Here is a 55,777-nt window from a genome sequence, read left to right as displayed (position 1 = left end):
ATGATCTTTTGGTTGGTCATCAGCCTGGCAGCCAGTGTCAGCGTCATGCTGGCCACCTTGCCTGATTTGCCCGAGGACGCCCACCCGCGCGGCTGGCCGCGTTGATCCCGCAATGCGATTCGCCCGCCCGGCGTGGTGGCGCCAAACAAAAAGGCCTTCGTTCACACGAAGGCCTTTTTGTTTCACTGCGCCGCCCGTGCCGCGGGCGCGTTGATCTCAGCAGTTGCTGTTGTTGACCAGCTTTTGCAGGCCGGCCTGGTCGAGGATGCGCAGGTGCCGTTGCTTCACCTCCAGCAGGCCTTCTTCCTGGAACTTGGAAAAGGTGCGGCTGACGGTCTCCAGCTTCAGGCCCAGATAGCTGCCAATTTCCTCGCGCGTCATGCGCAGCACCAGGGCGGCGGCGGAGAAGCCGCGGGCTTGCAGACGCTGGGTCAAGTTGAGCAGGAAGGCGGCCAGGCGTTCTTCGGCCCGCATGCTGCCTAGCAGCAGCATCACGCCGTGGTCGCGCACGATCTCGCGGCTCATGATCTTGTGGAACTGGCGCTGCAGATCGGTGAACTCGCGCGACAGCTCTTCGAGCTGTTCGAAGGGGATCACGCAGACCTGGGAGTCTTCCAGCGCAACAGCGTCGCAGCTGTGGCGGTCGGTGCTGATGCCGTCCAGGCCCAGCAACTCGCCGGCCATCTGGAAACCGGTCACCTGGTCGCGGCCGTCTTCCGAAGACACGCAGGTCTTGAAGAAACCGGTGCGCACCGCGTAGAGCGACTGAAACTCGTCACCGCTGCGGAACAGGGTGTCGCCGCGGGCCACGCTGCGGCGGGTGGCCACCAGCTGGTCCAGCTGATCCAGGTCGCCGGAGGACAGGCCCACCGGCAGGCACAGCTCGCGCAAATTGCAGCTGGAGCAGGCGACCTTCAGCGGCTCAAACTTGATAGGGACGGTGGCATTCATCGTGTGCTTTTTAAGGGATTCGCAGGCAGCAGGCGGAGCAGACTGGGGCTGCGGGACTTCCAGATTTTTCACGGACATGAGCATGATGCACCTCAAACATGGGTGCATTGTTGGGTCGACAATGCGCGCCGAGCTTGATCCTTGTCAAGTCGGCTCGCCAAAGCCTTGGCAAAGTGCGGCCCATGGTACAGAACATTCAAGACCGAGGCCCTCGGCAACCTGAGACAAAGCCTGCTAGCGGCGCTGCGGCGGGTGCGCCCGCAGCCGCACAAATCAACGAAGCGCTCTTGCGACGCTTCGATGTATCCGGGCCTCGCTACACCTCGTACCCCACGGCCGATCGCTTCGTCGAAGCCTTCACCATCGAGCAATACCAGCAGGCGCTGGCGCAACGCGCGGGCGGTTCGCAGGTGGGCGGCAACACGCCGCTGTCGCTCTATGTTCACATTCCGTTCTGCGAGTCGGTCTGCTATTACTGCGCCTGCAACAAGGTCATCACCAAGCACCATGATCGTGCCACCGAGTACCTGCAGGCCTTGGTGACCGAGATGGACCTGACCCTGGAGCACCTGGGCCGGGGCGCGGCGGTCTCGCAGCTGCATTTGGGTGGCGGTTCTCCGACCTTCCTGAGCGACGCGGAGTTGAGCCAGCTGATGCAGGCCATGCTGGAGCGCTTCCGCCTGGCGCCGGGCGCCGAGGTGTCGATTGAAGTGGATCCGCGCACGGTCAGCGTCGAGCGCCTGGCCCATCTGCGTCAGCTGGGCTTCAACCGTCTGAGCTTTGGCGTGCAGGACTTTGACCCCGAGGTACAGAAGGCCGTGCATCGCCAGCAGAGCTACGAAAGTGTTGAGGCCTTGATGGTCTCTGCCCGCTCGCTGGGATTTGAATCCACCAATGTGGACCTGATCTACGGTCTGCCGCTGCAAACACCCGAGTCCTTTGCTCGCACCATCGAGCAGGTGGGGGCGCTCAAGCCCGACCGCATCGCGCTTTACGGCTATGCCCATCTGCCGCAGCGTTTCAAGCCGCAGCGCCGCATCAATGAGGCTGAGCTGCCGGTGGCGGGCGACAAGATCACCATGCTGGCCGCGGCCATCAGCGGCTTTGAGCGCCATGGCTACAGCTATATCGGCATGGACCACTTTGCCTTGGCCAGTGACTCCCTGGCCGTGGCCAAGCGCCAGGGGCGGCTGCATCGCAATTTCCAGGGTTACAGCACCCAGCCGGACTGCGACCTGATTGCGCTCGGCGTCTCGGCCATCGGCCGGGTGGGCGCCAGCTACAGCCAGAACGCCAAGACCCTGGACGAGTACTACGACGCGCTGAATCAGGGCCAGTTGCCCATCCAGCGCGGCCTGGCCCTCACGCGGGACGACATCGCCCGGCGTGCCGTCATCATGGCCTTGATGTGCCAGGGGCGGCTGGAGTTCGAGTCCATCGAGTTGGCGCATCTGCTCAGCTTTGAGCAGTACTTCAAGCCCGAGATGGAGCGCATCCGCGAGCTGGCCGAGCAAGGCCTGGTCGTGTTGGAGCCGGGGGCCATCCAGGTCACGCCCATGGGCTGGTATTTCGTGCGCGCAGTTGCTATGGTGTTTGACCGATACCTGCAAGCCGATCGCAGCCGTGAGCGCTTCTCCCGCATCATCTGATCCCCATGCTTGACGCCAGCCTGGCCGCGTCCGCCGCCTTGATGGGGCTGGCGGGCACGCCGCACTGCCTGGCCATGTGCGGCGCCACCTGTGCCGCGGCGGGGGCGCGCTCGCCGCTCGCGTTCCAGTTCGGCCGCCTGCTGGGCTATAGCCTGGCCGGGGCCGTGGCGGCCGCCAGCATGCAGCTGCTCAGCCAGATGGGCCAGGCCACGGCCCTGCTGCGGCCTTTCTGGGTGCTCATTCACGTGGCGGCTTTTCTGCTCGGCATGTCCTTGCTATGGCGGGGGCGCCAGCCGGCCTGGATGGAGCGCTTGGGTCAGGATGTGGCGCGCCAGGTCGAAGTGCCTGTGGCCGGTTTGCGGCAAGGTGGCTTGGCTTTGGCTGGCCCCAAGCGCGCGGCCCGGGCAGGCCTGGCCGGCTTGGCCTGGGTGGCCTGGCCTTGTGGTCTTTTGCAGTCGGCACTGCTGCTCTCGGCCCTGGCCTCGGGGCCGGCGCAGGGTGGGGCGGTGATGGCCAGTTTTGCCCTGAGCTCGGGTGCCGGTCTGGCGCTCGGGCCCTGGCTGCTGCGTCGCCTGCGCCAGTCCAAGGACGGCGGTGCCGAGGGCTTGCGCTGGTCCGTGCGCCTGGGTGGCCTGGGCCTGGCCTCCGCCTCGGCCTGGGCCTTGGGCCACGGGGTGTGGGCGCAGATTGCCGCCGTGTGCAGCCAGTGGGCCTGATCCAGGCGCCGAAATGCCAAGACTTATATAAGACTTGAGTCCGCAGCCGGCGCCGCTGACTTAGAATCGGCGCCCTAATCGTTCCACTCCTTGGGCCTGAAGATGGCCGATCTGGAAATCACATGACAGCAACGCAGCCGACCATCATCTACACCCTGACCGACGAAGCCCCGCTGTTGGCGACGGCCTCGTTCCTGCCCATCGTGCAGGCCTTCACGGCGCCGGCCGGCGTTCGCGTCGAGACCAGCGACATCTCCGTGGCCGGTCGCATCCTGGGCCAGTTCCCGGAATTCCTGAGCGAAGAGCAGCGCGTGCCCGACCGCCTGTCGGAGCTGGGCAAGCTGACCCTGAAGCCGGAAGCCAACATCATCAAGCTGCCCAATATCAGCGCGTCGGTGGCGCAGCTGAAGGCGGCGATCAAGGAGCTGCAAGGCAAGGGCTACCCGATCCCGGACTACCCGGAAAGCCCCAAGACCGACGAAGAGAAAGACATCCGCGCCCGCTACGGCAAGTGCATCGGCAGCGCGGTGAACCCGGTGCTGCGTGAAGGCAATTCCGACCGCCGCGCCCCCAAGGCCGTCAAGGAATACGCCCGCAAGAACCCGCACAGCATGGCCGACTGGAGCCAGGCTTCGCGCTCGCATGTCTCGCACATGCATGGCGGCGATTTCTACCATGGCGAAAAGTCCATGACCCTGGACCGCGCACGCAACGTCAAGATGGAGCTGATCACCAAGAGCGGTCAGACCATCGTGCTCAAGCCCAAGGTGGCCTTGCTGGACCGTGAGGTCATCGACAGCATGTTCATGAGCAAGAAGGCGCTGCTGGAGTTCTACGAGAAGGAAATCGAAGATGCGCGCCAGACTGGCGTGATGTTCTCGCTTCACGTCAAGGCCACCATGATGAAGGTCTCGCACCCCATCGTGTTTGGTCACTGCGTGCGCATCTTCTACCGTGAGGCTTTCGAGAAGCACGGCAAGCTGTTCGACGAGCTGGGCATCAACGTCAACAACGGCATGGTCGATCTCTACAACAAGATCGCCACCCTGCCGCAGAGCAAGCAAGACGAGATCAAGCGCGATCTGCACGCCTGCCACGAGCACCGCCCCGAGCTGGCCATGGTCGACTCGGCCAAGGGCATCACCAATTTCCATTCGCCCAACGACATCATCGTCGACGCGTCCATGCCGGCCATGATCCGTAACGGCGGCAAGATGTGGGGCGCCGACGGCCGCCTGAAGGATGTCAAGGCCGTGATGCCGGAGTCGACCTTTGCCCGCATCTATCAGGAGATGATCAACTTCTGCAAGTGGCACGGCGCTTTCGACCCCAAGACCATGGGCACGGTGCCCAATGTCGGCCTGATGGCTCAGCAGGCCGAGGAGTACGGCTCGCACGACAAGACCTTCGAGATCCCCGAAGACGGCGTGGCCAACATCACCGATCTGGACACCGGCGAAGTGCTGATGAGCCAGAACGTGGAGCAGGGCGACATCTGGCGCATGTGCCAGTGCAAGGACGCTGCCATTCGCGATTGGGTCAAGCTGGCCGTCAACCGTGCTCGCAACTCCGGCATGCCGGTGGTGTTCTGGCTCGATCAGTATCGCCCGCATGAGGCCCAGCTGATCACCAAGGTCAAGATGTACCTGCACGAGCACAACACGGCCGGTCTGGACATCCAGATCATGAGCCAGGTTCGCGCCATGCGTTACACCCTGGAGCGCGTGATCCGCGGCCTGGACACCATCAGCGCGACCGGCAACATCCTGCGCGACTACCTGACTGACCTGTTCCCCATCATGGAACTGGGCACCTCGGCCAAGATGCTGTCCATCGTGCCGCTGATGGCCGGTGGTGGCATGTACGAAACCGGCGCCGGCGGTTCGGCCCCCAAGCATGTGCAGCAGCTGGTGGAAGAGAACCACCTGCGCTGGGATTCGCTGGGTGAGTTCCTGGCCCTGGCCGTCAGCCTGGAAGACCTGGGTCTGAAGAACAACAACCCCAAGGCCAAGTTGCTGGCCAAGACGCTGGATGCTGCCACGGGCCAGCTGCTGGACAACAACAAGAACCCCAGCCCCAAGACCGGCCAGCTGGACAACCGCGGCAGCCAGTTCTACCTGGCCCTGTACTGGGCCCAGGCTCTGGCCGGGCAGAGCGAGGATGCCGAACTGGCCGCCAAGTTCGCGCCCCTGGCCAAGGCTCTGGCCGAGAAGGAATCGGCCATCGTCGCCGAGCTGGCTGCGGTGCAAGGCAAGCCGGCCGACATCGGCGGTTACTACAAGCCCGACATGGCCAAGCTGGCCGAAGTGATGCGCCCGAGCGCCAGCTTCAACGCCGCCCTGGCCACGGTGCTGGGCTGATCAGCCACGGCGTCTTGAGCGCCTGAACCGCTGTCGTTTGCACCCTGCAAACGGCAGCGGCCCCGAGAGAAAGCCGGTGCCCTGCATCGGCTTTTTCATATCCCGGCTTCGTCATTGAATGCCGCTAGAATTTTTGGCTGCCCTCTACGAGAGGGCATCCCGTCCCCTTCGGAGTACCTCCTACATGTTCCAGCACATCCAGGTCCCTGCCCAGGGCGCCAAAATCACCGTCAATGCCGACCATTCGCTGAATGTGCCGGATCAGCCCATCATTCCCTTCATCGAGGGTGACGGCACGGGCGCGGACATCACGCCGGTGATGATCAAGGTGGTCGATGCCGCGGTGGCCAAAGCTTACGGCGGCCAGCGCCAGATCCAGTGGATGGAAGTGTTCGCCGGTGAGAAAGCCACCCGTGTCTACGGCCCCGATGTCTGGCTGCCGGCCGAGACCCTGGAAGTGCTGCGCGACTATGTGGTCTCCATCAAGGGCCCGCTGACCACCCCGGTCGGTGGCGGCATCCGCTCGCTGAATGTGGCGCTGCGCCAGGAGCTGGATCTCTACGTCTGCTTGCGCCCGGTGCAGTATTTCAAGGGCGTGCCCTCGCCCCTGAAGGAGCCCGAGAAGACCAATATGGTGATCTTCCGCGAGAACTCGGAAGACATCTACGCCGGCATCGAGTACGAGGCCGAAAGCGAAAAGGCCAAGAAGCTGATCAAGTTCCTGCAAGAGGAAATGGGCGTCAAGAAGATCCGCTTCCCGGAGACTTCGGGCATCGGCATCAAGCCGGTCTCGCGTGAAGGCACCGAGCGTCTGGTGCGCAAAGCCATCCAGTACGCCATCGACAACGACAAGCCCAGCGTGACCATCGTGCACAAGGGCAACATCATGAAGTACACCGAGGGTGGCTTCCGTGACTGGGCCTACGCCCTGGCGCAGAAGGAATTCGGTGCCGAGCTGATCGATGGCGGCCCCTGGTGCCGTTTCATCAGCCCCAAGAATGGCAAGCCCATCACCATCAAGGACTCGATCGCGGACGCTTTCCTGCAGCAGATCCTGCTGCGCCCGGCCGAGTATTCGGTGGTGGCCACGCTGAACCTGAATGGCGACTACATCTCCGACGCCTTGGCCGCGCAAGTCGGCGGCATCGGCATCGCCCCGGGCGCCAATATGTCCGATTCGGTCGCCTGCTTCGAAGCCACGCACGGCACCGCGCCCAAGTACGCCGGCAAGGATTATGTGAACCCGGGCAGCGAGATCCTCTCGGCCGAGATGATGCTGCGTCACCTGGGCTGGACGGAGGCAGCCGACCTGATCATCGCTTCGCTGGAAGCCGCCATCGCCAGCAAGCGGGTCACCTACGACTTCGCGCGCCTGATGGACGGCGCGGTGCAAGTGTCCTGCTCTGGCTTCGGTCAGGTCATGATCGACCATATGTGAGCTGGCGTTCCGGCCCTGGCGCCGGAGACCTGCAGCGCACAAAAAAAGGCCCGCATCTGCGGGCCTTTTTGCTTGGGGGACTGAGCCGTGGCACATGGCCGGGCGGCGGGTCCTCTTCGCCTGGGGTCAGCGGGCTGACCGAGTGTTCAGCGTTTCGCCAGTGTTGCCACCAGCGAGCGCCAGTCTCAAGCGGCTTCGCTGAGTTCTTCCTGCGCTTGCGCGGCCGTGGAATACAGCGGGGTGATGTTCTGGGCCAGCTGGCCTTTGGGGCCTTGCACCAGCTCGTAACTCACCTTGCCGCCTTGTTGCAGGGTTCGAAAACCCTCCATCTGGATGGCTGAAAAATGCGCGAACACATCTTCGCCGCCCGCTTCGGGTTCAATAAAGCCAAAGCCCTTGGCATCGTTGAACCACTTCACCGTTCCTATCGTCATAACGCCTCCGTCCCGGTGTCTATTGCACCGCGGCGGATTTTTGGCGGCGGCCTGTGCGCTGTCAATTCAGGGCCTGCCCGGATGGGGGAGACCCTTGGGTGCCTGCGTTTGATGAAAAAGCCCGGGGCGCGGGTCTAATTTCACTCTTGTTTTCTCCCCAGTCGGCGCAAGATGGATTTCGCAGGGCCAGCGGGTATCGGTGGCTCTCGATAGAATCAATCCATGCCAGATTTCCCCAGTCAACCGCCAATGCCACCCGGATTGCCGCCCGGGCGTGAAGATGCCGACGGTACGGCCACTGTTGAGCGTCTGACGCAAAAAACCGAGCCGCCGCGCCTCTACCAAGTGCTGCTGCTCAACGACGACTTCACACCCATGGAGTTCGTGGTCATGGTTTTGCAGGAATATTTCCGACATGACCTGGATACGGCCACCCAGATCATGCTCAAAATCCACCACGATGGGCGTGGGGTCTGCGGCGTCTTCAGCAAGGACGTTGCGGCGACCAAGGTCGAATTGGTGCTGGCGGCCGCAAGGCGCGCCGGCCATCCTTTGCAGTGCATTATGGAGGCCGCATGATTGCGCAAGAGCTTGAAGTTAGCCTGCATATGGCGTTCGTGGAAGCACGCCAGCAGCGCCATGAGTTCATCACCGTCGAGCACTTGCTGATGGCCCTGTTGGACAACCCTTCCGCTGCCGAAGTGCTGCGCGCCTGCTCGGCCAACCTGGACGATCTGCGCAAGAGCCTGACGCAGTTCATCAAGGAAAACACCCCGACCGTGGGTGGCGCCGATGAGGTGGACACCCAGCCGACGCTGGGCTTCCAGCGCGTGATCCAGCGCGCCATCATGCATGTGCAGTCCACGGGCAGCGGCAAGAAGGAAGTGACCGGCGCCAATGTGCTGGTCGCCATCTTTGGCGAGAAGGATTCGCACGCCGTCTACTACCTGCACCAGCAGGGCGTGACGCGCCTCGATGTGGTGAATTTCATCGCCCACGGCATCAAGAAGTCCGATCCGCCCGAGCCGCCCAAGGGGCAGGAGGGCAGCGCCGGCGCCGAGACCGAGCGCGAAGAGGGCGAAGGTCAGGGCAAGGGCTCTCCGCTGGAGCAGTTCACCCAGAACCTGAACCAGCTGGCCAAGGACGGCAAGATCGATCCGCTGATCGGCCGCGAGCACGAAGTCGAGCGTGTGGTTCAGGTGCTCTGCCGCCGCCGCAAGAACAACCCGCTGCTGGTGGGCGAAGCCGGCGTGGGCAAGACGGCCATCGCCGAGGGCCTGGCCTGGCGCATCACCGAGGGCGATGTGCCCGAGGTGCTGTCTGAAGCCGTGGTGTATTCGCTGGACATGGGCGCTTTGCTGGCCGGCACCAAGTACCGCGGTGACTTCGAGCAGCGTCTGAAGGCCGTGCTCAAGCAGCTGAAGGACCAGCCGCATGCCGTGTTGTTCATCGACGAGATCCACACCCTGATCGGTGCCGGTGCGGCTTCGGGTGGCACGCTGGACGCCAGCAATCTGCTCAAGCCGGCGCTGAGCTCCGGCGCGATGAAGTGCATCGGCGCCACCACCTTCAGCGAGTACCGGGGCATCTTCGAGAAGGACGCGGCCCTGAGCCGTCGCTTCCAGAAGGTCGATGTGGCTGAGCCTTCCGTCGAGCAGACCATCGAGATCCTCAAGGGTCTGAAGTCGCGCTTCGAAGAGCACCACAACGTCAAGTACGCCCTGGGTGCGCTGCAGGCGGCGGCCGAGCTCTCGGCCAAGTACATCAACGACCGCCATCTGCCGGACAAGGCCATCGATGTGATCGATGAGGCCGGCGCTGCCCAGCGCATCCTGCCCAAGAGCAAGCAGAAGAAAACCATCACGCGCAGCGAGGTGGAGGACATCGTGGCCAAGATCGCGCGCATCCCGCCCGCTTCTGTGTCCAGCGATGACCGCAGCAAGCTCAAGAGCCTGGATCGTGATCTGAACAGCGTGGTGTTCGGCCAGGAGCCGGCCATCGATGCCTTGGCCGCTGCCATCAAGATGGCGCGCTCCGGCCTGGGCAAGCCGGACAAGCCGATCGGTTCTTTCCTGTTCAGCGGCCCGACCGGCGTGGGTAAGACCGAGGTGGCCAAGCAGCTCGCCTACATCCTGGGCATCGAACTGATTCGCTTCGACATGTCCGAGTACATGGAGCGCCATGCGGTCAGCCGCCTGATCGGCGCGCCTCCGGGTTATGTCGGTTTCGACCAAGGCGGTCTGCTGACCGAGGCCGTGACCAAGAAGCCGCATGCGGTGCTGCTGCTCGATGAAATCGAGAAGGCGCACCCGGATGTCTTCAATGTTCTGCTTCAGGTCATGGACCATGGCTCGCTGACCGACAACAACGGGCGCAAGGCCGATTTCCGCAACATCATCATCATCATGACGACCAATGCCGGCGCCGAAGTGATGAACAAGAGCAGCATCGGCTTCATGAACTCGCGCCAGCAGGGCGATGAAATGGCCGACATCAAGCGCCTGTTCACGCCGGAGTTCCGCAACCGCCTGGACGCCATCGTGTCCTTCCGTGCGCTTGATGAGGAAATCATCATGCGCGTGGTCGACAAGTTCCTGTTGCAGCTGGAAAGCCAGCTGCAGGAGAAGAAGGTCGAGGTCACCTTCAGCGACGCGCTGCGCAAGCAGCTGGCCAAGAAGGGCTTCGATCCGCTGATGGGTGCCCGCCCCATGCAGCGCCTGATCCAGGACACCATCCGTCGCGCTTTGGCCGACGAGTTGTTGTTCGGTCGCCTGGTCGATGGCGGTCGCCTGGGTGTGGATGTCGATGGCGCTGGCGAGGTCCAGCTGGACATCCAGCCTCTGAGCAAGCCCAAGGACAACAAGCCCAAGGCGGAGCCGGCCACGGCCAGCTGAGCTTGATGATGAGGCGCCCTGAGCCGGGCGCCCGAATCACCCAAGCCCCGAGCCTGTCTCGGGGCTTTTTCTTTTTATTGGGGGTGCCGCTGTTTCGAAGCGTCAGGCCGCCGGGTCTTGCCGGAAGAAGCCGGCCAGCAGCCGGTACAGCGAAGGCTGCTCCTGGCGCAGCTCGGTGGGCGCCACAAAAAAGGCCTCCACCGCCACGGCGAAGAACTCTTCCAGGCTCTCGGCGCCGTAGGGGTCGATCAAGGTGGCTTCACCTGCGTCCACGCGGGCGCAGAAGGCCTGCCACTCGGGCTCGATCACATCCAGCCAGCGCTCGCGCTCAGCCAGGCTGGGCAGGGGCGGCACGCCATCGGCCCAGCCATCGCGCATGTCGATCACATGGGCGAACTCGTGGATGACGACGTTGAAGATGCTGTCGCCGGGGTCCAGGGCGGGATCGGGGTGTGCCGCCATGGCTTGCCAGCTCAGCATCAAGGGCCCGCCTTCCATGGCTTCGCCGGCCAGCTCTTCGTCAAAAGCGTGGACGATGCCGTCTTCGTCCATCACCTCGCGCCGAGCCAGCACTTCGCTCTCATGCATGACGATGCCGACGAAGCCGTCGTACCAGGCAAGCCCCAGGCGCAGCACCGGCAGGCAGGCCTGTGCCGCGACGGCCAGGGCGACTTCATCGCTGACTTCAAAGCCGGCCGCGCCGTGGAACTCCTTGCTGTCGAGAAACAGCGAGCACAGGCGGCGCAACTCGTTCAGGTCTTCGGCGGAGCGCTGGGCGAGAAAGGGGTAGCGCAGCAGGGTCAGCTGCCACAACGGCTCGGGGATCGCCAGGCGCTCCACGGTGCGTTGCTCGCGCTGCCGGCGCCAGGCGCCGGGCAGCGCTTGCAAACGCGCGAGAACGTGGCTCAGCCAGCCCATCAGGCCAGGTCGATGCGGCGCAGGCCGGCGTGCCGCAAACGCAGCAGGTCGCCGCGTGGCTTTGCGCCTTCGAAATCCCAATCCGACAGCACATGGCGGCGCAGACCCGGCGCCAGCTCGTGCCGGGCTGGCCGATGGGTGTGGCCGTGGATCAGGTCGCTACAGCCGGAGGCTTGCAGCCATTGCACGCAGGCGGCGCTGTCCAGGTCAGCGTACACGCTCATCTCGGCTTGGCCGGCCTGGCTGGCCTCGCGCATCTGGCGGGCCAGGGCGCGGCGTTCTTCAAGGGGGCGAGCCAGGAACTGCGCCTGCCAGGCGGCGCTGCGCGCCTGGGCGCGGAAGGCCTGGTAGGGCTTGTCGTCCATGCACAAGGCATCGCCATGGCTGAGCAGCCAGCGTTGCCCGAAGGCGTTCAGCACCGTGGGGTCGGCCAGGGCTTGCATGCCGCAAGCGGCCAGCATGTCTGGGCCGACGAGGAAGTCGCGGTTGCCGGCCATGAAGAACAGGGTGTGGCGTTGGCTGGCCGCGTGCAGCAACTCCACGCAAGAAGCTTCGAAGTCCTGGTGCCGGGCGTCGTCACCGATCCAGACTTCAAAGATATCACCCAGCAGGAAGATCGCCTCGGCGCTGCTGTCCTGCAGATGGGCGGCCAGAGCGGCCAGGGTGGCTGGCGTGTCCGGCGAGAGGTGCAGGTCGGACAGAAAGTCCAGCCGGCGCCACTCGGCGGGCACGTTCAGCTCGGCAAAGGCCGGCAGGGCAGGGCGGGGTTCAGCCCCCGCCGCTGCTGCGGCCGGCGCTGTCGCCGCAGAAGGCGTCTCAGGCCGCAACTTCGACCGCGCGTTCGATGACCACGTTTTCCAGCGGCACATCGTCATGGAAGCCCGAGCGGCCGGTCTTGACCTTCTCGATGGCGTCGACCACTTCCTTGCCTTCGATCACGCGGCCGAACACGGCATAACCCCAGCCTTGCGAGGACTCGGACTTGAAGTTCAGGAAGCCGTTGTTGGTGGTGTTGATGAAGAACTGGGCGGTGGCCGAGTGCGGCGCGTTGGTGCGGGCCATGGCCAGGGTGTAGTGGTCGTTCTTCAGGCCGTTGTTGGCTTCATTCTGGATCTCGCCCGCCGTCTGCTTTTGCTTCATGCCGACTTCAAAGCCGCCGCCCTGGATCATGAAACCCTTGATCACGCGGTGGAACACGGTGCCGTTGTAATGGCCGTTGTTCACATAGGACAGGAAGTTGGCGACTGAGATCGGGGCCTTGACGTCGTCGAGTTCGACGCGGATCAGGCCGTGGTTGGTGTGCAGTTCAACAATCTTGCTCATTTCTTGGGCTCCACAAGGGCTTTGGTGATGGTGATGGGGGTTTGCGGCAGGTTCTGGTGCGGGCCTTGGGCCGTGGTGGGCGTGGCGCGGATCTTGTCGACCACGTCCATGCCTTCGAGCACCTGGCCGAAGACGGCGTAGCCATTGCCGTCGCGCGAGTTGTCAGCGTCCAGGAAGGCGTTGTCCACCGTGTTGATGAAGAACTGCGAGGTGGCCGAGTTCGGGTCGCTGGTGCGGGCCATGGCCAGGGTGCCGCGCAGGTTCTTCAGGCCGTTGCGCGATTCCAGCGGAATCGGCGGCTTGGTCGGGCGCTGCTGCAGGTCTTTGGTGAAGCCGCCGCCCTGGATCATGAAGTTCTCGATCACGCGGTGGAAGATCAGGCCGTTGTAGTGGCCGGCCTTCACGTACTGCAGGAAATTGGCCACGGTCTTGGGCGCCTTGTCGGCATCCAGGCCGATGCGGATCTCGCCTTCGCTGGTGCTCAGGCGCACGAACACGGTCGGGTTGATTTGCGGCACGGCCGCGGCCGAGGCTGGCGTGGCCAGCGGGGCTTGGGCCTCGGCGCTGCAGACGGCCAGGGCGGCCAGCGAGAACAGGGCCAGGCGGCGGCTCAGGGACTGCACAAAATTCCTTGGCATGGGACGCATTCCTCCGGGGATCTTGGGGTCTGTGAAATGGATTGAAGCGGCGCGATTGTCGGTGCGCCGCCGGCTTCAGGCCGGCAACGCCTTCGCTCGTGAAAGGTCTTGTCTCTCTGGCCGCTCAGCGGCTGCGGCTTGACGCTTCCTGCAAGAGATCGTGGGTGCGCTTGAGTTTGAGCGCAAGGCTGGTCGACGGGGCGGCCATGGCCTCTTGCGCGCGCTGGTAGGCCCGCAAGGCCTGGCGCAGCAGCACATCGCCGAGGTTTTCCTGGGCCTGGGCATGGCTGGGCTGCAGGCGCAGGGCCTGTTCCAGCTCATTGCGGGCCCGGTCCAGGTCGCCTTGGCCGGCATGGATGACGGCCAGATTGTTGTAGGGGTCGGCCAGGTCGGGGAAGTCTTCCGTCAGCTGGATGAAGATCTGCTGGGCGCTGGACAGCTGACCCAATTCCATGCGCATCACGCCCAGGGCGAAGCGCAGCTTCAGCTCGTCAGGGGTTTGCTTCAGGGCGGCTTCCAGCGTGCCCACCGCCTGCTGGCGCTGGCCGGCCAGCCACTGGCGCTGGGCGATGTCCAGCTCGCTGGCCTGGCTCCAAGCCGGTGCCAGCAGGCCGAGGGTCAGCAGTGCGGTGAGGAGCGGCCGCCGAGCCTGCAGCCAAGGCTGCCGGCGGGGTGTTGGAAGCAGGGGGGAGGGCAGAGTTTGGTCGGGCATGGGGCGCAAGTGGGGCAGCTTGGCGGGTAAGTGCCAGGACTTGGCTGCAGAACCCTGCCGGTATACTGAGGCTCATTCTACGGCGCCCGCCCACAGTCGTCCGGCCGGCCTTCGAAGCAGTGTGAGCATCGCTTGAAGCCGAACCGGCCGCAGCCCATGCCTCCGCGCGCTTCGCAGGCTCGCCAGCCACTTTGACGTCTTTTGTCGGCTCGGCGCGTAAATCCTGGCTCAAGCACCCATGTCGTCTCTTCGCATCTACAACACGCTGACCCGCTCGGTCCAGCCTTTCGCTCCCATCGAACCCGGCCATGTGCGCATGTACGTCTGCGGCATGACGATTTACGACCTCTGCCATGTGGGCCATGCCCGCATGATGATGGCCTTCGATGTGGTGCAGCGCTGGCTCAAGGCCTCGGGCTACCGCGTGACCTATGTGCGCAACATCACCGACATCGAGGACAAGATCATCAAGCGCGCGGTCGAGCGCGGCATCAGCATCCGCGAGCTGACCGACGAGATGATCGCCGCCATGCACCGCGACATCGGCGCCTTGGGCGTCGAGCGCCCGACCCATGAGCCGCGCGCCACCGATTACGTTGGCCAGATGCTGGACCTGATCGGCACGCTCGAAAACAAGGGCCTGGCCTACCGGGCCAGCAACGGCGATGTGAACTACGCCGTGCGCAAATTCCCCGGCTACGGCAAGCTCAGCGGCAAGTCGCTGGACGATCTGCGCGCCGGTGAGCGCGTGGCCGTGGACGACGGCAAGCTCGACGCCCTGGACTTCGTGCTGTGGAAATCCGCCAAGGAGAGCGAGCCCGAGGACGCCAAATGGGCCAGCACCTACGGCCCGGGCCGCCCCGGCTGGCACATCGAATGCTCGGCCATGTCCTGCGCCTTGCTGGGTGAGCGTTTTGACATCCACGGCGGTGGCATGGATCTGCAGTTCCCGCACCACGAGAACGAAATCGCTCAGAGCGAGGGCGCGTTGGGCCATTCCTTCGTCAACGTCTGGATGCACAACGGCTTCCTGAATGTGGACAACGAGAAGATGTCCAAGAGCCTGGGCAACTTCTTCACCATCCAGGATGTGCTGAAGACCTACGACGGCGAAACCCTGCGCTACTTCATGCTGCGCACGCACTACCGCAGCCCCTTCAATTTCAGCGATGCCAACTTGGACGACGCGCGCGCCGCGCTGCGCCGCCTCTACACCGCGCTCGATGGGTTGGAGGTGCCGGAGCTGGCCGAGATGGACTGGAGCGAGCCGCGCGCCGCTGCTTTCCGCGCGGCCATGGACGATGACTTCAACACCCCGGGCGCCCTGGCTGTGTTGTTCGAGCTGGCCAGCGAAGTGAACCGCACGCGTTCGCTGGCGGATGCGGCCTTGCTGAAGAAGCTGGCCAGCACCCTCGGCGTGCTGCAGCAGGCGCCTCGCCAATACCTGCAGGCCGGCGCCAGCCTGGACGAAGCCGCCATTCAGGCGCAGATCGAAGCCCGCGCCGCCGCCAAGGCCGCGCGTGATTTCGCCGGTGCGGATCGCATCCGCGCCGAACTCCTGGCCGCAGGCATCGTCTTGCAGGACTCCGCCGCTGGCACCACCTGGTCGCGAGCCTGAGCGTGGTGCGCGCCAATGCAGCCGGGGTGACCCCGGACTACTGGGATGAGGCTTGCCGCCATCTCGTCAAGCGCGATCGGGTGCTGAAGAAGTTGATCCCTCAGTGGGGCGAGGCCCGCCTGCAAAGCCGGGCCGATGCCTTCACCACCCTGGCCCGCTCCATCATCGGCCAGCAAATTTCGGCCAAGTCGGCCCAGGCGTCCTGGGAGAAGTTCGTGGCCTTGCTGCCCGGCAATGCCGCCAAGATTCAGCCGGCCGCCTTGCTGGCGCAGCCCACCGAGTCGCTGCGCGGCGCGGGTCTGTCGGCCCGCAAGATCGAGTACCTGCGCGATCTGGCCCAGCATTTCGAAGACGGCCAGGTCCATGTCAAGCAATGGACGCAGATGGACGACGAAGCCATCATCGACGAGCTGGTGGCCATCCGTGGCATCGGCCGCTGGACGGCCGAGATGTTCCTGATCTTCCACCTGACGCGGCCCAATGTGCTGCCGCTGGACGATCCGCGCTTGATCAAGGGCATCAGCGATCTGTACTTTTCCGGCGAGCCGGTGTCGCGGGCCGAGGCGCGCGAGCTGGGTGATGCCTGGGCGCCTTACCGCTCGGTGGCCACATGGTACATTTGGCGCAGCCTCGATCCGGCCCCGGTGCAGCCCTGATTCGCCCGTCTCCCGCCTCCCGTAAAATGGCGGCTTGAGTCGTCTCCGGACCCTCCTCACTGACACGAAATCGCAGGATGAGCAAAAAACATTTTCTCGAGTTCGAGCAGCCCATTGCGGAGCTGGAAACCAAGATCGAAGAGCTGCGCTATGTGCAAAGCGAATCGGCGGTGGACATCTCCGAAGAGATTGACCGGCTCTCCAAGAAGAGCCTGCAGCTGACCAAGGACGTTTATGCCAACGTCGAGCCCTGGCAGGTCTACCAGATCGCCCGGCACCCGCAGCGCCCCCAGACCCTGGACTACTGCGCCGAGGTCTTCACCGAGTTTCAGGAACTGCACGGCGATCGTCATTTCGCCGATGACGCGGCCATCGTCGGCGGCTTGGCCCGTTTCAATGGCCAGGCCTGCATGGTGATCGGCCACCAGCGTGGCGCCGATTCGAAAGAGCGCGCACTGCGCAACTTCGGCATGCCGCGCCCCGAGGGCTATCGCAAGGCCCTGCGTTTGATGAAGCTGGCCGAGAAGTTCGGCCTGCCGGTCTTCACCATGATCGACACAATGGGCGCCTATCCTGGCATCGGTGCTGAGGAGCGCGGTCAGTCGGAAGCGATCGGCCGCAACATCTTCGAGATGGCCCAGCTGGAAGTGCCCATCATCGCCACCGTGATCGGCGAAGGTGGTTCGGGCGGCGCCCTGGCCATCGGCGTGGCCGACCAGGTGCTGATGTTGCAGTTCTCGGCCTATTCGGTGATCTCGCCGGAAGGTTGTGCCTCCATCCTGTGGAAGTCCGCCGAGCGTGCCTCGGAAGCCGCCAGCGCCCTGGGCATCACCGCCCACCGCCTGAAGGCCATGGGCCTGGTGGACAAGATCGTCAACGAGCCGGTTGGCGGCGCCCATCGCGACAACAAGCAGATGGCCTCCAATCTCAAGCGCGCCCTCAGCGACGCCCTGCGCCAGGTCAGTGACCTCAAGCCCAAGGAGCTGCTGGACCGCCGTTACGAGCGTCTGCAGGCTTATGGCCGCTTTGGCGACACCAAGAGCCGCTGATCCCTCCGCGGATCGCGAACACCGGGCCCCGAGGGGCCCGTTTTTCATGGGCGATGTGTGGCCGTGCCGAATCTCAAGCTGAATGTCGATCTGGCCCAGCCCCGGCGCGTGGCCGTGGCCTTCAGCGGCGGCCGTGATTCGACGGCCTTGCTTCACTGCGTGGCGCGCCAGGCCCAGGTACTGAATCGCACGCTGGAGGCGCCTGTGCAGGTGCTGGCCCTCCATGTCCACCACGGTCTGAGCTCGCAAGCCGATGCCTGGGTGCAGCACGGGCAAACGCTGTGCCGGGAATGGGCGGCACAAGGCCTGCCGGTCGAGTTCCGTCACCAGCGCTTGGCGGGCGAGCCCGCTGCGGGGCAGAGCATCGAGGCCTGGGCTCGTGAGGGGCGCTACGCCGCCTTGGCCGAGATGGCGATCGAGGCCGGCGCAACACTCATCCTCATGGCCCACCACCGGCGCGATCAGGCAGAAACCCTGCTGCTGCAAGCCCTGCGCGGCGGTGGCGTGGCCGGCTTGGCGGGCATGCCCCGCCTGCAGCAGCGTGGCGGAAACGCCGACCTAGTTTGGGCCCGACCCTGGTTGCAGCAGGGCCGCGAAACCATCGAGGCCTATGTCGAATCGCAGGGCTTGAGCTTTGTCGAGGACGAGAGCAACAGCGACCCGCGCTACAGCCGCAACCGCCTGCGCATGCAGGTCTGGCCGGCGCTGGCCGAGGCCTTTCCAGCGGCGGAGCGCAGCTTGGCCCTGGGTGCGCAGTGGGCCCAGCAGGCGCTGGCCTTGCAGCGCGAGATGGCTGAGCAGGACCTGCCGGGCTTGCTGAGCCCGCAAGGCCTGCATCTGCCCGGCTTGCGGGCGCTCAGCCCGGCGCGTGCCAGCAATGCCTTGCGGGCCTGGCTGCTTCAGCAAACGGGGCAGGTCGCGTCGGCACGTCGTGTCACCGAACTGCTGGCGCGCGAGGACGTGGAATCGACCCTCAGCTGGCCTTGCGGCCCCGGTGTCTTGCACCTTTACCGTGAGCATCTGAGCTGGCAGCCTGCGCTGCAGGCGGGAGCGCCGATCGGTGAGGCGAAACTGCTCGATTTGAGCCGGCCGGGCGTCTATCCGCAGCCCGATTGGAGTGGCGCCTGGGAGGTCGTGGCGGCGAGTGATGGCGGTGTGCTGGCCGAAAGCATGGCCCAGGTCTGCATGCGGGCCCGACAGGGTGGCGAGCAGTTTCAACGCCAGCCGCGCGCGGTGGCGCGCAGTCTCAAGAAGGCGTATCAGAGTGCTGCGCTGCCGGCCTGGCATCGCGAGGGGCCGCTCTTGCTGAAGGCCGATACCCAGCAAGTCTTGTTCGCGCCAGGCCTGGGTTTGGATGCCCGCAGCTGGGCCCCGCCGGGCGTGCCGCAGCTGCAGCTTCGCTGGCTTCGTCTGGGTGAGAGTGAGCCTGCGCCGGATGCGTAAGCCGGCTCCCGCAGGCCCGGAAGAGGGCGTCATATTGCTGCAATGCAGCAGCTAGAATCTTTGGCTGCGACCGCGGCGCACCCCACCCGACCGGGTTTTCCACCCTTTCCGCGCGTGACGAACTGACCCTTATGGCATTGATTGTTCACAAGTACGGCGGCACCTCGATGGGGTCGACCGAGCGCATCCGCAATGTCGCCAAACGTGTCGCCAAATGGGCCCGTGCCGGGCATCAGATGGTGGTCGTGCCCTCGGCGATGAGCGGTGAAACCAACCGTCTTCTGGGCCTGGCCAAAGAGTTGGCGCCCGCCGGCAGCAGCGCCGCGCTGAACCGTGAACTGGACATGATTGCCTCGACCGGCGAGCAGGTCTCGGTGGGCCTCCTGGCCATTGCCCTGCAGGCCGAGGGCCTGGAGTCGGTCAGCTACACCGGCTGGCAAGTGCCGGTGGCCACCGATTCGTCCTACACCAAGGCCCGCATCGAGAGCATCGACGACACCCGCGTTCGCGCCGATCTGGCGGCCGGCAAGGTGGTCGTGATCGCCGGCTTCCAGGGCATCGACGAAGAGAACAACATCACCACCCTGGGCCGTGGCGGTTCGGACACCTCGGCCGTGGCGATCGCTGCGGCCATGAAGGCCGATGAATGCCTGATCTACACCGATGTGGACGGCGTCTACACCACCGACCCGCGCATCGTGCCCGAGGCCCGCCGCCTGCACACCATCAGCTTCGAAGAGATGTTGGAGATGGCCTCGCTGGGCTCCAAGATCCTGCAAATCCGCTCGGTCGAGTTCGCGGGCAAGTACCGTGTGCCGCTGCGCGTGCTGTCCAGCTTCACGCCCTGGGACATCGATATCAACGAGGAAGCCAAGTCCGGCACCCTGATCAGTTTTGAAGAGGACGAGAAAATGGAACAAGCCGTCGTGTCGGGCATTGCCTTCAACCGTGACGAAGCCAAGGTGACCCTGCTGGGCGTGCCGGACAAGCCGGGCATTGCCTTCCAGATCCTGGGCCCGGTGGCCGATGCCAATATCGACATCGACGTCATCATCCAGAACGTCTCGCACGACGGCAAGACCGACTTCAGCTTCACCGTGCCGCGCAACGATTACGCCCGCACGCTGGAGCTGCTGGAGACCAAGGTCGGCCCCGCCACCAATGCCTCCAAGGTGGTTGGCGATCCGCGCATTTGCAAGGTCAGCATCGTCGGCATCGGCATGCGCTCACATGTCGGCGTGGCCTCCAAAATGTTCCGCGCGCTGAGCGAAGAGGGCATCAACATCCAGATGATTTCCACCAGCGAGATCAAGACCTCGGTCGTGATCGACGAGAAGTACATGGAGCTGGCCGTGCGCGCGCTGCACAAGGCCTTCGATCTGGACCAAGACGAAAAATCTTGAAGAAGTTCTTGCGAAGCCTGAAATTCTTCGTATAGAATGCAAGGCTACGCTGGAGTCGTGACCGAGTGGCCGAAGGTGCTCCCCTGCTAAGGGAGTATGTGGGCAAAACCTGCATCGAGAGTTCGAATCTCTCCGACTCCGCCAGCTGAAGTTGGCAGACTGCAAAGTCGAAAACAGACGCTGCAAAAATGCGGAACCCCTGATGAGCGAAAGCTGATCAGGGGTTTTTGCTTTGTGCGCTCGTATTTGCGTCCTCATGTCCTTTCGTCCGGCTGTCCTCTCGTCCGTCTGAATGACGGGCGCAAAAGAAAAGCCCGGCCACCTTGCGGCGCCGGGCTGCCGTTCGGCTAACGGTTTACGGTGACGTGGCGGCCGCAGCGCCTGCCTTGCCGACGCTTTCAGCAGCCTTGGGCTTGTAGGCTTCCGACACATCGCGCTTGCCGCGTTCCAGCCAGGGCACGGGTTGGTCCATCCAAGCCGGGCGCGGCGCGTTCAGCAGGTAGTGGTCGAAGAACTCGGCCATGTGCAGGCTGAAGTGCTTGATGTTGTCGCGCTCGCGCAGGCCGTGCTTTTCGCCGTTGTAGTTGAACCAGTAGGCTTCCTTGCCCAGGCGGCGCAGGGCGGTGAAGAACTCGATGGCCTGGTAGAAAGGCACGGCATCGTCCTCATCGTTGTGCACGGTGAGGTAGGGCGTTTGCACCTTGTGGATCTGGAAGATGGGCGAGTTCTCCAGATAGAGCTGCGGCTTGTCCCAGGGCGTGGCGCCGATGCGGCTTTGGCCTTGTTCGTACTGCACCGCGCGGCTGATGCCCGTGCCCCAGCGGATGCCGCCGTAGCCGCTGACCATATTGGCCATGGAGGCGCCGGCCTCGGCGGCACGGAACATATTCGTGCGCGTCAGCATGTAGTTGATCTGGTAGGCGCCCCAGCTGTGGCCCTGGATGCCTACGCGCTTGGGGTCGGCGTAGCCTTTCTTGAGCAACTCGCGCACGGCCGGCAGCACCGTGTTCATGGCGCTCTGGCCCGGGTGGCCGACGGTGAACACCACATCGGGGCGCAGCACCAAGTAGCCCTGGCTGGCATAGCGCGTCGGGTTGATGTTCTGGCCCGGCGCCGGTGCTACATGGTTGTGCAGCTTGTCCGTCATCTTTTCGTAGATGTAGACCATCACCGGGTACTTCTTGGCCGGGTCGAAGGTCTCGGGCTTGGTCAGCAGGGCTTGCAGCTTCTTGCCGTCGGCGCTGGTGTAATCCATCAGCTCCTGGGTGCCCCAGAGGTAGCCAGCCTGCTGTGGGTTGGCCTGGCTGATCTTCTTCGGCGCGGCCAGGGCGGTGTTGCTGGCCCAGAGGTCGGGGAACTCGCTGAAGCTTTGCTGCGTGTAGAGCAGGGTGTCGGCCTGCTTGGCCTTGATCACCGTGCCCAACAGCTTGTCGGCATGCAAGAGGCGCTGCGGCTGGCCGCCGGCCAGAGGCAGCTGATAGAAGCCGGTGTCGCGTTTGAGCAGATGGGTGGCGCTCAGCATCAGGCCCGCGGCGGGCAGGGGCTTGTGCTCGGGCTCTTCGCTGTCCAGCACGATCTGGCGCAGCTGCAGGCCGTTCTTGCGACCCCAGCCCTGGCTGAGGTTGCGGGTGCTCAGGTCACTGAGCTGCACGCCCCAAAGGTCGTAGCGGTCGTAGAGCACAACACTGGCATCTCCCTCGGTCCAGCCCGCCGAGCCATAGGGTTCAGCCGGTCCGGGCGTGTCGCGCTCCTCGTTGTCGAAGCGCAGGCCGCTGCGCTTGCTGAGCTTGGCGGTCAGTGCCTGCGCCTGGCCGCTGCGCGTGTCCCAGGCCCACCAGCCGCGGTCCTCGACCTGATAGCCCAGCACATAGCGGCCGGTCGGCGAGAGCTTGGGTGCGAACTTGAGCTTGCGGGCCAGCAGCTTGGCCTCGCCGGTTTGCAGGTTGACGGCGTAGGCATCCTGCTTCTGCCCCTGCCAGGAGGCTTCGATCTGGTAGGGCAGCTCGGACAGACCGAGGCCCATCTCGGCGTTGTCGTTGATCACCACCGTGGGCAGCTCGGTGCGGGCCAGCTGCACCAGGCGCGGCGCCGCTTCGCTGCCCGTCGCGGGCAGATGCAGCACGGCGCGGTAGTTGCGCTGGCGTTCCTTGTCGGCCTTGACCTTCTGCACCGATTGCAGCTCGGGGTCTTTCCAGTGCCAGAGGTCCACCTTGATCGGCTCGGGCGCGTCCTTGGGCTCGGCCTTGGGCAGGGGCGCGGTGCCCAGGAACAGGCGCTGGCCGTCCTTGCTGAAGCTCAAGGCCCCATGCTCGCTCGGGGCCCAACCGGCGGGCAGGCCGGCGGTTTCGGCGCTGACCACGGCCAGTGCGGTTTTCTGATCGGCGCGCCAGAAGAAGAGCTTGAACGGTGTCGGCTCTTCGGCCTTGTCTTTTTTGTCCTCGGCTTTGGATTCGGACTTGTCTTCCGTCTTAGCCGCCTGCGCTGCCAGATGGTCACGGTTGCTCAGCCAGGCCAGTTGCTGGCCGCTGCGGTCAAAAGCCAGCTGCCTGTAGCTGCCCGCACCGGCCAGCAGCGCTTGCGGCGTGGCGTTCTCCGCGCCCAGCTCCAGCAGGTAGACGCCTTCGCGCGCTCGCGCCTTGGCGGTGGCGGCGGCATCGGCTTTGCCTGACGGTTCTTTCACACTGACCGCATAGGCGATGCGCTGGCCCGAGCGGGCCCAGACGAAATCGCTGGCCTCTTTGTCCAGGCTCTGCCGCTGGCCGGTGGCGGCGTTGATCAGTAACAGCTCACTGCCGCTGTCCTTCTTTTTGCCGGCGGCGCTGTTCGTGGCGGCGGCGGCGGTTTGGTCACCGGCCTCGTCGCCCTCATCGGTTTTGGCCTTGGCGGCCTCGTCTTTTTTGGCGGCTTCCTTGACCGGCTCCAGCAAGAGGGCCAGATGGCTGCCGCCGTCCTCGGCCCAGGCGAAGCGCTTGACGCGCTCCAGGCTCTCGGGCTTGCCGCTGCTCAGGTCCAGCCAGCCGGCGCCGGGCTTGGGCGCGTCATCGCCTTTTTTCTTGTCTTTCTTGGCCTTGTCCAGCTCGGCGCGGCTGGGCTGCAGGGCATAGGCGACAAAGCGACCGTCGGCGCTGAAGACCGGCGCCGTGCCGCGCGGCACGCGCCATTCCTGGCCATCGGCCAGGCGGCGCAGCACCAGCTCACCATCGCTTTCCTGGCCAACCAGGGCGTAAGCCGCCCACTGGCCGTCGCGGCTCAGGGCCGTGCCCTGGATGCTGCGCCAGCCGGCGTACGCGGCGTGGTCGATGGCTCGCTTGGCGCTGGCCGCGGGCGCACTCGCACCCACGGGCGCGGTTTCGGCGGCATGCAGAGGGAGGCTCAGCAGCCCCAGGCCGGCACTGGCCAGGCTGATGGCCAGAGGCCATGCGCGCAGCTGCTGCTTGAAGCGAGCGGGGCGCGTCGCTGCGCGGGGGTGAGGGAGGAGGGCGGAGCCCGAAGGGCCGGAGTGGGAGCCAGACATCGCAGCGGCGCCTGCGCAAACAGGCGTGGGGAATCATCAAGCTGCGCTTTATATCAAGCCCAGGCCCGCTCCTGGGTCCGAATGGATCATGCCTCCCAGTCGGCCGTGCCGATTTCCGCGAGTTGCAGATCCTCGAGATGGAAGGCCGCCAGCGTCCACCACATCCAGCCAGCCAGTGCCACCGATGGCAGCAAGAGCAAGAGGGCCAGCAGGTACAGGCCCGCGTTCATCCGGGCGTCCGGAGCGAGGTCGTGGGTGGTGTGCCAGTTGGCTCAAGGCTGGGCTGCCGCTCGACTTCCACACCGAGCTCGGCCTGCCGCGGCCGACGTGCGCGCGGCTGTGGCAGGGGGAAGATGAACTCGCGAGCCGGCGTCGGCGTCGGCGTCGGGGCCGTGCCGGGGCGTACGGGCAGGTGCAGGGTGCTGCGTGATTTCATGACGTCCTTGGTCGTGGAGGAGGCGAAGCCGGTGACGCGGTTGTAGCGGCGCCGAGGCCCGGAGTCGGTTCGCCAGCGCACCGCGCCTGCCGTGCCGCCCTGCCGCGCCTGCCTGGTGCGCTAGGGCACAGACCGGGGCCAGGCACCCGCCCTAGGCTGGAGTTCTGAGCTGCCATCCCGGCGGCCCGGGAGGACCCACACCATGAGCTACGAAGACCGCGATCCCTACGGCATTTACAAGAGCAATGCGCAGCGCAAGAGCAGCAACAGCACGGGCACCGGCCCCGGCCCGCAGCTGATGGGCGCCGACACCTTGATCGGTAACGATGTGGTCAGCCTCAGCGAGGACGATCTGGGCGACATCAAGGAGCTGATGCTGGACATGAAGACCGGCCAAGTCGCCTACGCCGTGCTCGCCTTTGGCGGCTTTCTCGGCATGGGCGAGAAGCTGTTTGCCGTGCCCTTCAGCGCCCTGCGCCTGGATACCTTGCACAAGCGCTTTGTGCTCAATGTCGAGCGTGAGCGCCTGCAGGGTGCGCCCGGTTTCGACAAATCGCAGTGGCCCGATATGGCCGATGCCGAGTGGGCGCGGGGTGTCCATGCCTACTATGGCAGCAAGCCCTATGCCGACAGCATGAATCGCTGAAACCCGTGCCTGACGGCACCAGGGCAATGCAGCGGCTATGCTCGGCGGGTCTCGTGGTTCGCCACCCGGCCCGCCTGTGCGGGCCCCGCATGGAGTCTTGTGTCCCGTGAATTCCAAGCTGCAGCACTACATCCAGCTCGCCGCCCTGTCCGTCGTCGTGATCGGCTGCTTCCAGATCCTGCAGCCCTTCATTCCGGCCCTTTTGTTTGCCGCCGTGGCCTGCTCGGCCAGCTGGCCCCTGCATCTGCGCCTGCGGAGTCGCTTGAACGGGCGTGCCACCGTGTCTGCCGCGGTGATGACCTTGCTCTTGGTCGTGCTGGTCATCGGTCCCAGCAGCTTGCTGGCCATGAGTCTGGCTGATGATGTGACCCATGCCGTCGAGCGTGTGCGTTTGCTGCTGGACGCCGGGCCCATGCCGCCACCGGCTTGGCTGCGCGAGCTGCCCCTGGTCGGCGTGCCGCTGGACAACTACTGGCACCGCATCGCCGACAGCCGCGAGGAGTTCGTGGCCCTGCTCAAAAGCCTGATCGAGCCCACCAAGACCGTGTTGCTGGTGGCCGGCCGTGCCGTGGCCGGCAGCTTGATCCAGATGCTGTTCGCCGCCTTTGTGCTGTTCTTTTTCTACCGCGATGGCGAGAAGCTGGTCGCCAGCGCGCGCGCCATGCTGGGCACGCTGGCCGGCGGCCATGGCGATGAGATCCTGGACACCGTGTCCCACACCGTCACCGGCGTGGTGCATGGCATCTTCGGCACGGCGCTGGCCCAGGCCCTGGTGGCCCTGGCCGGTTTCTGGGTGGCCGGTGTGCCCGGGGCCCTGGTGCTGGCGGCCGCCACGTTTTTCCTGTCCATGATTCCAGTGGGCCCGCCGCTGATTTGGGGCGGCGCCACCATCTGGCTGTTCCAGCAGGATCAGCCCGGCTGGGGCGTGTTCATGTTGCTCTGGGGCCTGCTGGCCATCAGCAGCATCGACAACGTGGTCAAGCCGCTGCTGATCAGCCGCCACAGTGCTTTGCCCATGCTGCTGATCGTGCTGGGCGTGTTCGGTGGCATCGCGGCCTTTGGCTTCATCGGCATCTTCATCGGCCCGCCCATGCTGGCTGTGGGCCTGAACCTGGTGCAGATGTGGACGGCCCGCCCGGCCGCTGGCGCCACGGCCACATCAAGCACAGCGGCGCCTGACCAGGGTCTCTGATCCGGCGCCGCGGCAGTCCTTCGTGATGCGCAGGCTGATGAGGTCGTTTACTTTTTCGGAACCTTGCCGTCATGCGGGGGCGCCGGGCTGCTGAACCAGCCTTCGCTGGCGCGGCGTTCCCAGGCGGCCAGCTGCTTCTCGGCCTCGTCCTTGATCAGGCCGTAGCGTTCCTGGATCAGGCCGGCCAGCTGGTCGCGGCGCCCGGCCACCACCTCCAGGTCGTCGTCACTGAGCTTGCCCCACTGCTCCTTGGCCTTGCCGGCCGCCTGCTTCCAGTTGCCTTGTATGCGATCCCAGTTCATGGTGGGTTTCCTTCGAGTGTGAGTGTCTGTGATTGAAAAAGTGCGAGGGATGCCGGGCCGCTCAAGGCCGCACGGCAATCTCGTTCTTCACCGCTTTCACGCCCACCACCTTCCAGGTCAGCGCTTCAGCCGTGGTCTTCTCGCGGCTGCTCTTGGCAAAGCCTGAGAGCATCACCGTGCCTTGCAGGGTCTCGACGCTGATGGCCGAGGCGTCGACATCTTTGTTGTCAATGAAGCGGCCCTTGACGGCCGTGGTGATGGCGCTGTCGTCCAGATAGGCGCCGACGGTCTCCTGGCCGCGGGTGACGGCGCAGCCGCTGCCCATCAGCAGCAGGCTTGCGCAAAGCCCGGTGTAGATGCCGCCGAGGATCAGGGTTCGGAGTGGCGGGCGGGTGAGCTGTGGCCTGACTTGATTCATGATGATTCCTTGCTTGAAAGGCCGCCGGCGCGGGATGCGCCGCAGCGGGCTACCGTCACTATCCGGCGGCGCCGGGGGCGGCCGCCTAGGGCAACAGCGCAATCCGCTGTAGGACAAGAGGCCTTGAGCCCGAATCGGCCGCCAGCGTTCGCCAGCGAACCGACGCGCTCAGCCCCACGCCTCAGGCTCGCTCATCCGTGTCAACACCTTGGAGCCCTTGATGAGCATCCCCCCGACCCCCCCGACCCCCCCGACCCCCACCACGCCCCCGATCCCCATGAGCACCGCCCGACGCCTGTGGACCTACGCCACCCTCTGCAGCGCCGGCCTGTTGGCGGCCTGCGCCAGCATGCCGCCACCTACGGAGCAGATGGCGGTGTCCACCGCGGCCTTGACCAACGCCAATGCTGCGGGCGCCGGTCAGTGGGCGCCGATGGAGCTGCGCAGCGCTCAGGACAAGCTGGACCGCGCCCGCCTGGCCATGAACGACAAGAACTACGAGCAGGCGCTCTGGCTGGCCCAGGACGCACAAGTCCAGGCCCAGCTGGCCGAGAAGAAGGCCGGCGCCGGCAAGGCGGGCAAGGCCGCCGATGAGCTGCGTGAGGCCAGCCGCGTGCTCAGCGAAGAGCTGCGTCGCAAGAAGCCTTGAGCGCAGGCCATTCCCGAGCTCGCCGTGCGCAAGCACTCAACCACAAGGACACCCCCGCCATGAAATCTCCCCGTCGCATCCATTCCCTGTCCCTGGTCAGTGCGGCCTTGCTGGCCGTCTCGGCCAGCCTGCTGGGCTGCAGCAGCCTGCCCAGCGACAACCTCCAGCTCGACCGGGCGCGCAGCGATTACCGCAGCGCCCAGGCCGACCCGCAGACGGCCGCCCATGCCGCCAGCGAGATGAAGCTGGCCCGCGAAGCCCTGGACCGTGCCAACAGCGCCTGGGCCGCGCAGGACGCGAGCGCCAAGGTCGATCACCTGGCCTTCCTGGCCCAGCAGCAGGTCGCCATCGCCCAGGAGACCACGCGCCAGAAGCTGGCCGAGGCGGCGGTGAGCAGCGCCAATGCCCAGCGCGACCAGATCCGCCTGCAGGCCCGCACGCAAGAGGCCGATCGCGCGGGTCAAGCCGCCGGCATCGCCCAGGCCCAGGCGGCGCAGTCGCAGCAGAACAACCTGAACGCCCAGGCGCAGACGGTCGCCGTCCAGCTGCAGGCGCAGAACCAGGCCGAGCAGGCACGCATCCGCACCTACCAGCTGGAGACCCAGATCCGCGAGCTGCATGCCAAGCAGACCGAGCGCGGTCTGGTCATCACCATCGGTGATGTGCTGTTCGACAACAACCGCGCCGAGCTCAAGAGCGGTGCCCAGCGGGACCTGGAGCGTCTGTCGGTCTTTCTGAAGGCCTATCCCGAGCGTCGCGTGCGGGTGGAAGGTTATGCCGACAGCGTCGGCAGTTCCAGCAGCAATGCGTCGCTGTCCGGCCGCCGCGCCGAGTCGGTGCGCAGCGCCTTGCTGGCTCTGGGGGTGGAACCCGGCCGCGTGGTGAGCCAGGCCATGGGTGAGACCCACCCGGTCGCCAGCAATGACAACGCTGCCGGCCGCCAGCAGAACCGGCGGGTTGAGATCGTGCTCTCGGATGAGAGCGGGGTGATGGCCTCGCGCTGAGCGCGCGGCCGGTCAAGAAGAAGGGAAGGGCGGCCTCGGCCGCCCTTTTCCATGGGCGCATGCCCCGGCGCACAGACCTCAGAGTTGCAAGACAAAGCGCGCCTCGAGTGGCAGCCTGGCGAGGGCCTGCCGCTGCCCTGGTCGCAGCAGCTGCGCCGCTTGTTCGTGCGCCAGGGCCTGGGCTTGCGCGGGCGTGCCGCGCAGCAGGGTGATCTGCAGCAGCCGGCCCTGGCGGCGCAGGATCAGGCGGGCTTGCGGCCAGGCCAAGGGCAGGCAGGGTTGCAGGCTGAAGTGGTTTGTGTCCAGCGCCAGGCCGAAGATGGATTCCAGCGCCGCCCGGTGCAACCAGGCGGCCGAGCCGGTGTACCAGCTCCAGCCGCCGCGGCCGGTGTAGGGCGGGGCGCTGTAGACATCGCCGGCCACGGCATAGGGCTCGGCGCCGTAGACCCGGCTCTGGCGCGGGTCGCTGGCGCGGTGGGCCGGGCTCAGGTAGCGGAAGTAGCGGTAGACGTTCTCGCTGGCGCGTGCGGCCTGGGCCTGCAGGGCTGCTGCCGCCAGCTGCTGGGGCTCGCCCTGGGCCAGCTCCAGCAGCTGGCGCGCCAGGCCGGCCTGGGCCATCAGCGCCCACACGCCGGCATGGGTGTACTGGCCGCCGTTCTCGCGCACACCGGGCGGGTAGGCCTGGATGTAGCCGGGGTTGTGGGCATGGTCGGAGCCGGCGGCCTCCGCTTCTGCAGCATCCTGCAGCGGCGGGTCCAGCAGGCGGATCAGGCCGGTGCTGCTGTCCACCAGCAAACCATCCATCGAGGCCAGGGCGCGTGCCTGCAGGCCCAGCGGCGCAGCGCCGGACAGCACGCTCCAGGCCTGGGCAATCAGGTCAATGCGGGCCGGGCCTTGGTCGGGCCTGTGTCCCTGGCCGCCCAGGGCCTGGCCATCGTCGAAGTAGGCGCGGGTGAACCAGGCCCCGCCCCAGGCCGTGCCCAGCAAGGCCTGCTGCCATCCCTGCGCCGCGTCCAGCCAGCGCTGCGCCCGCAGATGCTGGCCGCGCGCCTGTGCCAGTGGCGCAAAGTCCATCACCAGGCGCCAGAGCAGCCAGCCCAGCCAGACCGATTCGCCCTGGCCGCCCTGGCCCACGCGGTTCATGCCATCGTTCCAGTCGCCCGTGCCCATCAGGGGCAGGCCATGGCGGCCCACCCGCAGGCTGCGGTCGATGCTCAGCGCCGCATGTTCGTAGACGCTGGCCCGCTGCGTGCTGATGCCGGGTCGGGCGTAGCGGTCCTCGCCCAATTCGGGCGGCTCCACGCCGTTCAGGAAGGGCACGTTTTCGTCCAGCAAGCCCGCATCGCCGTTGATGCGCAGATGCTGCAGGCAGGCCAGGGGCAGCCAGAGCAGATCGTCCGAGCAATGGGTGCGCACGCCCGCGCCCAGCGGCGCATGCCACCAGTGCTGCACATCGCCCTCGGCGAACTGGCGGCTGGCGTGCAGCAGGATCTGCGCGCGCAGCAGCTCGGGCGCCGCCCAGGCCAGGGCCATGGCGTCCTGCAGATGGTCGCGAAAGCCGGTGGCGCCCCCGGCCTGGTAGAAGCCCGCCTTGGCCCACAGGCGGCAGGCCAGGGTCTGGTAGAGCAGCCAGCGGTTGACCAGGGCGTCGAACAGCGGGTCGGGTGTCTGCACCTCGCTGGCCTCCAGCAGGGCGTCCCAGCGCGCTCGCACCAGGCTCAGGCGCTGCAGCGGCGGCTGGCGCACGGCCTGGGCCAGCAGGCGTTGGGCCGCGGCCGGGCTGGCGGCATGGCCGAGCAGAAAGGTCTGCTCGCAGCGCGCGCCGGCCGCCAGGGTCCAGCGCCGGCTCAGCAGGGCGCAGGGGTCCAGGCCGGCGCCTTGCGCCTCGCCGCCATGCTGCGGCAGCTGCAGGCGGCCGCGGGCGTCGAAGCATTCGCGGCGGTCGCAGCTCCAGTCCAGGCGGTCCTCGGGGCCGGCCGTCCCAGGGGCCATGGGCAGCAGGGTCAGGAAGGCCGTGCTCTGGCCAAAGCCGGCCGAGCCCTCGCGCTGCGTGCACAGCAGTGCCAGGCCGCCATCCAGCTGCAGCATGCGGCTGTCGCAGCTCATGCGCTCGTTGCGCTGCGCGCCCATCAGCCATTCGACCAGGCCGATCAGGCGCAGGCGCCGGCTGCGCTCACCCGCGTTGTGCAGGCGCAGCTGCACCTGCTTGATGGCCTGGTCGGCATCGACACACCAGCGCAGGGTCCAGCTCAGGCTTCCGCGCTGCTGGCGCATCTCGGTCCAGCCCTGGCTGTGGCAGACCTGGGCCGGCGAGCCCTCGCCCCAGGCCGAGGGCGCCAGGCTCCAGACCTCCTGGCTGGCCTCGTCCTGCAGCAACCACCATTCGCCAGGGGTGTCGGCCACCGGGTCGTTGGACCAGGCGCTGAGCTGGTGCAGGCGGCTGTTCAGCGCCCAGCTGTAGCCGGCGCCGCTGTCCGAGACCTGGGCGCCAAAGCTCGGGTTGGCCAGCACATTGATCCAGGGCCGCTCGGGCCGCTGGCGCGCGCTGACCTCGAACTCGAAGCGCGCGCCGTCCGGGCTGAAGCGCCCCGGGTCGGCCGGCTGCCGCGCCGCGCTGCGGCACAGCGCCACGACCTCGGCGCCGCCGTCCTGGCGCTGCTGGCAGGCGGCCTCGAAGGCGGCGCTCCAGACCCGCACCTGGTGGTGCAAGGGCCGGCCATCGGCCTCCAGGCAGACGCTGGCCAGCGCGCGCAAGCTGCCCAGCTCGGTGGGGCTGACATCCTCGGCGCGCAGCAGGTGGAACTGGGTGCGGCTCGGGCCCGCGGCCTTGCCCTGGGTGTTGTGCGTGTTCTGCATCTGCGCCTGGGCGGCGCCTTCGGCGAGATGGCGTTCGCGCAGGGCCGCCAGCTCGCGCTGCAAGGCCATGTGGTAGGAGGCCGATTCGGCATTGATCACCACCAGATCGCAGGCCACGCCGGCCCAGGCCCAGAGGATCAGGGCCTGCGCCAGGCTGCGCAGCAGGCCCAGGCCTTCGATCACCCCGGCCTGCACGACGATCAGCGGCCGCTCGCCCGAGATGCCGAAGCGCCAGAGCAGGCTGCGATCGCAGCCCGGTGTGCCGTCCAGCAGCCCGCCCGCCGCCTCTTGCAGCTGCGGGCGGCTCAGGCTCAGCAGCAGCGCGCTGCTCAGGGTCTGCACGGCCGCCAGATTGGCCGGGCTGATGCGCAGGCTGCGCAGGCGGATGCCGCAGAGCGTGGCCGACATCAGCGAGGCGCGTTGCACATGGGCGGCCTGCCGGTACTTGTCGATCACCGCATGCAGCGTGCCGGCCTCGCGGCTGGCCGCGGTGGCAAAGGTCAGCATCAGCTTGCCTTGGGCCGGGATGCGCAGGCGCGCGGCCAGCACGCAGACCGGGTCCAGGCCGGTGTCCAGCACCACCGCCTCCTGCCCGGTGGGCACGGCGCGCAGCTGGCCGCGCGGGCGGCAGGCCGGCTGCAGGCGGCCGCGCCAGAGCTGGCGGTCGGTTTGCAGGGCCAGGCCGTGCAGGCCGCTCTCGGCGGCGGGGTTCTCGGGGCAGAGCTCGGTCAGGAAATGCGCCAGCAACAGCTCGGGCTCGCCCGGCAGGCGCGGCTTGCGCTGCAGCAGCAGGGCCTGCTGCGCGGCCTGCCACTGGGCGCGCAGAAACAGGTTGCTGAAAGCCGGGTGCGCCTCGTCGGCCCCGGCTTCAGCCAGGGTGGGCTCGAAGGCCGAAATCAGCTCCAGCTCCAGCGGCCGATCGCCCAGGTTGTGCAGCTCGACCTGGCGGAACTCGATGTCGTCCTCGGGGCTGACCCAGACGGTCAGCTGGCTGCTCAGGCCCGGCCAGTGCGCGCTCAGGCAGACGCGGTCGGGGTGGAAGCTGCAGCGGTAATCGGCCCGAGCATCGGGCGCGGGATGCTGGGTCAGCGAGACCAGGCGCTGCGGCTCGGCCGGGTCCAGGCCGCGCAGAAAGAGAAAGCTGCCGTACTCATCGCGCAAGGCATCGTCGCGCTGGCGGCTCAAGCCACTGCTGCCCAGCTGCGAAGCCCCGGCCCCGTTGGGCCGCAGGCTCAGGTGGTAGCGGCCGTTGGAGAGCAGCTGGCTGGGCTCGATGGCGGCCTCGCCCGGGTCCACCTCGCGCAGCAGGCCGCTGACGCGGCGCTCGAACACCGGCGCCGGCAGCAGGGCCACCGGCAGGCTCAGGCGCGGCAGCTCGCGCGGCGCGCGCTCGTGCAGCAGGGAGGCCACCGCCTCCAGCGGCGCATAGGCCATGCCCCAGCGCTGCACCTGGCCGTCCAGCAGCACATTGGCCAGGGCAGCGATGCTCATGCCCTGGTGGTGAGCCATGAAGGTCACCACCGGCACGCAGCCGGCCAGGCGGCGCTCGGGCAGGCCCGGGCCTTGCTCCTGGCCCTGGCGTGCCGGGCTGAAATCCAGCGCTTCGATGAAGCCGTAGCGGCCGCGCGCGGACAGCTCCTCCAGCAGGGCGAAGTTGCGGCAGGCCAGGCGCGGCTCCAGCTGCGCGGCCAGGGCGGTGGCGTAGGGCGCAATCACCAGCTCCTCGGGCGGCGTGCGGCGCAGGGCCAGGCGCGGCACGCCTTGCGGCGCGTACTGGTAGGCCAGGCTGTGGTCGCGCCCGGCATAGGCCGATTCCGAGATGCCCCAGGGCAGGCCGGTGCGGGCGCCGAAGGCGCGCTGCTCGGCAATCGCCGCGCGGCAGGCGCCGCGCAGGGCGCTGCCCACCGGCTCGTCCAGCATCAGGCTGGGCATCAGGTACTCGAACATCGAGCCCGACCAGGAGCGCAGGCCCGCGGCCAGGCCCGAGGCAAAGAAGGGCCGGCCCAGCGCCGCCCAGTGCCGCACGGGCACATCGCCCTTGGCCATGGCCAGCAGGCTGGTCAGGCGCGACTCCGAGGCCAGCAGGTCGTAGAAGCCGGCGTCCAGCTCCTGCTCGGCCACGCGGAAGCCGATGTGCAGCAGATGGCGCTTGGGGTGGTAGAGAAAACCGAAGTCGGGCTCGGCGGCGAGCGCTTCGCAGCGCTGGGCCAGGGCCAGCAACTGGGGGCTGGCCGTGGCCGTGCGGCCCTCGGCCTGCGCCTGAATGTCCTCCAGCGCCGAGCGCAGCAGGTTCAGGTGGTCGAGCAGCAGCCAGTTCAGCTGCTCGCGCGGGTCGCTGCTGAGTTCAAGCGGCGCCTCATGCGCGCCGGTGCTGCGGGCACGGCGCTGGGCCAGCTCGCTGGCCGCCTGCTCGAGCAGCAGCTCGAAGCCCGCCACATCGGCGCGCGCCTGGGCCAGCGGCGCCGGCAGCTCGATCAGCTCGCGCAGGCGGGGCCAGCTCGGTTCCCGGCCTTCACTCGCCAGCGGCCACAGCACTTGCAGCGGCTGCAGGCGCTGGCGTGAGTCTTCCAGCGCAGCTTCGGCGGGGCCGCTGGCCCAGGGGGCCAGCGCCAGACTGCGGCAGGCCTGGGCTACGGCCAGCAGATGGCCGCAGAGATTGCCGCTGTCCACGGTGGAGACATAACGCGGCAGCAGGGCGGTGCCAGTTTCGGTGTCGTACCAGTTCAGCCAATGACCGCGGTGGCGCTCCAGCGCGGCCAGGCTGTCCAGGGTGGCGCTGAGGCGGCGCATCAGCTCCTCGCTGCCGATCCAGCCGAACTGGCGGGCGCAGGCCACGCTCAGCAGGTAGAGGCCGATATTGGTGGGCGAGCTGCGGTGGGCCACCATCTCCTGCGGCAGCAGCTGCAGATTGTCGGGGGGCAGCTGCCGGTCTTGCGGGCCGACGCAGCGCTCGAAGAAGCGCCAGGTGTCGCGGGCAATGCCGCGCAGATAGCGCTGCTCGGCCCCATCCATGCGCTGCGATCGCCGCCCGGCCTGCAGCCAGCCGGGCCGGCTGGCCCAGGCCAGCCACAGCGGGCTGGCGGCCCAGAGCAGGCACAGGCCCAGGGCCAGGCGCGGTGCGCTGGCGGGCGCCAGGCTCAGGCCTGCGGCCAGCAGCAGGCCGGCCACGGTGACGCGGCGGTGCCGGGCCCAGATCGCTGTCCAGTGCGTGCCGCTGTGCAGCAGGGCCGCCTGTGCGGCGGCGGCCGTGGTCCATTGCAGCAGCAGGCGGTGGCTGTGGCCGCTGCGCCAGAGCGCGCGCACGATGGCATCCAGGGCCAGGGCGCTTTGCTCCAGCAGCAGGGCCAGCTGCCAGAGGCTGGCCAGCAGGGCCCGGGCCAGCTCGGCCCCGCCCTCGCGCAGGAAATGACCGAGGGCGATGCCGCTGCGGCTGGGCAGCAGGCCGGCCAGGGCACCCAGCAGCGGCCCGGCCAGATGGGCGGCCAGCACCAGAGCCAGGGCCGCGCCCGGTGCCAGCCAGAGCCCGGCCGGCAGGCCCAGGGCCAGCAGCAAGAGCAGCAGCGAGGCCGGCGCCACCAGGGAGCGGCGCAAGTTGTCGGCCAGCTTCCAGCGGTTCAGCCCACCCAGGCGCAGGGCCTGGCGGCTCCAGCGCTGCGGCATCAGGGCGGGCAGCAGAAACGGCAGCAGCTGCCAGTCACCGCGGATCCAGCGGTGCAGGCGCGAGGCGGCCACCTCGGCATGAAAGGGCGCATCCTCGACCAGGCTGATGTCGCTGACCGCGGCGCAGCGCGCCAGCGCACCTTCCAGCAGGTCGTGGCTCAAGACCTGACCCTCGGGCAGGCGGCCGTTCAGCACGGCCTGCAAGGCCTGCACATGGAGCAGGCCCTTGCCGCTGAAGCTGCCTTCGTCGAACAGGTCCTGGTAGGTCTCGGAGCTGGCCGAACCGTAGGGGTCGATGCCGCACTGGCCGGCAAACAGCCAGTGGTAGGGCGTGAAATCGCTGCGCGCCGGCAGCGGCGTGACCACGCGCGGCTGCAGGATGGCATAGCCGGCCAGCACGCGGCGCGGCTGCTCGGGCGTGGGGCCGGCCTCGCTCAGGCGCGGCTCGTTGCGCGGGTGGGCGGCCACGCCGACCAGCTCGCGCAGGCGGCCGGGCGGCATCTGGGTGTCGCTGTCCAGGGTCAGCAGGTGGTGGATGCCGGGCGCCGGCTGCGAGAGCCGGCCCAGCTCGACAAAGGGCGACACCGCCTCACCCGGGCAGGCCAGATGCTCGACCAGCTGCTCCAGCTTGCCGCGCTTGCGCTCCCAGCCCATCCAGCGCTGCTCGCTGTCGCTGAAGCGGCGCGGGCGGTGCAGCAGCAGAAAGCGCGCCGGGGCCTCGGGCGCTACCGGCGCGGCTCGGTTGAGCGCGCCGAGGGCGGCGACGGCGGCGCCGAGCAGGGCCTCGTCGCCCTCGCTGCTGGCCTGATCGGCATCGGCCCAATCACTGAGCAGGGCGAACTGCGCCTGCGGCTCGGGATTGGCCAGCTGGTGCAGGTGCAGGCGGTGGGCCAGAGCGGCGATGGTGGCCGCGTCGCTGAGCAGCACCGGCATCACCACCAGCACACGCTGGGCCGGTGGAATGCCGTCGGCCAGGGCCAGGCGGGGCAGCTCGGCCGGGCGCAGCGATTCGCTGAGCAGGCGGTTCATCAAGGCCAGGCAGGCCTCGGAGGCCGGCAGCAGCATCAGGGCCGCACAGGCCAGCAGGGCCGGCCAGGGCGCGGCCGCCAGCGAGGGCTCCAGCCACCAGAACATGGCCAGCACCGCGGCCGTGGCCAGGCCCAGGCTGCCGAGGTAGAGCGGCAGGGCACGGCGGCGCAGCACGGCGCGCAGGGCCAGGCCGGGCGATTCGCGCAGGCCCAGGGCCTGCAGCAGGGCCGGCCGGCCCTCGCCTTGCAGCCAGTGGCCGCAGGTCTGGGTGTGGGCCGCAGGAAGAACGACGCCGGCGCGTGGGCAGCGCATCACATCGAGCAGCAGCTGGGCCACGCCCAGTTCGCTGCGACCGCAGCGGCGCGCCAGCGCCTCGATGGCATGCAGGGTCTGGTCGCGGGTGCGGCTGTGCTCGGCGGCAAAGCTCTCGCAGCCCAGCAGCAGCTGCATCAGCGGGCTGCTGCGGGCGATGATCTCGGGCCAATCGGCCTCGCCGATCACGCGCAGGGAATGCACGGCATTGCTGACGCTGAGGTTGTCGGCCGTCTGCTCGGCCGCTTGTTGCAGCTGGGCGGCGGCCGGGTCGGGCAGGGCTTGCAGAAGCCAGGCGCGGCGGGCCTGGCTGGCCAGAGGCGCAGCCGCATCCAGCGGCTCGGCACGGTGCAGCAGGCGCTGGGCCATCTGCGCCAGAAAGGGTTGGTCCAGGCCGCGCTGCTGCAGGGCGGCGCGCTGGGCTTCCAGCGTGGCCACATCGAGCTCGGCCATCCGGTCACAGGCCTGGTTGGCCAGCTCACGCGCGGCCTTCTGGCCGGCCACGCGCTCGGCCAGGCGGCGCAGGTTCTCGATCAGCACCACGCGCAAGGTGGTGGGCAGGGCCCAGATCTCGCCCAGATTGAGCGGCCGCACGCCTTGGTAGGCACACAGGAAATGGACCAGCAGGTCTTCATCGAAGGCGCCGTCGGTGTGGGCGATGCAGGCCCAGGCCACGCCGTAAACGCGCGGCAGGCCGGCCAGCGGCTCTTCGCTGAGCACGGGCAGGGCGCGGAAGTAGCGCCGCGGCAGGCCTTGCTGCACCTCTTGCAGCTGGGCCTCGATCAGGTGGAAGTTGTCGAGCAGCCATTCGGCCGCCGGGCTGATGTCGAAGCCGGTGCTGGCCTGGCGGGCCAGGAAGCGGTGGGCCTGGCGCAGGCTGTCGATATTGCTGCGCAGGCGCGGCACAAAGGTCTGGCCGCGCCGCTGTTCGCGGGCCGCGCGCACCCGGTGGGTGGCGGCCAGGCTGCGGCCATGCTGGGCAAAGCGCTGCTGGCCAAAGATTTCCGCGCGGATGGGCGCCAGCATGCGGCCCTGCCGGGGGTCGAGCAGGGCGTGCAGCAGCTCCATCGCTCAGCGCCAGGCTTGGTAGAGCAGGGCGGCCAGGGCGGCCAACAGCAGGGCACTGGTGACGCTGCGGCGGCTGACAAAGCCCACCAGGGCATCGGCGCCGCAACGCAGGGCGAACAAGCGCCCGCGCAGGGCCCGGCACAGGCCCAGATGGGCGCCCAGGGCGGCGGCGCTGGCCGCGGAATCGTCGCCACGACCTGGCGGGGCCAGGCGGTCTTGCGCGCGGGCTGGGTTCGGGGCGGTGAAGACGGGCAGGCTGGGGTTCATGCGCGACTCCGATCTCAGCGCGGGCTGCTGTTGTTGTTGTTGCCGCTGCTATTGCTCACGCCGCTGCTGTTGACCTCGGCCTGCACCTCCACCTCGACCCGGCGGTCGGGTTGCAGGCAGCGCAGCAGGGCCGCAGACTTGTGCTCGCCCTTGCAGTCGCCTGCTCGCGTCACCGGCATCGATTCGCTCTTGCCCAGGGCGCTGATCTTGCTGGCCTCGATGCCGCCAGGGTTGATCAGATAGGCCTTGACCGCATCGGCGCGCTGCTGCGACAGGGTCTGGTTGTAGTCGCTGCTGCCGAGGCGGTCGGTGTGGCCCTCGACCGTGACGAGCTGGAAGCTGCTGCCCTTGAGCTCGGCCGCCAGGGCATCGAGCGCCCGCGCGCCCTCGGGGCGAATCTGGGCCTCGTCAAAGCCGAACAGCGATTCGGCCGAGAAGCTGAGGCGCCGCGGTGGGATGGGGATGCCGGCCGCAGTTGGCGGCAGCAGCATCGGTGTGGCCACCGGCTCGGGCGGCGGCGGCGCGGCGGCCATCACCGCGGCGGGCGGGCTGTAGCTGGGCGCCACGCTGCTCATGCGCGGAGCCGGTGTGGGCGAGCGGCCGAAGGGGAAGACCAGGCTCAGCGACACCAGGTTGACGGGGATGTGATAGCCCAAGGCATTGCGCACCCGATAACGCTCCGCTTCGGCGCGCACGGCCATGCCGCCCGGGTTCCATTCCAGACCGGCGCCGAGCTTCATATTGGTGTCGCGGCGGCTGGGGTCATAGCTGTTCAGTGCGGCGGCACCGCTGCCGTCGAAATGGGTGCGGGTGCGGTTGAACTGCGTGCCGATGCGGCCCAGCAGCGACCATTGATCGCTCATCGGCAGCTTGCCGACCAGATCGAGGTTGATGCCTTTCAGGTCGAAGCGGCCGTTGACCGTGCCGGCCGGTGTGGTGCTGGCATCGATATTGAATCGGCCGAGCTGGAAGTAGCCGGCCTCGACCGCCCAGTAGCGGTTCATCTGGTAGCCGAGAAAGAGCTTGTAAGCCGTGTCACGCTCGTCGCGCGAGATGCTGGTGGCGGTGACGCCAGCGGGCAGCACCACGCCGAGGGCGCGTTCGGCATCGAGCTTGGCCCGCGCCTGGCCGGCACCGAAGCCGCCGTACATATACGGCTCATCGGACTGTGCCCAGGCGGGCAGGGCCAGCAAGGGCAGGAGGCCGATCACGCTGCAAAGCCCCGCTCTCGCCAGGCCTTGCATGAGCGGACGAGCCGTCGCCCGAACTGAGGTGCGGCTGCTGCGGAGTTGTGTGCCATGCGACATGGTGATCCTTGTGGAGTGAAGACGGGGCAGGGAGCCAAAGCGCCCTGAAAGACTGCGAACTTTCAGTCTCAGCGGCTTTGCCTCAGGGGTCTGTACGCTGGCGTACCGCAGCGCTGTGGCGTGCCTCCGGCGCGGCAGGCTTGGGCGGGGCCGATCCAGCGGGCGCCGAGCCGCGCGCGCGCAGATGGCTGCCCAAGGCCCGGTCCCAGAAGCTGCTGCTGACGCCGTAGCAGCGTGAAGCGCCGCCCTGGTGATGCAGGGCATGCCAGCGTGCACGCCGGGCCAGCCAATCGCCCGGTGCTCGCTCGGCCGCCAGCCCTTGATGCACGGCATGGTGGATGGCCGAGTACATCAGGTAGCCGCTCAAGACCCCCAGCAGCAGCAGACCGCTGAGCCAGGCGCCCAGCAGCAGCCACAGCGGCGCAAACACCAGCGTGGCAAACAGGCTGGCGCTGAGCCAGGTGGGCAGGCCCACATGGGCTTGTGGCAAGGCATGGTGCAGGGCGTGCCAGCGCTGGAAGGGCTGCAGGCCATGCAGCACAAAGCGGTGGGTCAGGTACTCCAGCAGCGACCACAGCAGCAGGCCCAGCATGAACAGGCCCAGCACCCGCGCTGCAGATTGCGGCTGCCAGCTTGGCGCTGCGGCGTTCAGCCACAGGGCGGCCGCCAGGCCGGCGATGGCCAGGGCGTAGAAGGCCAGATCGGCCAGGCAGGCGCGCCGGCTTTGGCGCAAGGTGATCAGGGGCATGGGATTCCTTGGCAAGGACGAGGACAGGAGGCGTGGCCTGTTGGCCGCCCGGCCCAGGCTAAAGGCCGGAGGTGCCTGCGCTCTGTGCGCCTGCGCACCGATGGGGCATGGGGTGCAGCGGATGCGTTTGGACGCAGGCGTTGGGCTTGGCCCTTGTGTACGCTGGCGAACATACCGGCCAGGCTCGGCTGCCTATAGTCGGGCGAACGCCCGGCACGCCAGACCCTGGCTGCTGATGGCGTTCGGCGCAGGAGTGAGCTCTGCGCACCACCACAGGGAGCTGCGATGCCACACACGATGGACCCGAAGAAGAACCACCTGCTGGCCGCTTTGCCCGAGGCCGAATGGCTGCGCTGCCGAGGATTTCTGGAACCGGTGGACCTGCCCCTGGGCCAGGTGCTGTACGAATCGGGCCGGCCCATGAGCCATGTCTATTTCCCCTGCAATGCCATCGTCTCCCTGCTGTTCGTGATGGAGAACGGCGCCTCGGCCGAGATCGCTGTGGTGGGCAATGAAGGCATCGTCGGCATCTCGCTCTTCATGGGCGGCGGCTCTACGCCCAGCCGCGCGGTGGTGCAGAGCGCAGGCCTGGGCTACCGCATGCGCGCCGGCGCGCTGACCGAGGAGTTCAACCGAAGCGGTCCGCTGATGCATCTGCTGCTGCGCTACACCCAGGCCTTGATCACTCAGATGGCCCAGACGGCCGCCTGCAACCGACATCACAGCCTGGATCAGCAGCTCTGCCGCTGGCTGCTCTTGAGTCTGGACCGCTTGCAGGGTGATGAGCTGGTCATGACCCAGGAGCTGATCGCCAACATGCTGGGTGTGCGCCGCGAGGGCGTCACCGAGGCTGCGCTCAAGCTGCAGAAGCTGGGCCTGATCCGCTATGCGCGCGGTCACATCTCGGTGCTGGACCGTGCCGGTCTGGAGCAGCGCAGCTGCGAGTGTTACGGCGTGGTCAAGAAGGAATACGACCGCCTGTTGCCCGAGCGCCGCGCGACCTGAGGCAGGAGGGCTTGTGCTGGCGCAGGCTCGCATGTGCGCTTGCAGACAGAACAAGCCGTGTACCGGCCTCAGGCTGGAAGGAGCAGCGCTGCCGACCCGGCGGTGCAACCGAAAGCTGCCGTGAACTTGATGACACCGCCAGTTTCTGCTCCTCTGCTTGAGGGCGCAGCCCTTCCGCCCATGCAGAACCGCCTGATCGCCGCACTGCCCGCAGCGCGAAGAGCCAGCCTTCTGGCTTTGTGCGAGCCCGTGCATTTGCAGCTGTCGCAACGCCTGTGCGAGGCAGGGGAGGAGACCCGTTACGTCTTCTTTCCGCTGGATGCCTTCATCTCCTTGCTGGCCCGCATCGATGAGCACCCAAGCCTGGAAATGGGCATGGTGGGCCGTGAGGGCATGCTGGGCCTGCAGCTGATCCTCGGCGTCAGCCGGGCCCCGCTGGGCGCCATGGTGCAAGGTGAGGGCCGGGCCTGGCGCTTGGGCGCGTCGGCCTTTCGGGCCGAGCTCTTGCGCAGCCTGCCGCTGCGCCTGCTGCTGCAACGCTACCTCTACGTACGCCTGGCCCAGCTGGCCAGCGCCGCCGGCTGCCTGCGCTTCCACCAGATCGGCCCGCGCCTGGCGCGCTGGTTGCTGATGAGCCAGGATCGCGCCGGCCATGCCCAGCTGGCGGTGACGCAGGAGTTCCTGGCCTTCATGCTGGGCGTGCGGCGCGTGGGTGTGACCCAAGCGGCCGGCGCCATGCAGCGCAGCGGCCTGATCCGCTACCACCGTGGCCTGCTCACGGTGCTGGACCGGGCCGGTCTTGAAGCCGCTGCGTGCAGCTGTTATGCCTGCGACCAGCGCCACTATGCCGCCCAGTTTCCGGCGCTCAACGTGCGTCGGCGCACAGATTCAAGCGGCGCTCGCGCCTAAGGTGGGGTGGATTCTTCACCCCACCGGAGCCTCCGCATGTACCCCACTCCCACCCCTGTCCACAACACCCAGGGTGCCCTGGCGCACCGCGGCGCCGCGCTGCAAACCCCGACCGATCTGCACCCCAACGCCACCCGTGACCTGTCGGCCAGCCTCAACGGCGTGCTGGCCGATGTGTTTGCGCTCTACCTCAAAACCAAGAACTTTCATTGGCATATGAGTGGCCCGCATTTCCGCGACTACCACCTGATGCTGGACGAGCAATCGCTGGAGCTCTTGGCCATGACCGACCCGCTGGCCGAGCGCATTCGCAAGCTCGGCGGCTCCACCTTGCGCTCCATCGGCCACATCACCCGCAGCCAGCGACTGCTGGACAACGACGCGCCCTTTGTCGAGCCGGCCGACATGCTGGCCGAACTTTGCGAGGACAACAAGACGCTGAGCCAATGGCTGCGACAGGGCCATGAACTGTGCGTCGAGCATCGCGACCTGGCCACGGCCAGCCTGATCGAAACCTGGATCGACGCCGGCGAGCGCCGCACCTGGTTTCTGTTCGAGTCGGGTCGGCATGGCGACAGCAGCGGCCATTGATGATGGCCCCAGTCTCCAGCCCTTCGAACCCTGCCACCGGAGAACTGCCATGACGCTGAATCTCACACCCCTGCGCCCACTCCCGCGCCCACCCCCGTTCCGCCGCATCGCTCGGGCAGCTTGCCTGGGCCTGCTGGCCCTCAGTGCCGCCCTGGGGCCGGCCCAGGCTCAGCCCGGGGGCGAACGTGGCCGCGGCGAAGCGCAAGGCCGGGACCGGCAGGAGCGCCAGCAGCGTGAGGAGCGCCGACGGCTTGACGATCGCCAGGAACGCCGCCAAGGGCGACATGCTCGCGATGAGCCGGGAGACCGGGGGCAGTCTCACGGCCGTGGCGAGGCCCGCGGCGCCGGCCCCGACCATGCCTACTACCGCGGCAGCCGTCTGCCGCGCGAGTACCGTGGCCCTCGCTATGTGGTGGAGGACTGGCGCGGCCACCGGCTCAGCGCGCCGCCGCGCGGCTACCACTGGGTGCAGTCGGGCGGTGACTACCTGCTGGTGGCCGTTGCCACCGGGGTGATCCTGCAGCTGTTGCTCCAGCAGCAATAGCCGCAGTGGCTGGGCGGGTCGCGGTGGCGGCCAAGCGCCCGCGCCCTGTTCTTGCTATGCTGCCTCGCGCCAAGTTCAGGGGCTGCCGCCACCCGGCAGCCGTGCCAGCCCAGAAACGCAGTGAGCCCGCAGCATGAGCCAGTTCCGTCTTCATATCAACGGTGAAGTCCGCCAGGTCGATGTGGCGCCCGACACGCCCCTGCTCTGGGTGCTGCGCGACAGCCTGGACCTGGCCGGCACCAAATACGGCTGCGGCGTCGGTGCCTGTGGTGCCTGCACCGTGCACCTCAACGGCGTGCCCACTCGCTCCTGCATGACGCCGGTGGCCACCGTCGGTTTGAAGAAGGTGTTGACCATCGAAGGCCTGGATGCCCAGGCCCGCCATCCCCTGCAACAGGCCTGGGTGGAGCTGGACGTGCCGCAATGCGGCTACTGCCAGGCCGGCCAGATCATGACGGCCGCGGCCCTGCTGAAAGAGAACCCCAAACCCAGCGACGCCGACATCGACGGCGCCATGTCCGGCAACCTCTGCCGCTGTGCCACCTACCTGCGCATTCGCGCGGGCATCCACCGTGCCGCCGAGATTGCGGCTGTGCCCGTCAAATCTCCGGTGTCCCGCAAGACCAAGCCGCAAGCGAAGGAGGGCGTATGAGCCGCGCCGCCCTGGTGAACCCCTGCCGCCGCCGTTTCCTCGGCCAGAGCGGCGCCGGTCTGGTGCTGGCGCTCAGCGGCTCGACCGTGGCCCTGGCGCAAAGTGCCAAGCCCGCAGCGGCCCAGGCGTTCAAGCCCAGCGCCTTCATCAGCATCTCGCCCGAGGGCGTGGTGACGCTGATCTCCAAGCAGCCCGAGATCGGCCAGGGCATCAAGACTTCGCTGCCCATGGTGATTGCCGAAGAGCTGTCGGTGAATTGGCGCGATGTGAAGATCGTGCAGGGCGATCTGGACCCCATCTACGGCAGCCAGGGCGCGGGCGGCTCCACCTCCACGCCCACCAACTACCAGGACTTCCTGCGCCTGGGCGCCACCGCCCGCACGCTCCTGGTTCAAGCGGCGGCGCAGCGCTGGGGCGTGCCGGTGGCGGATTGCCAGGCGCGCGACTCCTTCGTCCACCACCGGCCCACGGGCCGCAAGCTGGGCTATGGCGAGCTGGCCAGCCTGGCCGCCACGCTGCCCCTGCCCGATGCCGCCAGCGTGCAGCTCAAGGACCCCAAGGACTACCAGCTGCTGGGCCAGCGCATCGGCGGCGTGGACAACGCCAGCCTGGTGCGCGGCGCGCCGCTGTTTGGCATCGACGTCAAGCTGCCCGGCATGCTGTACGCGGTGTACGAGAAGTGCCCGGCCTTCGGCGGCAAGGTGATCAGCGCCAATCTGGCGGCGGTCAAGGCGCTGCCCGGCGTGCGCGATGCCTTTGTGATCGAGGGCACCAGCAATCTCAACGGCCTGATGCCCGGCGTGGCCATCGTGGCCGAGACGACCTGGGCGGCCTTCAGCGCCCGCAAGCAGCTGCGTGTGCAGTGGGACGAGGGCGCCGTGGCCACGCAGAGCTGGGACGGCTTTGCCGCCCAGGCCGCGGCCCTGCGCGGCAAGCCCGGCGCCAGCAGCCTGCGCCGTGACGGCGATGTCGAGCAGGCCTTGCGGGCCAGCGGCGCCAAGGTGGTGGAGGCCAGCTACAGCTATCCCTTCATCTCGCACGCCAGCATGGAGCCGCAGAATTGCACCGCATGGTGGAAGCCAGAGAGTGCCAGCCTGGAACTCTGGGCCCCGACCCAGAACCCGGCCTCGGGTCAGAACCTGGTGGCCAACACCCTGAATATCCCTAGGGAAAAAATCAGCCTGCACATCACGCGCAGCGGCGGCGGCTTCGGGCGGCGCCTGAGTTCGGACTTCATCGTCGAGGCGGCCGCCATCGCCCAGCGCGTGGCCGCGCCGGTCAAGCTCTGCTGGAGCCGCGAAGATGATCTGCGCCACGACCATTTCCGCCCGGGTGGCTTCCACCATCTGCGTGGCGCCGTCGATGCGCAAGGCCGGGTCAGTGCCTGGCACAACCATTTCGTCACCTTCGCCAACCGGGTGCAGCGCGAGGGCCAGTCAGTGCTGCAGCCGGGCAGCGGCGGCAGCCTGTCGGGCGACGAGTTCCCCGGCCGCTGGCTGCCCAACATCCTCCTCGAGCAGACCGCGCTGGAATGCGGCGTGCCCATGGGCCCCTGGCGGGCGCCGGGCAGCTGCGTGTTCGCCTGGGTGTTCCACAGCTTTATCGATGAGCTGGCCCATGCGGCTGGGCGCGACCCGCTGGAGATGCGTCTGGAGCTGCTCGGCGATCGCGACATCGTGCCGCCCAGCAATGAGCGCGGCCAGCCTTATCACGCCGGCCGCATGCGCGCCGTGCTGCTGGAGGTGGCGGCCAAGTCCGGTTGGGGGAAGAAAAAGTTCCCGCGCGGCCAGGGCCAGGGCATGGCCTTCCACTTCAGCCACCGCGGTTACATCGCCGAGGTGGCCGAGGTGACGGTCAGCAAGAGCGGCCAGCTCAAGGTCGACCGCGTGGTGGTGGTGTCCGATATCGGCCGCCAAATCGTCAATCTCAGCGGTGCCGAGAACCAGGTAGAGGGCTCGGTGCTGGACGGCCTGGGCACGCTGATGCATGCCCAGCTCGACCTGCAGCGGGGCCGCATCGTGCAGGGCAATCTGGGCGAGTACCCGCTCTTGCGCATGCATGAATCGCCGACCCGGGTCGATGTGCATTTCCTGCGCAGCGACCATCCGGTCACCGGCCTGGGTGAGCCGGCCCTGCCGCCGCTGGCGCCGGCCGTGTGCAATGCCATCTTTGCAGCAACCGGCCACCGTGTGCGTCAGCTGCCGCTGAGCTTGAGCGATCTGAGCTGGTCCTGAGCCCGGCAGCCCTCGCTTGCGGCGGTGTTGTCTGCACGGCCCAAGCGAGCGGTATGTTCGCAAGCGCACCGAGGCTGGGTGCGCGCCGGCGTAGTCTGAAGGTGGAGCGACATCCCGTGCGCTGCCCTCGCATCCACACAGACCCGGAGCCTCCCATGAGTTTGTCCACCATTTTGTTGATCGTCCTGATCCTGATGCTGATCGGCGCTGCGCCGACTTGGCCGCACAGCCGGGGCTGGGGCTATCTGCCCAGCGGCGGGCTGGGCTTGATCCTGCTCGTTGTGCTGGTCCTGATGCTGCTGGGTCGCATCTGAGCCTGCTTGCCTGCGCCTTTGAATGCCGCAGCACGCAACAAGGAGGAGGCCGCCCATGAAACCCGCTGATTCCCAAGAGGGGCAAAGCTGGCTGAACCCGCCACCGCGGGCCTTGCATGCCCACCCCATCAGCCCGACCCAGGACAGCAGCCATGGCCTGGTGCTGGATCCCAGCGCCGGCGATGTGTCCCTGGCCGACTGGAGCGTCTTGCTCGACGCCGTCAAGCAGCGCCTGCGCGCCAGCGTCAGCACGGCGCATGGCGGCGATGGCTGCGCATCGACCCATCAGGCCGACCCGCCAGCCCGGCAACTGGCCGAGCCACAAGCCTTGCGGCGCACCGTGCTGGAATGCGTGCAGGCCCTGGATCAGCTGCACAGCACCTTGCTGCACGAGCTGGCGCGGCGGCTGCAACTGGAGCTGCAGGTCTTTGATGGCCAGGTGGCGCTGGCCCAGGCGCAGGCAGAGCTGGGCGGGCGCACCTCGCTGGGCGCCAGCGCGACGCCGGCGGACCCTGCGGCCCCTGCGGCCCAGCGCACGCCGGCCGGCCCCGATGCCTTCAGCCGCAGCCGCCACCTGGCCTTGCACGACCCCTTGACCGATCTGCCCAACCGCCGTTTCTTCCTGGAGCGCCTGGCCCATGGCCTGGTGCACCGGCGCAGCGAGCAGCCCTGCATCGCGGTCTTCAGTTTCTGCGTGGAGGGCTTTGCCGCCATCGAGGCCGAACACGGCCCCGAGTTCGGCCAGGCCTTGCTCAAGGTGGTGGCGGCGCGCTGGAGCCGGGTGCTGCGGCCCGAGGACATGCTGGCCCGGCTCGACGGAGCCCATTTCGCCTGCCTGCGCCTGAACCAGGGTGGCGACGCCCAGGCCTTGAGCTTGGCCTCGAGCAAGCTCTTGCTGGCCCTGGCCGGGCCGGTGCGGCTGGCGCCTTTGACCGTGCCGCTGCGCTTGAGCCTGGGCATGGCGCAAAGCCTGGCCGGCGCGGATGAGGCCCTGGCCTTGCTTGATCGGGCGGAGGCGGCGCGACTGGCCGCGCGGGCGGCGCACGACGAGGCGGCGGCTTCATGAAGCTGGCCGCTGCGCACTCAGCCCGCCGGCAAGCGCACCTGCAAGCGGCAGCCCTGACCGGCCGGCGCATGCAGCAGCAGCCGGCCCTGCTCGGCCTCGATGCGCAAGCGCATGGCCAGCAGGCCAAAGGAGGCGCTGCGCGCGGGCGCGCTGCCGCTGAAGCCGCGGCCATCGTCCTGCACGCTGAGCTCCACCCAGGACGGCTCGGGCGCCGCCGCGGCCAGGGTCAGCAGCCGCACCTCCAGGCGCTGCGCGGCTGCATGCTGGGCCACATTGCTGAGGGCTTGCTGCAGTGCGCGGTAGAGCACCAGCTGGCGCGCCGGGCTCAGCGTGACCGGCTGCAAGGCACTGCACAGCTGCAGGCCGCTGCTGTCGGCAAAGTCCTGGCACAGGCCCTGCAGCGCCGGCAAGAGGCCGAGGTGGATCAGGGCCGAGGGCCGCAGGTCTTCGATGATGCGGCGCTTCAGTGCAATGACGCTGTTCAGGGTGGCACTCAGGTGATCGAGCCGCTCCAGCGCCACGGCGGCATCGGGCGGCTGCTGGCGCAGCCGGGCCTGGATGCGCGCGGTGTCCAGCTTGGCCGAGGTCAGCAGGGCGCCCAGCTCGTCGTGCAGATCAGCGGCCAGGCGCTGGCGTTCGTCTTCGCGCGCGCTTTGCAGATGCAGGCTCAGCTCGGCCAGTTGGGCGGTGCGCTGCTGCACCAGGGCTTCCAGCTGGGCCAGGCGTCGCTGGGCGCGGGTCTTCATGGGGCAGGCCTTCGGGTGGCGCGGTGCGCCGAGGGGCGGTGCATGGAACAAGGCAACAGGGGCTCCTTGCGATGATCCATATCGTCATCGTGGACGATCATGCCGTTGTGCGGGCGGGTCTGCGCCAGTATTTTTCCGAGCAGGCCGATTTCTGCGTGGTGGCCGAGGCCTCCCAGGGCCGCGAAGCCCTGGCGCTGCTGCGCGCTGCCGAGCAGACCGGCATGGCCATCGACGTGATGCTGCTGGACATCGCCATGCCCGATCAGAGCGGCGTCGATGCCTTGCAGGCCATCCGCGCCCGCGCGCCCAGCTTGCCGGTCCTGATCTTCAGTGGCTTCCCCGAGACCCAGTACGCCAGCCTCTTGCTGCGCCAGGGTGCCAGCGGCTATCTGAGCAAGGACTGCGAACCCGAGGCCCTTCTGCAGGCCATCCGCACGCTCAGCCGCGGCCGGCGCTACATCAGCGCGGCCGTGGCCGAGCAGCTGGCCGATGGCCTGGCGGCCGGTGGCGTGGATGCCGCCCAGGCGCATCAGCAGCTGTCCGAGCGCGAGCTGCAGGTCTTTCTGCGCCTGGCCGCCGGCCAGACCGTGGGCCAGCTGGCCCCGGCCCTGTGCCTCAGCGTCAAGACGGTCAGCACCTACCGCAGCCGGGTGATGGACAAGATGGGCCTGAGCAGCAACAGCGAGCTCACGCATTACGCCTTGCGTCACGGCTTGATCCTGTGAGGGCCGGGTCCAGCTGCGGCAGCAGCTGGGGCGGCAGGCCGCGCAGGTAGAGGATCAGCGCATCGATCTCGCCGGACTTGTCGAAGATGCGGTCGGCGCCCAGTTCCAGGCAGCTGCGCTGGATCTCCGGCGTGGCGTAGTTGCTGAGCACCACCAGGCGGCGCGGCAGATCGGGTGGCGGCAGGCGCTGCACCGCGCGCAGCAGGCCCAGGCCCGAGCCGCCCTTGAGAAAGATGTCGATCAGCAGCAGATCGACATGATGGCCGGGCAGGGCCAGCCAGCGCAGGGCCGCGGCCTCGCTGTCGGCCACGCCGAGCACGCGCAGCGGCAGCAGCTCTTCCAGCGTGGCGATCAGCTCCGCTTGCAGCAGCGGGCTGTCTTCGACGAGAAAGGCCTTGAGTTCAAGCATGGGGCCCAGTGTCGGGCGCCGGCGAGGCCGGCGCCATCGGAGAAGCCGGTGAGGGCGTGTCAGACAAGGCCTACAGCCGAGGTGTGGCTGGCGGCCTGTAGGCCAGGGCCTACGCGGGCTCGCGGTGTCGTCCGCTGGTGGCCGATCTGCGGCCCGCCCACACTGGCCCTGGCCCGAGCCGCAAGCCCTGAGTGGCGCGTCGCGGTTCATGTTTCAACGCAGCCCATCAAGGAAGACCCACCATGAAGAAACTCAACACCTCCATCGCCTCATCTCTGTTCCAGCACAGCGCGCTGGGCCTGCTGCTGGCGGCCCTGCCGCTGAGCAGCGCCTGGGCCATGAGCAAGGCCGAGAACGCCGATGCGCGCAGCCGCATCGAGAGCAGCTACAAGACCGATCGCGCGGCCTGCAATGCCATGGCACACAACGCCAAGGACATCTGCATCGAGGAAGCCAAGGCCAAGGAAAAGGTCGCCCTGGCCGAGCAGGAGTTCGCCTTCAGCGGCACGCTGGCCGACCAGCGCAAGGTCGGCGTGGCCAAGGCCGAATCGGCCTATGCCGTGGCCAAGGAGCGTTGTGACGACAAGTCCGGCAACGACAAGGATGTCTGCGTCAAGGAAGCCAAGGCCGTCGAGACCAAGGCCCTGGCCGACCTGACCCTGGCCAAGAAGGTCGGTGAAGCCGTCACCGAGGCCAAGGACGACAAGCGCGATGCCAATTACAAGGTCGCGACCGAGAAGTGCGATGCCATGGCCGGCACGGCCAAGGACAACTGCGTCGCCCAGGCCAAGCTCAAGTACGGCAAGAGCTGAGCCAGGGAGGGGCGGGAGGGATCAGCTGGATCCATCCCGCCAGGCCTGGGCCAGTGCGCGCACGGCCGGGGCGATCTCGGCCGTGGGCACGCTGGCAAAGCCCAGCACCAGGCCCGCTTGCTGGCTGTGCGCCGGCAGGCCGCCCATTTGCGCCAGCGCGCCCAGCTCGATGCCGGCGCGCCGCGCCCGTTCGGCCAGGCGCGTCTCCTCCGTGCGGTCGGCCAGGGGCAGAAAGGCCTGCAGCCCAGCCGGCACCGGCTGCAGGCGGTGCTGCGGGTGCAGGGGCAGCAGCTCCTGGGCCCAGGCCTGCAGCAGGGCGTCGCGCCGCTCGCGTGCGGCCCGCCGCATGCGCCGCACATGGCGCAGAAAATGCCCCTCGGCCATGAACTCGGCCAGCACCGCCTGATCGGCGATCGAGGCCTGGCGGTCCAGTACCGAGCGCAGGCGCGCCAGCGTCGGCAGCCAGGCCGCCGGCGCCACCAGATAGCCCAGGCGCAGGCCCGGGAACAGCAGCTTGGAGAAGCTGCCCACATACAGCGTGCGCGCATCCGACTCGCCCTCCAGCGAAGCCAGAGGCGCCAGAGGCACGCCGCTGAAGCGGTACTCGCCGTCGTAATCGTCCTCCAGCACGTAGGCATCGTTCTGGCGCGCCCAGGCCAGCAGCTCCAGGCGCCGTTGCGCACTCATCACCACCCCGGTCGGATACTGGTGCGAGGGCGTGGTGTAGACCAGGCGCAGCCGCCCCAGGGCCTGCAGTGAGCCGATGCGCAGGCCCTGGCCATCCAGCGGCACCGGCAGCACCTGCGCGCCGCTCAGCCCTAGGGCCGCAGCGGCAGCGCGGTAGCCGGGGGACTCCATGCCCACCCGGTCGCCCGAGCGCAGCAGGGCCAGGGCGGCCATGGCAATCGCCTGCTGCGAGCCGGCCGTCACCAGCACCTGATCGGCGCGGCAGTGCAAGCCGCGCGAGTGGCTCAGATAGCCGGCGATCAGCTCGCGCAGGCGCGGCAGGCCGGCTGCATCCTCGTAGCTCAAGGAGGCCCGAGGGCCGGGCCGCGCTTGCGCGCGCCAGAAGCGGGCCTGCAAGCGCGACCAGAGCGCGTGGGGGAAGAGATCCAGCGCCGGCAGGCCGTGGCGAAAGGCCCGGCCCGGGCCTTGCACGACAGGGCTGGGCTGGTAGTCCTGCAGGCGCAGCCAGAGCGGGCTGTCGGGCGTACGCGGACTCGCGGCGCGGCTTGGGGTCGTGGGAGAGGCGGATGACGACGGCGCGGCCAGATCGCTGACATAACTGCCAGCCCCCATGCGCGAGCGGATGAAGCCCTCGCTCTCCAGCTGCTCGTAGGCCCGCAGCACCGTGTTGCGCGACACCGCCAGGGCCTGGGCCAGGGCGCGGCTGGTCGGCAGGCGTGCGCCGGGTGCCAGCTGGGCCTGCAGGATGCGGGCCTTGATCTGGCCGTGGATCTGCTGGCTCAGGCCGGGCGCCGCGTCATTTCCGGCGCCAGCCTCGCCCAGCAGCTGCATGCCGGTCGGGTCCAGTGCCAGGGCGGCTTGTGGCGGCTGTCGCTTGGAAATTGGTTCCATCATTTTTTTGAAAAGTGGCTCTTTGATGGTACCAAGCGGCGCCCTATGCTGAGCGCCATGTACCAACCTGCCCATTTCCGCTGCGAAGAGTTCGCTCAAGCCCGCCGCTTCATGGCCGAGCAGCCCCTGGCCCTCTTGGTCGGCCCCGATCCCCGGGGCGAGAGCTTTGGCAGCCATCTGCCGCTGAGCCTGCTGGAGCTGCCCGCGGACGGGCAGGGTCAGCCGGCCTGGTGTCTGGAAGGCCATATGGCCCGCGCCAACCCGCACTGGGCCTGGCTGGCCGGGCTGCTGCAGGCAGGAGGCCCGCAGGTGCTGGCGGTGTTCAGCGGCCCCGGCGCCTATGTCTCGCCGCACCACTACGAGAGCCTGCAGAACGTGCCGACCTGGAACTACATGGCCGTGCATGTCTACGGTGAGCTGGAGCTGGTGGACGAGGTCCAGGCCAAGGACGCCCTGCTCAAGCGCCTGATCACCTCGCACGAGCCGGCCTATGCCGAGCAATGGCGCGGCCTCTCACCCGATTACCAGCAACGCTTGCTGGGCGCCATCGTCGGCTTTCGCCTGCACATCCGGCGCTGGGAGGCCAAGTTCAAGCTGAGCCAGAACCGCAGCGCCGCCGAGCGCCAGCGCATCCGTGCCGCCTGGAGCGAAGGCGGCCATCCGCGCGAGCAAGAGCTGGCGGCCTGGATGGAGCGGCTGGGCCTGTGAGACACCGATCAACCCACCCACTGACACAGCAGATGCAAGCTGAACCGCAACAACTTCAAGTCCCAGTGCCGCCGGACATCGCCCCGATGCAGATTCAGCCGGTGCGCCTGCAAGGCCGCGAGGTCTGCCTGGAGCCTCTGGACCTCGATCAACACCTGCCGGGCTTGTGTGCCGTGGGCCTGGACCCCGAGCTCTGGCAGTGGGTGCCCACCCAGGTGCGCAGCGAAGCGCAGATGCGGGCGTACGTGGAGACGGCACTGCAGGAGCAGGCGCGCGGCAGCTCGCTGCCCTTTGCCATCCGCTCCCTGGCCGAGGACCGGGTGATCGGCTGCACCCGCTTCGGCAATATCTCACCGCGCGACCATAGACTGGAGATCGGCTGGACCTGGCTGGGCCGCGCCTGGCAGCGCAGCGGCGCCAACACCGAAGCCAAGACCTTGCTGCTGACCCATGCCTTCGAGACCCTGGGCGCCTGGCGGGTGGAGCTCAAGACCGATGCGCTCAATGCCAGATCGCGCGCTGCCATCGCCCGCATCGGCGCACAGCAAGAGGGCATCTTGCGCCGCCACACCCTGACCGACACCGGCCGTGTGCGCGACACCGTCTACTTCTCGGTGCTCGATCACGAGTGGCCGGCCGTGAAAGCGCGGCTGCAAGCGATGCTGCGCTGACCGGTGCCCCCGGCTCAGGGGCTGAGGCGGGCAGGCAATGCAGGGTCAGACCGGAGCCGCTGGGGCGGTGGCGGGTGTTAGGGTGCAGGCCTGAAAGTCGTGGTGCATCCTTGTGCAGTGCTGTGCTGTGCAGTGCTGTGTTGCGCTTCGGTCCATCCATCCACATTCCAGCTGGCGTCCCCGCTCGACGGTCGGGTCAGCCTTTGCTGACCCTTGCTGCCCCTTCCCATGAGCACCGCTGCCAAGGCCTTGGTTGATTCCGAGCGCCGCTTGCTTCACCCCTCGTTCTTCATGTTCCTGATCGCGCCGTTTGGCGCGACCACCGGCTACACCGCGGTCTGCCTGGCCTATCTGCTGACCCAGGCCCAGGTGGGGGCCGAGTCGGTGGCTGGCTTGCTGGCCCTGGCCTATCTGCCGCAGACCTGGAAGTTCCTCTGGGCCCCAGTGGTGGACCTGAGCCTGAGCCGCAAGACCTGGTATGTGCTGGGCCTGGTGGGCATCGTGCTGTCCATGCTGCTGGTGGGCAGCAGCCCGCTGAGTGCCGCCTCCATGACCCGGCTGACGATCTGGGTGCTGGTGATGGGCACGGCCTCGACCTTTCTGGCCATGGCGGTGGACAGCCTGATGGCGCATCAGACGCCCGAGCATGCCAAGGGCCGCGCTGCCGGCTGGTTCCAGGCCGGCAATCTCGGCGGTGGTGGCCTGGGCGGCGGTGCGGCCCTGTGGCTGATCCAGTCCGGTGGGCTCTCGCCCCAGATGGGCGCAGCGGCCCTGGCCGGCCTGTGCGTGCTCTGCGCCTGGCCGATTTTCTGGGTGTCGGAGGGCAGCGAGCCGGCCGCCGAGCAAGCCGAGGGCGCGGCACCGGCGCGCATCGGCGAGCGCTTGCGTGAAACCTGGGCCGATCTCTGGGCCGTGGTCCGCTCGCGCAATGGCGCCCTGGCCATGCTGCTGGTCTTCCTGCCGCTGGGCACCGGCTCGATGGCAAATATGTACTCCATCATGGCGACCGAGTGGCAGGCCTCGGCCAACACCGTGGCCCTGGTCACCGGCACGGTGGCCGGCCTGCTCTCGGCCCTGGGTTGCCTGGTCGGCGGCTACATCTGCGACCGCATGAATCGGCAGATGGCCTATGTGCTATTCGGCCTGCTGCTGGCGGGCGCCAGTGTGGCCATGGCGGTGGCGCCGCACACCGAGTGGCATTTCGTGCTCTGGACCAGCCTCTACTCCCTGATCACGGGCCTGTGCTACGCCGGCTTTTCGGCCGTGACGCTGGAGGCCATCGGCAAGGGCGCTGCCGCCACCAAGTACAACCTCATGGCCTCGCTCTCCAACACCCCGATCGGCTGGACCACGGCGCTGTACGGCTGGGTGTTTGCGCAGTTCGGCGGCCGCCTGACCTTGCTGGCCGAGCTGGCGCTGACGATTCCTGCCGCGTTGCTCTTCGTCTGGGTGTTCCGCAGGAGCCGGGCTCGCGCTGCAGCCATGCTCTGAGCTGCGTGCGTGCTTCACGCAGCAAGGCCGAAAGCCGCGCTGCCAGGGGCAGAGCGGCTCGGTCTCGAGCCGAGGATGACGCGAGTGCGCTGGTGCGTCAGAGCGTCAGAGCGTCATCTTCAAGGTGTACGCCCCGGTCGTGCCCGCACTGCGCATCACACGCAGCACCAGGGTCACGGCACTGCCGCCGGGGTTGCTGATCTTGAGCTGCTGGCTGGCGCCGACGATGCCATTGGACAGCAGCACCGTCTGACCCGTGCTCATGTAGACACCGACGCCGAAGCCCGAGGCGGCGCTGCTGGCGCTCAGCACGGCGGTGACCGTCTTGCCGGCCGGCAGGGTGAACTTGAAGTAGTCGTTGTCACTGGTGCTGCTGATGCTGCCGGCCACTTGGGCGGGCAGGCTGGCAACAGCTTGAGCCGTGGTGATGCTCTCGTTGGGCTCTTTGTCACTGAGCTTGAGCAGGGCTGGGATGGGCGAGGGCGCCGGTGCCGGCGTTGGCGCTGGGGTGGGTGCGGGCACCGGGGCGGGTTTGGGCGCCGGTGTGGGGGCCAGTGCCGGGGTTGGTGCGGGTGAGGGAGCGGGCGCAGGGGCCGGCGCGCTGGTCTTGGCCGCCACGGCGGCCAGCACCGCGGCATTGGCATCGACCAGGCCGCTGCCGCAGCCGCTGCAGGCGGCAGGGAAGGCACGGGCGCTGCTCTTGAGCAGGCTGGCCACCTGATCCGGTGTCAGCTTGGGGTTGACCGCCAGCATCAGGGCGGCCACGCCGCTGACCACCGGCGTGGCCATGGAGGTGCCCATCATCGAGCCGTAGTTGTCGGCGCCGGGCTTGGTGGTGCCGGCGTTCCAGGTGGAAAGGATGCCGAAGCTGCCATCACCGCCCGGGGCGGCCAGTGTCACCTTGCTGCCGAAGTTGGAGTAGCTGGCGCGGCCGCCGGTCTTGCCGGTGGCGGCCACCACGATCACGCCGCTGCAGTTGGCGGGCGAGCTGCCTGCAGCGTCGACCTTGCTGTTGCCGGCCGCCACCACGACCACGGCGCCCTTGGCTCTCGCGGTGTTGATGGCATTCTGGGTGGTGGTGCTGCAGGCGCCGTTGCCACCCAGGGACAGGTTCAGCACCTTGGCTGGGTTGGGGTTGACCGGCAGGCCGCTGACGCTGCCGCCCACGGCCCAGACGATGGCGTCGGCGATGTCCGAGTCATAGCCGCCGCAGCGGCCCAGCACGCGTAAGGGCAGCACCTTGGCGGCATAGGCCACGCCGGCCACGCCCACGCCGTTGCCGCCGCTGGCGGCGGCGATGCCGGCCACATGGGTGCCGTGCCAGGAGCTGTTATTGGCTCTTGAGCCGCTGCCGCATTGGTTGTTGAGCGTGAAGTCGCCGGGGTCGCTGGCATCGGCATCGCGGGCATTGCCGTCGCCGGCGAAGCTGGCGCTGCTGATGAAGTCATAGCCGGGCAGCAGGCGGGCGCTCAGGTCGGCATGGGGGCGTACGCCGGTGTCCAGCACGGCCACGGTCACACCGGCACCGGTGCTGCGGTCCCAGGCCGCCGGGGCGCGGATGCCGGCCACGTTGTCACTGAGGCTCCATTGCTGGGCCAGCAAGCTGTCGTTGGGCACCAGGGTCGGATGGTGCAGGCGGTCGGGCTCCACATACTCGATGGCGGCATCGCCCATGCGCAGATTGGCAGCCATGGCGCCGGCATCGGCCAGAC

General features: G+C 67.8%; 48 protein-coding genes and 1 tRNA gene (2 of these 49 running past the window's edge). 30 read left to right on the top strand and 19 right to left on the bottom strand.

Going from position 1 to position 55,777, the window contains the following annotated elements:
- A protein-coding gene (locus tag C1O66_RS06735; RefSeq protein WP_243392728.1) for a hypothetical protein crosses the window boundary here: on the top strand, nucleotides 1–105 show its 3' end. The gene continues 141 nt to the left of window position 1, outside the view; the window shows 105 of its 246 coding nt (coding positions 142–246); the start codon falls outside the window, past its left edge; the stop codon is at nucleotides 103–105.
- 111 nt (nucleotides 106–216) lie between these two features.
- Here C1O66_RS06735 and fnr read toward each other — a convergent pair whose 3' ends face one another.
- Nucleotides 217–951: a fumarate/nitrate reduction transcriptional regulator Fnr gene (gene fnr / locus C1O66_RS06730; RefSeq protein WP_102767173.1), complete on the bottom strand. Its 735-nt coding sequence runs from the start codon at nucleotides 949–951 to the stop codon at nucleotides 217–219.
- Between the two features lie 182 nt (nucleotides 952–1,133).
- On the opposite strand from fnr, the gene hemN reads away from it, so the two are divergent.
- The 4 genes from hemN to icd all read left to right on the top strand — a co-directional run bounded on the left by hemN (nucleotide 1,134) and on the right by icd (nucleotide 7,114).
- Entirely contained in the window at nucleotides 1,134–2,600 is a 1,467-nt protein-coding gene (hemN, locus tag C1O66_RS06725; RefSeq protein ID WP_102769508.1) for an oxygen-independent coproporphyrinogen III oxidase, read from the top strand.
- A gap of 5 nt (nucleotides 2,601–2,605) precedes the next feature.
- On the top strand, nucleotides 2,606–3,316 hold the full coding sequence (locus tag C1O66_RS06720) for a sulfite exporter TauE/SafE family protein (protein ID WP_102767172.1): 711 nt from the start codon (nucleotides 2,606–2,608) through the stop codon (nucleotides 3,314–3,316).
- 122 nt (nucleotides 3,317–3,438) lie between these two features.
- On the top strand, nucleotides 3,439–5,676 hold the full coding sequence (locus C1O66_RS06715; protein ID WP_102767171.1) for an NADP-dependent isocitrate dehydrogenase: 2,238 nt from the start codon (nucleotides 3,439–3,441) through the stop codon (nucleotides 5,674–5,676).
- A 184-nt stretch (nucleotides 5,677–5,860) separates the two neighbouring features.
- Nucleotides 5,861–7,114 carry an NADP-dependent isocitrate dehydrogenase gene (gene icd / locus C1O66_RS06710; protein ID WP_102767170.1) on the top strand — a complete coding sequence of 418 codons (1,254 nt, stop codon included), beginning with the start codon at nucleotides 5,861–5,863 and terminating at the stop codon, nucleotides 7,112–7,114.
- A 185-nt stretch (nucleotides 7,115–7,299) separates the two neighbouring features.
- Here the strand turns inward: icd and C1O66_RS06705 are convergent, their stop codons facing one another.
- Nucleotides 7,300–7,548 carry a cold-shock protein gene (locus C1O66_RS06705; protein WP_102767169.1) on the bottom strand — a complete coding sequence of 83 codons (249 nt, stop codon included), beginning with the start codon at nucleotides 7,546–7,548 and terminating at the stop codon, nucleotides 7,300–7,302.
- A 222-nt stretch (nucleotides 7,549–7,770) separates the two neighbouring features.
- Here C1O66_RS06705 and clpS point away from each other — a divergent pair, with 222 nt between their 5' ends.
- Both clpS and clpA read left to right on the top strand, forming a co-directional pair.
- On the top strand, nucleotides 7,771–8,127 hold the full coding sequence (clpS, locus tag C1O66_RS06700; RefSeq protein ID WP_102767168.1) for an ATP-dependent Clp protease adapter ClpS: 357 nt from the start codon (nucleotides 7,771–7,773) through the stop codon (nucleotides 8,125–8,127).
- Nucleotides 8,124–10,442 carry an ATP-dependent Clp protease ATP-binding subunit ClpA gene (gene clpA / locus C1O66_RS06695; RefSeq protein ID WP_102767167.1) on the top strand — a complete coding sequence of 773 codons (2,319 nt, stop codon included), beginning with the start codon at nucleotides 8,124–8,126 and terminating at the stop codon, nucleotides 10,440–10,442. Before clpS ends, clpA begins: the two co-directional genes overlap by 4 nt.
- Nucleotides 10,443–10,544: 102 nt before the next feature.
- Here the strand turns inward: clpA and C1O66_RS06690 are convergent, their stop codons facing one another.
- The 5 genes from C1O66_RS06690 to C1O66_RS06670 all read right to left on the bottom strand — a co-directional run bounded on the left by C1O66_RS06690 (nucleotide 10,545) and on the right by C1O66_RS06670 (nucleotide 14,033).
- Nucleotides 10,545–11,360 carry a M90 family metallopeptidase gene (locus C1O66_RS06690; protein WP_102767166.1) on the bottom strand — a complete coding sequence of 272 codons (816 nt, stop codon included), beginning with the start codon at nucleotides 11,358–11,360 and terminating at the stop codon, nucleotides 10,545–10,547.
- Nucleotides 11,360–12,091 (bottom strand): UDP-2,3-diacylglucosamine diphosphatase, encoded by a 732-nt coding sequence (locus C1O66_RS06685; RefSeq protein WP_243392727.1) that lies wholly within the window; start codon nucleotides 12,089–12,091, stop codon nucleotides 11,360–11,362. Before C1O66_RS06685 ends, C1O66_RS06690 begins: the two co-directional genes overlap by 1 nt.
- Nucleotides 12,092–12,176: 85 nt before the next feature.
- Nucleotides 12,177–12,683: a peptidylprolyl isomerase gene (locus tag C1O66_RS06680; protein WP_102767164.1), complete on the bottom strand. Its 507-nt coding sequence runs from the start codon at nucleotides 12,681–12,683 to the stop codon at nucleotides 12,177–12,179.
- Complete coding sequence (locus C1O66_RS06675) at nucleotides 12,680–13,321, bottom strand: peptidylprolyl isomerase (RefSeq protein ID WP_102767163.1); 642 nt, start codon at nucleotides 13,319–13,321, stop codon at nucleotides 12,680–12,682. Before C1O66_RS06675 ends, C1O66_RS06680 begins: the two co-directional genes overlap by 4 nt.
- 124 nt (nucleotides 13,322–13,445) lie before the next feature.
- Nucleotides 13,446–14,033, bottom strand: coding sequence for a tetratricopeptide repeat protein (locus tag C1O66_RS06670; protein WP_102767162.1), 588 nt, complete (start codon nucleotides 14,031–14,033; stop codon nucleotides 13,446–13,448).
- Between the two features lie 238 nt (nucleotides 14,034–14,271).
- On the opposite strand from C1O66_RS06670, the gene cysS reads away from it, so the two are divergent.
- From cysS to C1O66_RS06640, 6 genes are all read left to right on the top strand, one after another.
- Nucleotides 14,272–15,651 carry a cysteine--tRNA ligase gene (gene cysS, locus C1O66_RS06665; protein WP_102767161.1) on the top strand — a complete coding sequence of 460 codons (1,380 nt, stop codon included), beginning with the start codon at nucleotides 14,272–14,274 and terminating at the stop codon, nucleotides 15,649–15,651.
- A 2-nt stretch (nucleotides 15,652–15,653) separates the two neighbouring features.
- Nucleotides 15,654–16,307 (top strand): DNA-3-methyladenine glycosylase family protein, encoded by a 654-nt coding sequence (locus C1O66_RS06660; RefSeq protein WP_102767160.1) that lies wholly within the window; start codon nucleotides 15,654–15,656, stop codon nucleotides 16,305–16,307.
- A gap of 77 nt (nucleotides 16,308–16,384) precedes the next feature.
- On the top strand, nucleotides 16,385–17,356 hold the full coding sequence (locus C1O66_RS06655; protein ID WP_102767159.1) for an acetyl-CoA carboxylase carboxyltransferase subunit alpha: 972 nt from the start codon (nucleotides 16,385–16,387) through the stop codon (nucleotides 17,354–17,356).
- A gap of 63 nt (nucleotides 17,357–17,419) precedes the next feature.
- Nucleotides 17,420–18,799, top strand: a complete 1,380-nt coding sequence (gene tilS / locus C1O66_RS06650) for a tRNA lysidine(34) synthetase TilS (protein ID WP_243392726.1) — start codon at nucleotides 17,420–17,422, stop codon at nucleotides 18,797–18,799.
- A 131-nt stretch (nucleotides 18,800–18,930) separates the two neighbouring features.
- A complete protein-coding gene (locus C1O66_RS06645) occupies nucleotides 18,931–20,202 on the top strand; it encodes an aspartate kinase (protein WP_102767158.1) in 1,272 nt (423 codons plus the stop codon).
- 51 nt (nucleotides 20,203–20,253) lie between these two features.
- Nucleotides 20,254–20,346, top strand: a tRNA-Ser gene (locus C1O66_RS06640).
- Between the two features lie 211 nt (nucleotides 20,347–20,557).
- On the opposite strand, the gene C1O66_RS06635 is transcribed toward C1O66_RS06640, so the two are convergent.
- Together C1O66_RS06635 and C1O66_RS23860 are read right to left on the bottom strand one after the other, a co-directional pair.
- Nucleotides 20,558–23,716 (bottom strand): prolyl oligopeptidase family serine peptidase, encoded by a 3,159-nt coding sequence (locus C1O66_RS06635; protein ID WP_102767157.1) that lies wholly within the window; start codon nucleotides 23,714–23,716, stop codon nucleotides 20,558–20,560.
- Between the two features lie 86 nt (nucleotides 23,717–23,802).
- Nucleotides 23,803–23,946: a hypothetical protein gene (locus tag C1O66_RS23860; protein WP_165794512.1), complete on the bottom strand. Its 144-nt coding sequence runs from the start codon at nucleotides 23,944–23,946 to the stop codon at nucleotides 23,803–23,805.
- Nucleotides 23,947–24,354: 408 nt separating this feature from the next.
- On the opposite strand from C1O66_RS23860, the gene C1O66_RS06630 reads away from it, so the two are divergent.
- The gene (locus tag C1O66_RS06630; RefSeq protein ID WP_102767156.1) at nucleotides 24,355–24,798 is read left to right on the top strand and encodes a PRC-barrel domain-containing protein; all 444 of its coding nucleotides are present in this window, start codon (nucleotides 24,355–24,357) and stop codon (nucleotides 24,796–24,798) included.
- Nucleotides 24,799–24,904: 106 nt separating this feature from the next.
- Nucleotides 24,905–25,990: an AI-2E family transporter gene (locus C1O66_RS06625; protein ID WP_243392725.1), complete on the top strand. Its 1,086-nt coding sequence runs from the start codon at nucleotides 24,905–24,907 to the stop codon at nucleotides 25,988–25,990.
- A 47-nt stretch (nucleotides 25,991–26,037) separates the two neighbouring features.
- On the opposite strand, the gene C1O66_RS06620 is transcribed toward C1O66_RS06625, so the two are convergent.
- A complete protein-coding gene (locus C1O66_RS06620) occupies nucleotides 26,038–26,292 on the bottom strand; it encodes a CsbD family protein (RefSeq protein ID WP_102767154.1) in 255 nt (84 codons plus the stop codon).
- Between the two features lie 61 nt (nucleotides 26,293–26,353).
- Nucleotides 26,354–26,617: a BON domain-containing protein gene (locus C1O66_RS06615; protein ID WP_223696594.1), complete on the bottom strand. Its 264-nt coding sequence runs from the start codon at nucleotides 26,615–26,617 to the stop codon at nucleotides 26,354–26,356.
- Between the two features lie 370 nt (nucleotides 26,618–26,987).
- On the opposite strand from C1O66_RS06615, the gene C1O66_RS06610 reads away from it, so the two are divergent.
- Together C1O66_RS06610 and C1O66_RS06605 are read left to right on the top strand one after the other, a co-directional pair.
- Complete coding sequence (locus tag C1O66_RS06610) at nucleotides 26,988–27,359, top strand: DUF4398 domain-containing protein (protein WP_102767152.1); 372 nt, start codon at nucleotides 26,988–26,990, stop codon at nucleotides 27,357–27,359.
- Nucleotides 27,360–27,418: 59 nt separating this feature from the next.
- On the top strand, nucleotides 27,419–28,363 hold the full coding sequence (locus C1O66_RS06605) for an OmpA family protein (protein WP_243392724.1): 945 nt from the start codon (nucleotides 27,419–27,421) through the stop codon (nucleotides 28,361–28,363).
- A 78-nt stretch (nucleotides 28,364–28,441) separates the two neighbouring features.
- On the opposite strand, the gene C1O66_RS24270 is transcribed toward C1O66_RS06605, so the two are convergent.
- From C1O66_RS24270 to C1O66_RS06585, 4 genes are all read right to left on the bottom strand, one after another.
- Nucleotides 28,442–37,288 carry a GH36-type glycosyl hydrolase domain-containing protein gene (locus C1O66_RS24270; protein WP_243392723.1) on the bottom strand — a complete coding sequence of 2,949 codons (8,847 nt, stop codon included), beginning with the start codon at nucleotides 37,286–37,288 and terminating at the stop codon, nucleotides 28,442–28,444.
- A gap of 3 nt (nucleotides 37,289–37,291) precedes the next feature.
- Nucleotides 37,292–37,555, bottom strand: coding sequence for a hypothetical protein (locus C1O66_RS06595; protein WP_102767151.1), 264 nt, complete (start codon nucleotides 37,553–37,555; stop codon nucleotides 37,292–37,294).
- Nucleotides 37,556–37,569: 14 nt separating this feature from the next.
- Nucleotides 37,570–38,766 carry an OmpA family protein gene (locus C1O66_RS06590; protein WP_165794511.1) on the bottom strand — a complete coding sequence of 399 codons (1,197 nt, stop codon included), beginning with the start codon at nucleotides 38,764–38,766 and terminating at the stop codon, nucleotides 37,570–37,572.
- 178 nt (nucleotides 38,767–38,944) lie between these two features.
- Nucleotides 38,945–39,610, bottom strand: a complete 666-nt coding sequence (locus C1O66_RS06585) for a sterol desaturase family protein (RefSeq protein WP_102767149.1) — start codon at nucleotides 39,608–39,610, stop codon at nucleotides 38,945–38,947.
- A gap of 285 nt (nucleotides 39,611–39,895) precedes the next feature.
- On the opposite strand from C1O66_RS06585, the gene C1O66_RS06580 reads away from it, so the two are divergent.
- The 8 genes from C1O66_RS06580 to C1O66_RS06545 all read left to right on the top strand — a co-directional run bounded on the left by C1O66_RS06580 (nucleotide 39,896) and on the right by C1O66_RS06545 (nucleotide 46,925).
- A complete protein-coding gene (locus C1O66_RS06580; protein WP_102767148.1) occupies nucleotides 39,896–40,615 on the top strand; it encodes a Crp/Fnr family transcriptional regulator in 720 nt (239 codons plus the stop codon).
- A 180-nt stretch (nucleotides 40,616–40,795) separates the two neighbouring features.
- Entirely contained in the window at nucleotides 40,796–41,524 is a 729-nt protein-coding gene (locus C1O66_RS06575; RefSeq protein WP_165794510.1) for a Crp/Fnr family transcriptional regulator, read from the top strand.
- 36 nt (nucleotides 41,525–41,560) lie between these two features.
- On the top strand, nucleotides 41,561–42,115 hold the full coding sequence (locus tag C1O66_RS06570) for a Dps family protein (protein WP_102767147.1): 555 nt from the start codon (nucleotides 41,561–41,563) through the stop codon (nucleotides 42,113–42,115).
- A 49-nt stretch (nucleotides 42,116–42,164) separates the two neighbouring features.
- Nucleotides 42,165–42,659, top strand: a complete 495-nt coding sequence (locus C1O66_RS06565; protein ID WP_102767146.1) for an RcnB family protein — start codon at nucleotides 42,165–42,167, stop codon at nucleotides 42,657–42,659.
- Between the two features lie 133 nt (nucleotides 42,660–42,792).
- Nucleotides 42,793–43,311, top strand: a complete 519-nt coding sequence (locus C1O66_RS06560; protein ID WP_102767145.1) for a (2Fe-2S)-binding protein — start codon at nucleotides 42,793–42,795, stop codon at nucleotides 43,309–43,311.
- Nucleotides 43,308–45,545 carry a xanthine dehydrogenase family protein molybdopterin-binding subunit gene (locus C1O66_RS06555; protein ID WP_102767144.1) on the top strand — a complete coding sequence of 746 codons (2,238 nt, stop codon included), beginning with the start codon at nucleotides 43,308–43,310 and terminating at the stop codon, nucleotides 45,543–45,545. Before C1O66_RS06560 ends, C1O66_RS06555 begins: the two co-directional genes overlap by 4 nt.
- Before the next feature lie 155 nt (nucleotides 45,546–45,700).
- Nucleotides 45,701–45,859, top strand: a complete 159-nt coding sequence (locus C1O66_RS06550) for a DUF3309 family protein (protein ID WP_102767143.1) — start codon at nucleotides 45,701–45,703, stop codon at nucleotides 45,857–45,859.
- A 55-nt stretch (nucleotides 45,860–45,914) separates the two neighbouring features.
- A complete protein-coding gene (locus C1O66_RS06545) occupies nucleotides 45,915–46,925 on the top strand; it encodes a GGDEF domain-containing protein (protein ID WP_102767142.1) in 1,011 nt (336 codons plus the stop codon).
- Between the two features lie 17 nt (nucleotides 46,926–46,942).
- On the opposite strand, the gene C1O66_RS06540 is transcribed toward C1O66_RS06545, so the two are convergent.
- Entirely contained in the window at nucleotides 46,943–47,671 is a 729-nt protein-coding gene (locus C1O66_RS06540; RefSeq protein ID WP_102767141.1) for a sensor histidine kinase, read from the bottom strand.
- Nucleotides 47,672–47,742: 71 nt separating this feature from the next.
- Here C1O66_RS06540 and C1O66_RS06535 point away from each other — a divergent pair, with 71 nt between their 5' ends.
- A complete protein-coding gene (locus C1O66_RS06535) occupies nucleotides 47,743–48,396 on the top strand; it encodes a response regulator (protein ID WP_102767140.1) in 654 nt (217 codons plus the stop codon).
- Here the strand turns inward: C1O66_RS06535 and C1O66_RS06530 are convergent.
- Nucleotides 48,359–48,805, bottom strand: coding sequence for a response regulator (locus C1O66_RS06530; RefSeq protein WP_102767139.1), 447 nt, complete (start codon nucleotides 48,803–48,805; stop codon nucleotides 48,359–48,361). The two genes, C1O66_RS06535 and C1O66_RS06530, sit on opposite strands and share 38 nt — an antisense overlap.
- A gap of 242 nt (nucleotides 48,806–49,047) precedes the next feature.
- Here C1O66_RS06530 and C1O66_RS06525 point away from each other — a divergent pair, with 242 nt between their 5' ends.
- The gene (locus C1O66_RS06525; protein ID WP_102767138.1) at nucleotides 49,048–49,617 is read left to right on the top strand and encodes a hypothetical protein; all 570 of its coding nucleotides are present in this window, start codon (nucleotides 49,048–49,050) and stop codon (nucleotides 49,615–49,617) included.
- 21 nt (nucleotides 49,618–49,638) lie between these two features.
- Here the strand turns inward: C1O66_RS06525 and pdxR are convergent, their stop codons facing one another.
- A complete protein-coding gene (gene pdxR, locus C1O66_RS06520) occupies nucleotides 49,639–51,198 on the bottom strand; it encodes a MocR-like pyridoxine biosynthesis transcription factor PdxR (RefSeq protein WP_207795911.1) in 1,560 nt (519 codons plus the stop codon).
- A gap of 54 nt (nucleotides 51,199–51,252) precedes the next feature.
- On the opposite strand from pdxR, the gene C1O66_RS06515 reads away from it, so the two are divergent.
- From C1O66_RS06515 to C1O66_RS06505, 3 genes are all read left to right on the top strand, one after another.
- The gene (locus tag C1O66_RS06515) at nucleotides 51,253–51,903 is read left to right on the top strand and encodes an FMN-binding negative transcriptional regulator (protein ID WP_102769503.1); all 651 of its coding nucleotides are present in this window, start codon (nucleotides 51,253–51,255) and stop codon (nucleotides 51,901–51,903) included.
- Nucleotides 51,904–51,989: 86 nt separating this feature from the next.
- Entirely contained in the window at nucleotides 51,990–52,574 is a 585-nt protein-coding gene (locus tag C1O66_RS06510) for a GNAT family N-acetyltransferase (protein ID WP_102767136.1), read from the top strand.
- 228 nt (nucleotides 52,575–52,802) lie between these two features.
- Nucleotides 52,803–54,065, top strand: coding sequence for an MFS transporter (locus C1O66_RS06505; RefSeq protein ID WP_102767135.1), 1,263 nt, complete (start codon nucleotides 52,803–52,805; stop codon nucleotides 54,063–54,065).
- A 105-nt stretch (nucleotides 54,066–54,170) separates the two neighbouring features.
- Here the strand turns inward: C1O66_RS06505 and C1O66_RS06500 are convergent, their stop codons facing one another.
- Nucleotides 54,171–55,777, bottom strand: the 3' portion of a protein-coding gene (locus C1O66_RS06500; RefSeq protein WP_207795909.1) for a S8 family peptidase. It continues 340 nt past the right edge of the window; only the last 1,607 of its 1,947 coding nucleotides appear in the window; its start codon lies beyond the right edge, outside the window; it ends in the stop codon at nucleotides 54,171–54,173.

This window comes from Paucibacter aquatile, assembly GCF_002885975.1.
Taxonomy (GTDB): Bacteria; Pseudomonadota; Gammaproteobacteria; order Burkholderiales; family Burkholderiaceae_C; genus Paucibacter_A; species Paucibacter_A aquatilis.
Note: the sequence above shows the minus strand (reverse complement) of the source record. Positions and strands in the feature narration are given on the sequence as shown.

Excerpts from the sequence above, each read along its gene's own strand:
- fnr (WP_102767173.1), bottom strand. The coding sequence starts at position 951 with ATGAATGCCACCGTCCCTATCAAGTTTGAGCCGCTGAAGGTCGCCTGC.
- hemN (WP_102769508.1), top strand. The coding sequence starts at position 1,134 with ATGGTACAGAACATTCAAGACCGAGGCCCTCGGCAACCTGAGACAAAG.
- C1O66_RS06720 (WP_102767172.1), top strand. The coding sequence starts at position 2,606 with ATGCTTGACGCCAGCCTGGCCGCGTCCGCCGCCTTGATGGGGCTGGCG.
- C1O66_RS06715 (WP_102767171.1), top strand. The coding sequence starts at position 3,439 with ATGACAGCAACGCAGCCGACCATCATCTACACCCTGACCGACGAAGCC.
- icd (WP_102767170.1), top strand. The coding sequence starts at position 5,861 with ATGTTCCAGCACATCCAGGTCCCTGCCCAGGGCGCCAAAATCACCGTC.
- C1O66_RS06705 (WP_102767169.1), bottom strand. The coding sequence starts at position 7,548 with ATGACGATAGGAACGGTGAAGTGGTTCAACGATGCCAAGGGCTTTGGC.
- clpS (WP_102767168.1), top strand. The coding sequence starts at position 7,771 with ATGCCAGATTTCCCCAGTCAACCGCCAATGCCACCCGGATTGCCGCCC.
- clpA (WP_102767167.1), top strand. The coding sequence starts at position 8,124 with ATGATTGCGCAAGAGCTTGAAGTTAGCCTGCATATGGCGTTCGTGGAA.
- C1O66_RS06690 (WP_102767166.1), bottom strand. The coding sequence starts at position 11,360 with ATGGGCTGGCTGAGCCACGTTCTCGCGCGTTTGCAAGCGCTGCCCGGC.
- C1O66_RS06680 (WP_102767164.1), bottom strand. The coding sequence starts at position 12,683 with ATGAGCAAGATTGTTGAACTGCACACCAACCACGGCCTGATCCGCGTC.
- C1O66_RS06675 (WP_102767163.1), bottom strand. The coding sequence starts at position 13,321 with ATGCCAAGGAATTTTGTGCAGTCCCTGAGCCGCCGCCTGGCCCTGTTC.
- C1O66_RS06670 (WP_102767162.1), bottom strand. The coding sequence starts at position 14,033 with ATGCCCGACCAAACTCTGCCCTCCCCCCTGCTTCCAACACCCCGCCGG.
- cysS (WP_102767161.1), top strand. The coding sequence starts at position 14,272 with ATGTCGTCTCTTCGCATCTACAACACGCTGACCCGCTCGGTCCAGCCT.
- C1O66_RS06655 (WP_102767159.1), top strand. The coding sequence starts at position 16,385 with ATGAGCAAAAAACATTTTCTCGAGTTCGAGCAGCCCATTGCGGAGCTG.
- C1O66_RS06645 (WP_102767158.1), top strand. The coding sequence starts at position 18,931 with ATGGCATTGATTGTTCACAAGTACGGCGGCACCTCGATGGGGTCGACC.
- C1O66_RS06635 (WP_102767157.1), bottom strand. The coding sequence starts at position 23,716 with ATGTCTGGCTCCCACTCCGGCCCTTCGGGCTCCGCCCTCCTCCCTCAC.
- C1O66_RS23860 (WP_165794512.1), bottom strand. The coding sequence starts at position 23,946 with ATGAACGCGGGCCTGTACCTGCTGGCCCTCTTGCTCTTGCTGCCATCG.
- C1O66_RS06630 (WP_102767156.1), top strand. The coding sequence starts at position 24,355 with ATGAGCTACGAAGACCGCGATCCCTACGGCATTTACAAGAGCAATGCG.
- C1O66_RS06620 (WP_102767154.1), bottom strand. The coding sequence starts at position 26,292 with ATGAACTGGGATCGCATACAAGGCAACTGGAAGCAGGCGGCCGGCAAG.
- C1O66_RS06615 (WP_223696594.1), bottom strand. The coding sequence starts at position 26,617 with ATGGGCAGCGGCTGCGCCGTCACCCGCGGCCAGGAGACCGTCGGCGCC.
- C1O66_RS06610 (WP_102767152.1), top strand. The coding sequence starts at position 26,988 with ATGAGCACCGCCCGACGCCTGTGGACCTACGCCACCCTCTGCAGCGCC.
- C1O66_RS06605 (WP_243392724.1), top strand. The coding sequence starts at position 27,419 with ATGAAATCTCCCCGTCGCATCCATTCCCTGTCCCTGGTCAGTGCGGCC.
- C1O66_RS24270 (WP_243392723.1), bottom strand. The coding sequence starts at position 37,288 with ATGGAGCTGCTGCACGCCCTGCTCGACCCCCGGCAGGGCCGCATGCTG.
- C1O66_RS06595 (WP_102767151.1), bottom strand. The coding sequence starts at position 37,555 with ATGAACCCCAGCCTGCCCGTCTTCACCGCCCCGAACCCAGCCCGCGCG.
- C1O66_RS06585 (WP_102767149.1), bottom strand. The coding sequence starts at position 39,610 with ATGCCCCTGATCACCTTGCGCCAAAGCCGGCGCGCCTGCCTGGCCGAT.
- C1O66_RS06580 (WP_102767148.1), top strand. The coding sequence starts at position 39,896 with ATGCCACACACGATGGACCCGAAGAAGAACCACCTGCTGGCCGCTTTG.
- C1O66_RS06575 (WP_165794510.1), top strand. The coding sequence starts at position 40,796 with ATGCAGAACCGCCTGATCGCCGCACTGCCCGCAGCGCGAAGAGCCAGC.
- C1O66_RS06570 (WP_102767147.1), top strand. The coding sequence starts at position 41,561 with ATGTACCCCACTCCCACCCCTGTCCACAACACCCAGGGTGCCCTGGCG.
- C1O66_RS06565 (WP_102767146.1), top strand. The coding sequence starts at position 42,165 with ATGACGCTGAATCTCACACCCCTGCGCCCACTCCCGCGCCCACCCCCG.
- C1O66_RS06560 (WP_102767145.1), top strand. The coding sequence starts at position 42,793 with ATGAGCCAGTTCCGTCTTCATATCAACGGTGAAGTCCGCCAGGTCGAT.
- C1O66_RS06555 (WP_102767144.1), top strand. The coding sequence starts at position 43,308 with ATGAGCCGCGCCGCCCTGGTGAACCCCTGCCGCCGCCGTTTCCTCGGC.
- C1O66_RS06550 (WP_102767143.1), top strand. The coding sequence starts at position 45,701 with ATGAGTTTGTCCACCATTTTGTTGATCGTCCTGATCCTGATGCTGATC.
- C1O66_RS06545 (WP_102767142.1), top strand. The coding sequence starts at position 45,915 with ATGAAACCCGCTGATTCCCAAGAGGGGCAAAGCTGGCTGAACCCGCCA.
- C1O66_RS06540 (WP_102767141.1), bottom strand. The coding sequence starts at position 47,671 with ATGAAGACCCGCGCCCAGCGACGCCTGGCCCAGCTGGAAGCCCTGGTG.
- C1O66_RS06535 (WP_102767140.1), top strand. The coding sequence starts at position 47,743 with ATGATCCATATCGTCATCGTGGACGATCATGCCGTTGTGCGGGCGGGT.
- C1O66_RS06530 (WP_102767139.1), bottom strand. The coding sequence starts at position 48,805 with ATGCTTGAACTCAAGGCCTTTCTCGTCGAAGACAGCCCGCTGCTGCAA.
- C1O66_RS06525 (WP_102767138.1), top strand. The coding sequence starts at position 49,048 with ATGAAGAAACTCAACACCTCCATCGCCTCATCTCTGTTCCAGCACAGC.
- pdxR (WP_207795911.1), bottom strand. The coding sequence starts at position 51,198 with ATGATGGAACCAATTTCCAAGCGACAGCCGCCACAAGCCGCCCTGGCA.
- C1O66_RS06515 (WP_102769503.1), top strand. The coding sequence starts at position 51,253 with ATGTACCAACCTGCCCATTTCCGCTGCGAAGAGTTCGCTCAAGCCCGC.
- C1O66_RS06510 (WP_102767136.1), top strand. The coding sequence starts at position 51,990 with ATGCAGATTCAGCCGGTGCGCCTGCAAGGCCGCGAGGTCTGCCTGGAG.
- C1O66_RS06505 (WP_102767135.1), top strand. The coding sequence starts at position 52,803 with ATGAGCACCGCTGCCAAGGCCTTGGTTGATTCCGAGCGCCGCTTGCTT.